This window comes from Acinetobacter sp. Li1LvA2 (assembly GCF_056156705.1).
In genome coordinates, this window is sequence record NZ_JBSICF010000001.1 from 634,387 (window position 1) to 692,057 (window position 57,671).

Annotated in this window: 56 protein-coding genes (1 of these 56 running past the window's edge); 32 read left to right on the forward strand and 24 right to left on the reverse strand. The window is 38.3% G+C overall.

The window, feature by feature from the left end:
* Positions 1-169 precede the first annotated feature (169 nt).
* The 3 genes from ACS604_RS02925 to ACS604_RS02935 all read left to right on the forward strand — a co-directional run bounded on the left by ACS604_RS02925 (position 170) and on the right by ACS604_RS02935 (position 2,372).
* On the forward strand, positions 170-742 hold the full coding sequence (locus tag ACS604_RS02925) for a TetR/AcrR family transcriptional regulator (protein ID WP_474769928.1): 573 nt from the start codon (positions 170-172) through the stop codon (positions 740-742).
* Between the two features lie 173 nt (positions 743-915).
* Positions 916-1,461 (forward strand): 1-acyl-sn-glycerol-3-phosphate acyltransferase, encoded by a 546-nt coding sequence (locus ACS604_RS02930; RefSeq protein ID WP_151767964.1) that lies wholly within the window; start codon positions 916-918, stop codon positions 1,459-1,461.
* Positions 1,462-1,622: 161 nt separating this feature from the next.
* Entirely contained in the window at positions 1,623-2,372 is a 750-nt protein-coding gene (locus ACS604_RS02935) for a YebC/PmpR family DNA-binding transcriptional regulator (protein WP_005304550.1), read from the forward strand.
* 44 nt (positions 2,373-2,416) lie between these two features.
* Here the strand turns inward: ACS604_RS02935 and ACS604_RS02940 are convergent, their stop codons facing one another.
* A complete protein-coding gene (locus ACS604_RS02940) occupies positions 2,417-2,887 on the reverse strand; it encodes an Lrp/AsnC family transcriptional regulator (RefSeq protein WP_004642558.1) in 471 nt (156 codons plus the stop codon).
* 344 nt (positions 2,888-3,231) lie between these two features.
* Here ACS604_RS02940 and ACS604_RS02945 point away from each other — a divergent pair, with 344 nt between their 5' ends.
* Complete coding sequence (locus ACS604_RS02945) at positions 3,232-4,545, forward strand: DcaP family trimeric outer membrane transporter (protein ID WP_474769930.1); 1,314 nt, start codon at positions 3,232-3,234, stop codon at positions 4,543-4,545.
* A 53-nt stretch (positions 4,546-4,598) separates the two neighbouring features.
* Here the strand turns inward: ACS604_RS02945 and ACS604_RS02950 are convergent, their stop codons facing one another.
* The 5 genes from ACS604_RS02950 to ACS604_RS02970 all read right to left on the reverse strand — a co-directional run bounded on the left by ACS604_RS02950 (position 4,599) and on the right by ACS604_RS02970 (position 9,166).
* Positions 4,599-5,342 carry an amino acid ABC transporter ATP-binding protein gene (locus tag ACS604_RS02950; protein ID WP_474769931.1) on the reverse strand — a complete coding sequence of 248 codons (744 nt, stop codon included), beginning with the start codon at positions 5,340-5,342 and terminating at the stop codon, positions 4,599-4,601.
* Positions 5,343-5,355: 13 nt separating this feature from the next.
* Positions 5,356-6,033: an amino acid ABC transporter permease gene (locus ACS604_RS02955; protein WP_004792846.1), complete on the reverse strand. Its 678-nt coding sequence runs from the start codon at positions 6,031-6,033 to the stop codon at positions 5,356-5,358.
* A 2-nt stretch (positions 6,034-6,035) separates the two neighbouring features.
* Positions 6,036-6,878 carry an amino acid ABC transporter permease gene (locus tag ACS604_RS02960; RefSeq protein WP_005304542.1) on the reverse strand — a complete coding sequence of 281 codons (843 nt, stop codon included), beginning with the start codon at positions 6,876-6,878 and terminating at the stop codon, positions 6,036-6,038.
* 92 nt (positions 6,879-6,970) lie between these two features.
* Positions 6,971-7,864 (reverse strand): amino acid ABC transporter substrate-binding protein, encoded by an 894-nt coding sequence (locus ACS604_RS02965; protein WP_474769933.1) that lies wholly within the window; start codon positions 7,862-7,864, stop codon positions 6,971-6,973.
* Between the two features lie 537 nt (positions 7,865-8,401).
* Positions 8,402-9,166 (reverse strand): glutathione S-transferase family protein, encoded by a 765-nt coding sequence (locus ACS604_RS02970; protein WP_151962652.1) that lies wholly within the window; start codon positions 9,164-9,166, stop codon positions 8,402-8,404.
* A gap of 345 nt (positions 9,167-9,511) precedes the next feature.
* On the opposite strand from ACS604_RS02970, the gene ACS604_RS02975 reads away from it, so the two are divergent.
* The 7 genes from ACS604_RS02975 (at position 9,512) to ychF (ending at position 17,147) form a co-directional block, all read left to right on the forward strand.
* Complete coding sequence (locus ACS604_RS02975) at positions 9,512-10,747, forward strand: SfnB family sulfur acquisition oxidoreductase (RefSeq protein WP_474769935.1); 1,236 nt, start codon at positions 9,512-9,514, stop codon at positions 10,745-10,747.
* A 12-nt stretch (positions 10,748-10,759) separates the two neighbouring features.
* Positions 10,760-11,983: an SfnB family sulfur acquisition oxidoreductase gene (locus ACS604_RS02980; RefSeq protein ID WP_474769936.1), complete on the forward strand. Its 1,224-nt coding sequence runs from the start codon at positions 10,760-10,762 to the stop codon at positions 11,981-11,983.
* Positions 11,983-13,395: an LLM class flavin-dependent oxidoreductase gene (locus ACS604_RS02985; RefSeq protein WP_474769938.1), complete on the forward strand. Its 1,413-nt coding sequence runs from the start codon at positions 11,983-11,985 to the stop codon at positions 13,393-13,395. Before ACS604_RS02980 ends, ACS604_RS02985 begins: the two co-directional genes overlap by 1 nt.
* A 14-nt stretch (positions 13,396-13,409) precedes the next feature.
* Positions 13,410-14,240: a MetQ/NlpA family ABC transporter substrate-binding protein gene (locus ACS604_RS02990; RefSeq protein WP_474769940.1), complete on the forward strand. Its 831-nt coding sequence runs from the start codon at positions 13,410-13,412 to the stop codon at positions 14,238-14,240.
* A 5-nt stretch (positions 14,241-14,245) separates the two neighbouring features.
* Complete coding sequence (locus ACS604_RS02995; RefSeq protein ID WP_474769941.1) at positions 14,246-15,322, forward strand: methionine ABC transporter ATP-binding protein; 1,077 nt, start codon at positions 14,246-14,248, stop codon at positions 15,320-15,322.
* Entirely contained in the window at positions 15,303-15,962 is a 660-nt protein-coding gene (locus ACS604_RS03000) for a methionine ABC transporter permease MetI (RefSeq protein WP_312822495.1), read from the forward strand. Before ACS604_RS02995 ends, ACS604_RS03000 begins: the two co-directional genes overlap by 20 nt.
* Positions 15,963-16,055: 93 nt before the next feature.
* Positions 16,056-17,147: a redox-regulated ATPase YchF gene (gene ychF / locus ACS604_RS03005; RefSeq protein WP_004642544.1), complete on the forward strand. Its 1,092-nt coding sequence runs from the start codon at positions 16,056-16,058 to the stop codon at positions 17,145-17,147.
* Positions 17,148-17,193: 46 nt separating this feature from the next.
* Here the strand turns inward: ychF and ACS604_RS03010 are convergent, their stop codons facing one another.
* Complete coding sequence (locus ACS604_RS03010; RefSeq protein ID WP_474769944.1) at positions 17,194-17,715, reverse strand: Mpo1 family 2-hydroxy fatty acid dioxygenase; 522 nt, start codon at positions 17,713-17,715, stop codon at positions 17,194-17,196.
* Positions 17,716-17,806: 91 nt separating this feature from the next.
* Here ACS604_RS03010 and ACS604_RS03015 point away from each other — a divergent pair, with 91 nt between their 5' ends.
* Entirely contained in the window at positions 17,807-18,514 is a 708-nt protein-coding gene (locus tag ACS604_RS03015; protein WP_474769945.1) for a Crp/Fnr family transcriptional regulator, read from the forward strand.
* Between the two features lie 171 nt (positions 18,515-18,685).
* Complete coding sequence (locus tag ACS604_RS03020; RefSeq protein ID WP_151962643.1) at positions 18,686-19,012, forward strand: hypothetical protein; 327 nt, start codon at positions 18,686-18,688, stop codon at positions 19,010-19,012.
* Positions 19,013-19,087: 75 nt separating this feature from the next.
* Here ACS604_RS03020 and ACS604_RS03025 read toward each other — a convergent pair whose 3' ends face one another.
* Positions 19,088-19,558: a hypothetical protein gene (locus ACS604_RS03025; RefSeq protein ID WP_174739220.1), complete on the reverse strand. Its 471-nt coding sequence runs from the start codon at positions 19,556-19,558 to the stop codon at positions 19,088-19,090.
* Between the two features lie 121 nt (positions 19,559-19,679).
* On the opposite strand from ACS604_RS03025, the gene ACS604_RS03030 reads away from it, so the two are divergent.
* The 6 genes from ACS604_RS03030 to dapC all read left to right on the forward strand — a co-directional run bounded on the left by ACS604_RS03030 (position 19,680) and on the right by dapC (position 26,467).
* Positions 19,680-20,402 (forward strand): AzlC family ABC transporter permease, encoded by a 723-nt coding sequence (locus ACS604_RS03030; protein WP_151963288.1) that lies wholly within the window; start codon positions 19,680-19,682, stop codon positions 20,400-20,402.
* A gap of 1 nt (position 20,403) precedes the next feature.
* A complete protein-coding gene (gene ygaH / locus ACS604_RS03035; protein WP_151962641.1) occupies positions 20,404-20,745 on the forward strand; it encodes an L-valine transporter subunit YgaH in 342 nt (113 codons plus the stop codon).
* Positions 20,746-20,871: 126 nt separating this feature from the next.
* Positions 20,872-21,261 carry a tautomerase family protein gene (locus ACS604_RS03040; RefSeq protein ID WP_004792877.1) on the forward strand — a complete coding sequence of 130 codons (390 nt, stop codon included), beginning with the start codon at positions 20,872-20,874 and terminating at the stop codon, positions 21,259-21,261.
* 102 nt (positions 21,262-21,363) lie between these two features.
* Positions 21,364-22,581: a formate-dependent phosphoribosylglycinamide formyltransferase gene (gene purT / locus ACS604_RS03045; RefSeq protein ID WP_174739222.1), complete on the forward strand. Its 1,218-nt coding sequence runs from the start codon at positions 21,364-21,366 to the stop codon at positions 22,579-22,581.
* Between the two features lie 27 nt (positions 22,582-22,608).
* The gene (gene glnD / locus ACS604_RS03050; protein ID WP_005304499.1) at positions 22,609-25,272 is read left to right on the forward strand and encodes a [protein-PII] uridylyltransferase; all 2,664 of its coding nucleotides are present in this window, start codon (positions 22,609-22,611) and stop codon (positions 25,270-25,272) included.
* A gap of 25 nt (positions 25,273-25,297) precedes the next feature.
* Positions 25,298-26,467: a succinyldiaminopimelate transaminase gene (gene dapC / locus ACS604_RS03055; RefSeq protein WP_192454501.1), complete on the forward strand. Its 1,170-nt coding sequence runs from the start codon at positions 25,298-25,300 to the stop codon at positions 26,465-26,467.
* A 58-nt stretch (positions 26,468-26,525) separates the two neighbouring features.
* On the opposite strand, the gene ACS604_RS03060 is transcribed toward dapC, so the two are convergent.
* The 4 genes from ACS604_RS03060 to msrB form a co-directional block, all read right to left on the reverse strand.
* On the reverse strand, positions 26,526-27,158 hold the full coding sequence (locus ACS604_RS03060; RefSeq protein WP_474769949.1) for a LysE family translocator: 633 nt from the start codon (positions 27,156-27,158) through the stop codon (positions 26,526-26,528).
* 64 nt (positions 27,159-27,222) lie between these two features.
* Positions 27,223-28,068, reverse strand: a complete 846-nt coding sequence (locus ACS604_RS03065) for an AraC family transcriptional regulator (RefSeq protein ID WP_474769952.1) — start codon at positions 28,066-28,068, stop codon at positions 27,223-27,225.
* Positions 28,068-28,553 (reverse strand): glutathione peroxidase, encoded by a 486-nt coding sequence (locus tag ACS604_RS03070; RefSeq protein WP_005304488.1) that lies wholly within the window; start codon positions 28,551-28,553, stop codon positions 28,068-28,070. Before ACS604_RS03070 ends, ACS604_RS03065 begins: the two co-directional genes overlap by 1 nt.
* Entirely contained in the window at positions 28,550-28,969 is a 420-nt protein-coding gene (msrB, locus tag ACS604_RS03075) for a peptide-methionine (R)-S-oxide reductase MsrB (RefSeq protein ID WP_004792889.1), read from the reverse strand. The genes ACS604_RS03070 and msrB overlap by 4 nt, the downstream gene beginning before the upstream one ends.
* A 238-nt stretch (positions 28,970-29,207) precedes the next feature.
* Here msrB and ACS604_RS03080 point away from each other — a divergent pair, with 238 nt between their 5' ends.
* The 8 genes from ACS604_RS03080 (at position 29,208) to ACS604_RS03115 (ending at position 42,771) form a co-directional block, all read left to right on the forward strand.
* Positions 29,208-30,638: a pyridoxal phosphate-dependent aminotransferase gene (locus ACS604_RS03080; RefSeq protein WP_474769955.1), complete on the forward strand. Its 1,431-nt coding sequence runs from the start codon at positions 29,208-29,210 to the stop codon at positions 30,636-30,638.
* Positions 30,639-31,113: 475 nt separating this feature from the next.
* A complete protein-coding gene (locus tag ACS604_RS03085) occupies positions 31,114-32,421 on the forward strand; it encodes a dicarboxylate/amino acid:cation symporter (RefSeq protein ID WP_174732717.1) in 1,308 nt (435 codons plus the stop codon).
* Between the two features lie 688 nt (positions 32,422-33,109).
* Entirely contained in the window at positions 33,110-34,177 is a 1,068-nt protein-coding gene (locus tag ACS604_RS03090) for a type II asparaginase (protein ID WP_151962634.1), read from the forward strand.
* 199 nt (positions 34,178-34,376) lie between these two features.
* Positions 34,377-37,940: a DNA polymerase III subunit alpha gene (dnaE, locus tag ACS604_RS03095; protein ID WP_151962633.1), complete on the forward strand. Its 3,564-nt coding sequence runs from the start codon at positions 34,377-34,379 to the stop codon at positions 37,938-37,940.
* Between the two features lie 14 nt (positions 37,941-37,954).
* Positions 37,955-38,794 (forward strand): RNA methyltransferase, encoded by an 840-nt coding sequence (locus ACS604_RS03100; RefSeq protein WP_238611129.1) that lies wholly within the window; start codon positions 37,955-37,957, stop codon positions 38,792-38,794.
* Positions 38,787-39,602, forward strand: coding sequence for a serine O-acetyltransferase (cysE, locus tag ACS604_RS03105; protein ID WP_151962632.1), 816 nt, complete (start codon positions 38,787-38,789; stop codon positions 39,600-39,602). The genes ACS604_RS03100 and cysE overlap by 8 nt, the downstream gene beginning before the upstream one ends.
* A gap of 105 nt (positions 39,603-39,707) precedes the next feature.
* Positions 39,708-40,649: an ABUW_2363 family tetratricopeptide repeat lipoprotein gene (locus tag ACS604_RS03110; RefSeq protein WP_174740672.1), complete on the forward strand. Its 942-nt coding sequence runs from the start codon at positions 39,708-39,710 to the stop codon at positions 40,647-40,649.
* 115 nt (positions 40,650-40,764) lie between these two features.
* The gene (locus ACS604_RS03115) at positions 40,765-42,771 is read left to right on the forward strand and encodes an esterase/lipase family protein (RefSeq protein ID WP_353155375.1); all 2,007 of its coding nucleotides are present in this window, start codon (positions 40,765-40,767) and stop codon (positions 42,769-42,771) included.
* Positions 42,772-42,825: 54 nt separating this feature from the next.
* On the opposite strand, the gene ahpF is transcribed toward ACS604_RS03115, so the two are convergent.
* From ahpF to ACS604_RS03130, 3 genes are all read right to left on the reverse strand, one after another.
* Positions 42,826-44,391, reverse strand: a complete 1,566-nt coding sequence (gene ahpF / locus ACS604_RS03120; protein ID WP_151962630.1) for an alkyl hydroperoxide reductase subunit F — start codon at positions 44,389-44,391, stop codon at positions 42,826-42,828.
* Between the two features lie 182 nt (positions 44,392-44,573).
* Positions 44,574-45,095, reverse strand: coding sequence for a chromate transporter (locus ACS604_RS03125; RefSeq protein ID WP_002114296.1), 522 nt, complete (start codon positions 45,093-45,095; stop codon positions 44,574-44,576).
* Positions 45,095-45,655, reverse strand: coding sequence for a chromate transporter (locus ACS604_RS03130; RefSeq protein WP_013198158.1), 561 nt, complete (start codon positions 45,653-45,655; stop codon positions 45,095-45,097). Before ACS604_RS03130 ends, ACS604_RS03125 begins: the two co-directional genes overlap by 1 nt.
* Before the next feature lie 101 nt (positions 45,656-45,756).
* On the opposite strand from ACS604_RS03130, the gene ACS604_RS03135 reads away from it, so the two are divergent.
* Complete coding sequence (locus tag ACS604_RS03135) at positions 45,757-46,659, forward strand: LysR family transcriptional regulator (protein ID WP_151962629.1); 903 nt, start codon at positions 45,757-45,759, stop codon at positions 46,657-46,659.
* Positions 46,660-46,717: 58 nt separating this feature from the next.
* Here the strand turns inward: ACS604_RS03135 and arsH are convergent, their stop codons facing one another.
* From arsH to ACS604_RS03155, 4 genes are read right to left on the reverse strand one after another with little or no spacing between them, the layout of a single operon-like run.
* On the reverse strand, positions 46,718-47,431 hold the full coding sequence (arsH, locus tag ACS604_RS03140) for an arsenical resistance protein ArsH (RefSeq protein WP_151962628.1): 714 nt from the start codon (positions 47,429-47,431) through the stop codon (positions 46,718-46,720).
* Complete coding sequence (gene arsB / locus ACS604_RS03145; RefSeq protein WP_174739886.1) at positions 47,418-48,464, reverse strand: ACR3 family arsenite efflux transporter; 1,047 nt, start codon at positions 48,462-48,464, stop codon at positions 47,418-47,420. Before arsB ends, arsH begins: the two co-directional genes overlap by 14 nt.
* 10 nt (positions 48,465-48,474) lie before the next feature.
* Positions 48,475-48,948 carry an arsenate reductase ArsC gene (locus ACS604_RS03150; RefSeq protein WP_474769958.1) on the reverse strand — a complete coding sequence of 158 codons (474 nt, stop codon included), beginning with the start codon at positions 48,946-48,948 and terminating at the stop codon, positions 48,475-48,477.
* A 5-nt stretch (positions 48,949-48,953) separates the two neighbouring features.
* A complete protein-coding gene (locus ACS604_RS03155) occupies positions 48,954-49,283 on the reverse strand; it encodes a metalloregulator ArsR/SmtB family transcription factor (RefSeq protein ID WP_174739896.1) in 330 nt (109 codons plus the stop codon).
* 83 nt (positions 49,284-49,366) lie between these two features.
* Here ACS604_RS03155 and arsC point away from each other — a divergent pair, with 83 nt between their 5' ends.
* Positions 49,367-49,795, forward strand: coding sequence for an arsenate reductase (glutaredoxin) (gene arsC / locus ACS604_RS03160; RefSeq protein ID WP_174739885.1), 429 nt, complete (start codon positions 49,367-49,369; stop codon positions 49,793-49,795).
* A 68-nt stretch (positions 49,796-49,863) separates the two neighbouring features.
* Here the strand turns inward: arsC and ACS604_RS03165 are convergent, their stop codons facing one another.
* From ACS604_RS03165 to ACS604_RS03175, 3 genes are all read right to left on the reverse strand, one after another.
* A complete protein-coding gene (locus tag ACS604_RS03165; RefSeq protein ID WP_016141301.1) occupies positions 49,864-50,025 on the reverse strand; it encodes a DUF1427 family protein in 162 nt (53 codons plus the stop codon).
* A gap of 55 nt (positions 50,026-50,080) precedes the next feature.
* Positions 50,081-51,955 (reverse strand): amidohydrolase, encoded by a 1,875-nt coding sequence (locus ACS604_RS03170; RefSeq protein ID WP_474769961.1) that lies wholly within the window; start codon positions 51,953-51,955, stop codon positions 50,081-50,083.
* A 109-nt stretch (positions 51,956-52,064) separates the two neighbouring features.
* A complete protein-coding gene (locus ACS604_RS03175; RefSeq protein WP_001043290.1) occupies positions 52,065-52,751 on the reverse strand; it encodes a hydrolase in 687 nt (228 codons plus the stop codon).
* A gap of 197 nt (positions 52,752-52,948) precedes the next feature.
* Here ACS604_RS03175 and ACS604_RS03180 point away from each other — a divergent pair, with 197 nt between their 5' ends.
* Positions 52,949-53,839 carry a LysR family transcriptional regulator gene (locus ACS604_RS03180; protein WP_440202112.1) on the forward strand — a complete coding sequence of 297 codons (891 nt, stop codon included), beginning with the start codon at positions 52,949-52,951 and terminating at the stop codon, positions 53,837-53,839.
* A gap of 39 nt (positions 53,840-53,878) precedes the next feature.
* Here ACS604_RS03180 and ACS604_RS03185 read toward each other — a convergent pair whose 3' ends face one another.
* Positions 53,879-54,619 carry a GntR family transcriptional regulator gene (locus ACS604_RS03185; RefSeq protein WP_174758969.1) on the reverse strand — a complete coding sequence of 247 codons (741 nt, stop codon included), beginning with the start codon at positions 54,617-54,619 and terminating at the stop codon, positions 53,879-53,881.
* A gap of 396 nt (positions 54,620-55,015) precedes the next feature.
* Here ACS604_RS03185 and ACS604_RS03190 point away from each other — a divergent pair, with 396 nt between their 5' ends.
* Positions 55,016-56,485, forward strand: coding sequence for an NCS1 family nucleobase:cation symporter-1 (locus ACS604_RS03190; RefSeq protein WP_474769968.1), 1,470 nt, complete (start codon positions 55,016-55,018; stop codon positions 56,483-56,485).
* Positions 56,482-57,216 carry an aspartate/glutamate racemase family protein gene (locus tag ACS604_RS03195; RefSeq protein WP_174758967.1) on the forward strand — a complete coding sequence of 245 codons (735 nt, stop codon included), beginning with the start codon at positions 56,482-56,484 and terminating at the stop codon, positions 57,214-57,216. The genes ACS604_RS03190 and ACS604_RS03195 overlap by 4 nt, the downstream gene beginning before the upstream one ends.
* Positions 57,217-57,283: 67 nt before the next feature.
* Here the strand turns inward: ACS604_RS03195 and tauD are convergent, their stop codons facing one another.
* Positions 57,284-57,671, reverse strand: the end of a protein-coding gene (gene tauD / locus ACS604_RS03200) for a taurine dioxygenase (protein ID WP_174758966.1). Its footprint extends 494 nt past the window's final position; 388 of the gene's 882 nt are visible here — the last part of the coding sequence; the start codon falls outside the window, past its right edge; the stop codon is at positions 57,284-57,286.

Here is a 57,671-nt window from a genome sequence, read left to right on the forward strand (position 1 = left end):
GAATTAAAATCGTACGAAATCAAATAGAAAATTAAAAAAAACTTATGTTAATGATAATCATTATCACAATATCAACTTGAATCCAATCCCTTTTTTTATTATGATCGTTGATATTAAAATTTTAATTTTTCGATTAAGTTATAATTAGTTCTAACTATATGGAATAGTAATGTCAAAAAAAGAAGATATTATAAATACTGCTTTAAATTTATTTAATCAGATTGGCTACAATGCAACTGGTGTTGACCGTATTATTGCTGAATCTAATGTTGCAAAGATGACCTTTTATAAATATTTTCCTTCAAAAGAAAATTTAATTATGGAGTGTTTGCAACATAGAAACTTAAATATTCAAAATTCAATTAATGAACAATTAAATTTACGTGAAGATGCTAACCCGCTTGAGAAAATTCATATTATTTTTAATTGGTATATTGAATGGATCAATAGCGAAACATTTAATGGATGCTTATTTAAAAAAGCATTTATTGAAGTATCTAAACAATATACTTCAATTCGTGAACCATTTTACGAGTATACAAAGTGGTTAACTCATTTACTACAAGACCAGCTCACTCAATTAGGTATAGAAAACCCAACTCCCCTTACTCATATCATTATTTCTATTATTGATGGGATGATTATTGATGGAACAACAGATAAAAAACTAATTAACGCTGAAAAAATTTGGCAGTATATTGAGTTTTTAATTAATGAAGAAATACCTCAACAGATTTCTTAATTTTAAAATTATCTAAGTTTATTATGTTTAAAGAAAAATAAAAAAGAACTTTTTAAATCTTCAAGCTTAGATAATGTTCATTTTTAATTGGCTACTTTAGCTTTCATAATTTTTCTAGGCTTTTTTACAAACTCATATTAGAATCCTGCAAATTTATCACCTTGCACTGATCTATGAAAAAATTTCTAGCTAACTCTATCTTTAAAGCTGCTGGTTGGACCTATAATGTAGATCCTAAAATTCTTGAAAAAAAACAAGTTATTATTGGATTTGAACATACCTCAAATCTAGATGCAGTGCTCTCTATTGCTCTCTTCCAAATTTTAGACATTAAGATTCATACTTTAATAAAGAAAGAACTTTTTAAGGGTCCTCTTAAACCATTTTTAGAAAAACTTGGTGGTATTCCCGTTGACCGCAAAGCGAGTAAAGATATTGTTTCTCAAATGGTTGAACAATTTCAAACTCATGAAACTTTTAACTTGGTGATTGCTCCTGAAGCTACTCGTGCGAAAGATGGCTCAGAACGCAAACCTATCCGTACAGGTTTTTGGCATATTGCGAAAGCCGCTAATGTTCCAATTGTACTCATGTATGCCAATGCTCGAAGCAAACAAGGCGGGATTCTAGGTAAAATTTACCCAACAGACTTACAAAAAGATTTGGAAACGATTAAAGAGCTATATGCGCAATTTGACATAGATGTCAAAATTAACTAGATCAAATTGGATTTGATTCGGCCTGATCTCACTCATTAGGCCTTAAGGTTATTATTCTTATTCAATTGGCTAACAAAACGCAGGGCAACAGTTTTCAACAAAACCAAGCCTATGCTAATATTCCAGCACTTTTGCATTTTCTTTTTTTGGAGTTCACGTCCATGGCGGGTCATTCTAAATGGGCCAATATTAAGCATCGTAAAGCGAAACAAGATGCAAGTCGCGGTAAAGTTTTTACTAAATATATTCGTGAAATTGTGACTGCTGCCAAACTTGGTGGTGGAGATGCTGCTAGTAACCCTCGTTTACGTGCAGTAGTTGAAAAAGCACTTTCAGTTAATATGACACGTGACACCATCAACCGTGCAATCCAACGTGGTGCCGGTGGTGAAGATAATGATGATTTAAAAGAAGTAACTTACGAAGGTTATGGTGTTGGCGGTGTTGCTGTTCTTGTTGAGACAATGACAGATAACTTAAACCGTACAGTACCAGATGTACGTCACTGTTTTAGTAAAACAAATGGTAACCTAGGAACTGCGGGTTCTGTTGCTTATCTATTTACTAAACGTGGTGAAATTACTTTTGAAGATGTTTCTTTAGAAGACAAAATCATGGAAATTGCTTTAGAAGCTGGCGCTGAAGATATTGAAGTTTCAGAAGATGAAATTTTAGTAATCACTTCACCAGAAACTTTTGGTGAAGTTCAAGATGCTCTAACTGCTGCTGGTTTAAAATCTGACAATGCAGAAGTTGTTATGAGTCCATCAACTAAAGCTGAAATTACTGATGTCGACCAAGCAAAACAAATTCTTAAAATGATTGATATGTTTGAAGATCTTGATGATGTACAAAACGTTTATACTAACGTTGAGTTCACAGATGAAGTTTTGGCTCAGCTTGATGCCTAAATCAAACATTTGAATTGAAAAAACGCACCATTTGGTGCGTTTTTTTATAGTTTATTGAGTAAGTTATAGCAGTTAAAAACATTATATTTTTTAATCACAAAGCTCGAATGCAGCGCAACAACATTATCAATTTTTCCAATACGTCTTAATAAAATTTCACTGTAGTCATCCATGTTGCGTGCTACAAGTTCTAAAATAAAATCGGCACTTTGCCCTGTCACAAGAAATGCATTGGTCACTTCTGGAATTGCTTCTATTTCAGAAAGAAACTTATCAAATGTTTCGGTGTCATGCTTACTCAGTGACACTTGCAATAAAATGTGTAGGGTAAATCCAAGTTTACTAAAATTAATTTCCCTTTTGAGCTGCCCCATAACGTTGGCTTCAATCAGATGCTTAATCCGGCGATGCACAGAACTGACTGACAGATTGATCCGTTCTGAAAGTTCATTCAAATTTAAGTCTTCATGAGACAAAATTTCTAGAATTTGTTTATCAAAACGATCTAACTCCATTGTTATCTCCAGCCAGAATTTTACAGTAAGGACAGTATACCCTATACAACTCCCCTGCATTTAAAATACAAAGGTTTAAAAATAGCTAAAACGTTTATTCCTTTTACATATTTTATTGAAGACGTGCATTTTAACCGTGCAAATAATGGAGTATATGGCGCATTTTAGAAAGTCAATTTCATGCTCTCATTTATTTTTTCAATATAAGATCTTACTCGCCCCATTATTTGAATATAAGCCAATGATAATTATAGAAATTTTACTATTTTTCTAAATTCTTAAAGTTGGCATTATTATTGTTATGTATTTGCAGGAAAATTTTTTATCCATGTCGGGGAGTTCCTGTGAATAAGATCAAAACACTCGTGCTAGCAATGAGTTCTTTAGGCGCAATTAGCGTGACGATGCCTGTGCATGCCGCTACAGATGCTGAAGTTAACGCCTTACGTGATGAAGTAAAGGAGTTAAAACAACTCGTCCAGAAACTATCTGATCAACAAAAGACAACTTTGTCGGTTAGTGCTCCAACAACAATTCCCGTAGCACCAGCTACTCCTACACCTCCTGTATCAAAACCAGGCTGGATGGCTATGACCGATGGGCAAACCCAAGTTAAGCTTTATGGTAGTGTCCGCGCAGATGCAACCTATGACTTTAAAGGTTCAAATGGTAGTATTTCAAATGGCGCTAACTATCCATTAAATAAAGATGATCCGAAACAAGACTCACTAAATGTATCTGCCGCAACTTCAAGAATTGGTCTAGACATTACTCGACCTACCCAATACGGAGATTTAACCGGTAAAATTGAAGCCGATTTCATGGGTGGAAATGGCGACAATGGCAATGGTACCTTCCGCGTTCGCCATGCCTATATGTCTTTAGGTAAATGGTTAGCTGGTCAAACCACCTCACCTTTTGTAAATACCGATACATCACCAGAAACAGTAGATTTTAATGGCGCTATTGGTACAGGTACTACACGTACAGTACAGGTTAGATACACTCAGCCAATTAATGCACAACAGAAAATATTAGTTGCCTTAGAAGGCGGTGATGTTGAAAAAGCTGGTAATGCTGCCGGTGGAAGCCGCTTTCCTGCTTTAACAGCACGATATGATTTCAAAACTAAAGATAACAAAGGCTTATTACAGTTACATGGTCTTGCCCATGAAAACCGTGTTGCTCCCAAAGATAGTGCTTCAGAAGAAAAATTCGGTTGGGGTGTAGGCGTTGGTGGTAAATATGATTTAACACCTCAAGATAGCGTGGTTGCTAACTACTATCATGTTAAAGGAGATGGCCGCTATTTACTTTATAGCAACTCAGCTTATGCCTATGACACAACAACTCAGGATATTAATCTAGGTGAATTTGATAGTGCTGTTATTGGCTATCAACGAAAATGGAGTCCTATCCTCCGCTCTACTTTTGCAATAGGTGGTATTCAATACAAAGATGATAGCATCTATGCAAATAGCAATTTGACCAGCACCAGCTATAACAAAGAAATTTATAATGCTTTGGTCAATTTAATCTGGAATCCGGTTAAAAATATTGATTTAGGTGCAGAATATACCTACGGCCAACGAGAAACTTTTGCAGGCGATAAAGGTGATTACTCTCGCGTCAATTTATTAGCAAAATATAGTTTCTAAAATTTGGATGTAAAAAAAAGAGCCTTTCAAAAGGCTCTTTTTTATTAATGGTATTAGTGCATGGCTTGAATTTTTTCTAAAAAGAGCTTCGCGCGCTCGTGGCGAGCATCTAAATTATCAAAGAATTCATGCGTTGGACAGTCTTCTAAAATCTTACCTTCATCCATAAAAATTAGACGGTTAGATACTCTTTTAGCAAAACCCATTTCATGTGTCACACACATCATGGTCATACCTTCATGTGCAAGTTGCACCATTACTTCAAGTACTTCACCTACCATTTCTGGGTCAAGTGCAGAAGTTGGTTCATCAAACAACATACAGATTGGGTCCATGGACAAGCCCCGAGCAATCGCTACACGTTGTTGCTGGCCCCCAGACAATTGACCTGGAAACTTATCTTTATGTGCAAGTAAACCTACACGCTCTAAATATTTCAAACCTTTTTCACTAGCATCGGCAACTGAACGCTTTAACACTTTAACTTGAGCAATGGTTAAATTTTCCAAAACAGTCATGTGTGGAAAAAGTTCAAAGTGTTGAAAGACCATTCCTACGCGTGAACGGAATTTAGCAAGATCCGTTTTTGGATCTTTCAGAGAAACTCCATCAACAATAATATCGCCTTGTTGAAATGGTTCTAACGCATTTACTGTTTTAATGAGTGTTGATTTTCCTGAACCAGAAGGTCCGCAAACAACAACGACATCACCTTTTTCAATACTCGTCGTGCAATCTGTTAAAACCTGAAAATCACCATACCATTTAGAGATATGTTGGATGTCTATCATTGGCATTTAAAATCTCCAATTAGCGAATGATGGCAATTTTTTGCTGTAAGCGTTTGACTAATTGTGACAGCACAAACGAACTACAGAAGTAAACTACAGCGACGATTAAATAGAATGTTGCTTTCGTTTCAGGACCATATGTATTGGCCAATGTATCTGCACGACCTAAAAAGTCTGGTGCACTAATCACATAAACTAATGAGATATCCTGAAATAAAATAATTGTTTGAGTTAACAATACTGGGAGCATGTTACGAAAGGCTTGAGGTAAAACTACATAGCGCATTGATTGACCATAGGTAAAACCTAGCGCATAGCCTGCATTGACCTGACCTCTTGAAATAGACTGAATTCCGGAACGTACAATTTCCGAGAAAAATGCAGCTTCAAAAATAGCAAAAGTCACAACACTTGAAAACAATGGTCCCCAATACGTATCAGATTGAAACTCAAATATTTTTGGCAACAAAAAGTAGAAAATAAAGATCACCTGAATCAGTGGAATACCCCGAAACAGATCGACATAAAATTTTGCGAAATTACTTGCGATGGCATTGCTTGATAAACGCATCATTGCCAATGGGGTTCCGATTAGGATACCGCCCATCATGGCCAATACAGTCACGGTCAGGGTAAAAATGAAACCTTCTTTGAGTGCCGCGATGACATCAGGGTTATGTAATAAAGAAAAATCCATAATTACTTCCCTCCTGAGCCTAAGCCAGGCACAGCCATTCGTTTCTCAATCCATGCCATGATAAATTTAATACTATAAGTAATAATTAAATAAACAGGCGTAGATAGAATAAGAATAATGATGTCCTGAGAAGTTTCTTCCCGCATGGTTTTTGTATAAGCGAAGAAGTTCAAAACACTCAAAGCATATAAAACAGCCGAGTTCTTGAAAACGTTCATTGCTTCAGAAGTAATCGTTGGCCACACTGTACGATATGCAACAGGTAAAATAACATAACGATAGCTTTGTGCAGTGGTAAAACCCATTGCAGAAGCTGCAAACTTTTGTCCACGAGAAACAGTATTAATACCAGCACGTATGTGTTCAGATACACGCGCAGCAGTGTAGAGACCTAATGCAAAAACACCAATAACCGCAGGTTGCTGATTTAAAATATTTTTCCACCATCCACCTGCAACAACGTCCCCACTACCTGCACTTAAGCTGTCCGGTAAGAATTCCGGAAAAACAAATGCCCAGAAGAATAGCTGTACAATAAGTGGAATATTACGGAAGATTTCAACGTAACAATTGCCAATAAATGCGAGAGGTTTGTTAGGTAATGTACGAATTACCCCTAGGAGAGAACCTAATAAAAATGCGATAAGAAAGGCTATAACAGCTGTCCAAACCATAGTAAAGACGCCTGAACCTAACATTTGTAACCATGTGGGCGCTTCAGCATGAGCATTGTAGCTTGTACTACCAATTGCTCTACAGACTGATTCTGCCCATGCGGCTTTATCGACACCATATTCATTAGACTCCGCACAGAATATAGTCCAGTTTAGCGAGCCGACTGACATGTTTGCCCCTTAAATGAATATCTTTAGGAAAATAGACCGCTTAAGCAAGTGAGTCTCACTTGCTTAAGTAAATTTAGGACAAAAAGATCTTGTTAGATCCCTGCATCTGTTGGGTGCGCTTTTAGTTTTTTATAAGATGAACTTTGTGGCATGTTCAAATTTGTATTTTTTGGTGGAATTGGCGATAAGAACCACTTTTTATATAAAGCGTCCATTTGACCAGTTTTCCATAAATTATTTACAGTACGATCTGCAATCGCTTTAAATTTTGGATCATCTTTAGCAAGCATAATACCGTAAGGTTCAGATGAAAGTACTGGTCCTACAATTGCAAATGCCTTAGGTGTAGAAGACTTGGCAACCAAACCAGCTAAAATATTATCATCCATTACAAATGCGGCAGCACGGCCAGATGCCATCATGGCAAAAGAGTCTGCATGATCTTTACCATAAATATTTTGGACATTAATTGACTGACCCTTTTCATTCATCTTGATGTATTTATCAGATGTTGTGCCTTGAGTTGTTACAACTGCCTTGCCATTTAAATCTGCCAAACTCTTAATGCCTGAGTTCGCTTTAACTGCCATACGTACTTCTGTCGCATAGTAGTTTGTTGAGAAGCCCACTTGTTCTTGGCGTTGCTTAGAGTTTGTGGTCGTACCACATTCCATATCAATATTACCTGCTAAAAGTTCAGGAATACGTGTCGATGAAGTTACTGCCTTGTATTCAACTTTTAGCCCAGGCATTTTCAATTCTTTTTTAATGTCATTTGCAAACTGGTTACAGATATCGACTGCATAACCTACTGGTTTACCTGCAACAACATATGAAATTGGGTCAGAAGATTCTCGGTGGCCAATAACGATTTTTCCGGTACTTTTAATTTTAGCTAATGTATCTGCTGCCTGAATTTGAGAAGTAGCGCCAACCGTACAAAGCATAAATGTTGAAACAATGAGAGAGGTTGCAGAACGTTTCATAAGAACTCCTTGATGATCATTCTCTCTATTTATCTATAGAATCATTCATATAGAGTAATAGAGTGATTTATTATTAAATTGCAATTATCGCGCCAACTTTTCCAAGTAGGACACATCCATTTGCTTCACTTATTTTATTCAGTCTGTTTTGCAGAGTTAATACCTTTAAAACTGCTAACATGTTTCTACTTTAATCTATGTTTTAATCTTCTGTCTATTATTAAGCTCATCTATTTACACTTTAATGTGGCAATTATTGATTACAATGTAAACATATGCACAATAAAGTGGCTTAACTTCAGCTAAAAACTGTTTTTAAAAAAATTGTATTTTGTGAAAAAACATAAAAATTAAAATTATTAAGTATTTAGACTAAAGTTGAATAATGAGCTAAATGAAGAAATTCCCACAGCAAAATAATATATATAAATGTTTTAATAAAAAGCATTTAGAAAATTGATAGTAATATTTAAGTTAATAACTGACCTTAGAAATATTACAAAAAAGCCCTGATAAAATCAGGGCTTTTTATAAAGTTTAAATTCCTCGCCAATCTACGCGTGCGTTTCTTTCGGTTTGATATATTCTTAAAACATATTGGCCTAGAGGTAAATCAAGCAAATATTTTTGATAATTGCTCCATTCCTCAGAAACCTCTTCTGCTTCTTCACGCTCCCATGGCGTGCCTTTCACCTCTAATAGTGGTGCAAGCATAGAACACACAGAAATATCAGCTAGACTTAAGCGATCACCCACCATATAACGTGCCTGATTTTCTATTAAGCAGTTATTGAGTTCATTTATGAGTTCATCCATACGCTCTTTGGACTGACCCACCAACTCCTCTTCAAGTTTATAGTTCTTCTTTACAAGGGTTTTGAGAAAAGGCTTCGATATTTTCTCAAACTGGCGTAAATAGCCTTGTTCACCCATCATAATTTCTAAAGCATGGTCTCCTTGCGCCAATGTATGAGCTAGAGCCCAACGGCGTACATGTATACCAAGCTCATCAGCTAAACTATCAATTTTCAGAGTTTGTTGTCTAAGTTGCTCATCACGACGCAAAAGCGCATGTTCTGGGTAGGTATCATCCAGATAAAGTGCAATCTTGGTTGATTCAGCAATCCATTGATGGTCATCTTTCAAAATTGGCAATAAATTTTGGCCTGTTTTGAGTTGCGCAAAAGCACGATGAAATCCTGGAATTAAGTTATGAGCCACATAATCAAGTTCTTTATGGTCTAACAACCAGCGAGCTTTCTCACAATAATGGGACAAAGGAAACTGATACAAAACCCGCATAAAATCTCCACGTTTATTTTTATTTGACTATTTGTACAAAAATGGTCGATGGTAAGTAGATACTTTAGAAGCTATTTTTATTTAAAACAATGGATATTGTGCTCATTTTTTGCTGACAGTTAGGTCTATATTTTTTATATCTTTTTTTACCGTACTTATAGCTCTTTTTCATATTAAAACTAATTTTATTATCAGCTTTACGCATAAAAACCATAATTTATTGATTTATAAATACTTTTAATATCTTTATTTTTCCATTAAAAATCAAAAAAAATGCTTTGCACTTTATTTCATAAGCTGAGCATAAGTCCTCGTTTAGTGGAAAAATATTTCTTTTGTAAGGTAATGACAGCAATACAAGGTGTCATTATGTCTAATTCTCTATCTAAAACGACGGTATACGTCCAAATCATTCAAAATGATCAACAAGCGATTAATGCTGCTTATCAAGTAGCTGATTTTGCTTTAGAGGGTCGTAATACACGTGATCAACAACGCTTATTACCGTATGAGCAAATTGAAAGCTTTAGCCAAAAAGGGTTAGGCGGAATTCGCATTGCAAAAAAATACGGCGGAGCTTTTGTTTCCAATAAAACACTAGCTCAAGTTTTCCGTATTTTAAGTAAAGGTGATGCGAACGTTGGTCAGATTCCACAAAATCAGATTAGCCTTTTAAACCTGATCGAAATTATGGGCACAGAACAACAAAAACAATTTATCTTTTCAGAAATATTAGCTGGTAAACGTCTTGCCAACGGTGGTCCCGAACGAAATACCCATGACTCAAAAACTTTAGAAACCACACTTACCATTGAAAATGGCAAATATATTTTAAACGGTGAAAAGTTTTATTCGACAGGTACAAGTTTTGCACATTGGCTCGCAATTAAAGCGGTTCATCCTGAAGGTCATGTAGTTTTAGTCATTGTGAATCGAGAGGCTCAAGGTATTGAAGTCATTAATGACTGGAATGGCTTTGGGCAACGTACTACAGCGAGTGGTACAGTTAAATTAAATAACGTTGAAGTTGATCCAGATCTCATTTTTGATGAACGCTTATTAACTAAAGCCCCTACTTATCGGGGTGCTTATTCTCAGTTATTACAAGTTGCAATTGATGTAGGGATTGCAGAAGCTGCTTTTGACGACACTTTATCGACTATTCATAAAGCACGTCCAATTATTGATGCGAACGTTGAAAAAGCCAGCTTTGAACATTACACCCTGCAAGAGGTGGGTAAGTTAAATATTTTGCTCGATGCTGCAATTTTATTGCTTGATGAAGCTGCTGAATATTTAGATGAACTTGACCAACTTCAAACTGTGACCGATGAGCAAGTTGCAAAAGCTTCAATTTTGGTCGCAGAAGCAAAAGTCTATGCCAATGACGCGGCTCTACAAATCTCTGAAAAATTGCTGGAACTAGGCGGTAGCCGTTCAAGTTTAAGCCAACATAATTTAGATCAACATTGGCGAAATGCCCGTGTACATACATTACATGACCCTGTTCGCTGGAAATTACATGCCATTGGCAATTATTACCTTAATGGTCATTTCCCTGCCCGCCATGCTTGGATTTAAGGAGAAATTATCATGACTTCATATCAATCGGTTCAAACGAAACAAACCTCGGCATCTGGCCAAGCACACATTATTCAAAATGATGCTGAAGCTTTAGAAGTTGCAAAACAGTTTGCTGAGCAATTTAAAAAAACCGCAGTTGAGCGAGACTCTAAACGAATTTTACCGTATACCGAAATCGATGCTTTAAGCCAATCAGGGCTTTGGGCAATTACAGTGCCAAAGCAATATGGCGGTGCCGAAGTTTCAAGTCATACTGTTGCTAAAGTGATTGCACTTTTAAGCGGTGCAGATGGTTCAATCGGACAAATTCCACAAAACCATTTTTACGCTTTAGAAGTATTGCGCAATACAGGCACAGAAGCTCAAAAACAACGTTTATATGGCGAAGTGTTAAATGGCACTCGCTTTGGTAATGCGCTTGCTGAGTTTAAAACCAAAACTTCAACTCATAAACAAACCAATATCCGTCCTCACGAAAATGGGTATTTGATTCAGGGTGAAAAGTTTTACTGCACAGGAAGTTTATTTGCTCACCGTATTCCAACCTTAGTTTTAGATGATGCAGGTCGAGAGTATCTGGCATTTGTAAAAAGTGGTTCACAAGGTCTAAAGCTTGTAGATGACTGGTCTGGCTTTGGACAGAAAACCACAGGCAGTGGCACAGTTAAATTTGATCAGGTTTTTGTAGATGCGGATGATGTTATTCCTTTTGATACTGCATTTTTACAACCAACCTTAGTGGGCCCTTTTGCCCAAATTATGCATGCATCAATTGAGGTAGGCATTGCACGTGGAGCCTTTGAAGAAAGCTTGCAAAGAGTGCATCAAGCCCGCCCATGGATTGACTCAAATGTAGAAACGGCCAACCAAGATCCTTTAACGATTTATGAATTAGGACGCATTGCCGTAGATGTACGAGCAAGTGAAGTGTTATTAAAGCAAGCTGCGCAATCAATTGATGTCGCAAAAATTGAAACCACGCCTGAAAGCATTGCAAAAGCTTCAATTGATGTGGCCAAAGTACGTGCTCATAGTAGCGATACAGCTCTCAAAGCATCGTCTAAGCTGATTGAACTTGCTGGAAGCCGTGGTAGTCAGTCACAAGATGGTCTAGACCGTTTCTGGCGCAATGCACGTGTGCATACGTTGCATGATGCTGCACGATGGAAATATTACTTTATTGGGAACTATGTGCTTAACGGTGTTCTACCACCTCGTCGGGGGACATTGTAATGGCTGATTTTAAAGCGAAAGAAATTTTACTAAATGCTTTTGATATGAACTGTGTTGGACATATCAATCATGGCTTATGGACACATCCACGTGATGAATCACACCGTTTTAATGAGTTGAGCTATTGGACAGAGCAAGCCAAAACCTTAGAAAGTGGTTTATTTGATGGTTTGTTTATTGCAGACATTACAGGTGTGTATGACGTCTATCAAAACGGTATAGATCTCACTTTAAAAGAGTCTATTCAACTTCCAAGCCATGACCCATCCACACTCATTTCAGCTATGGCGGCAGTCACTCAAAATTTAAGTTTTGGGGTCACTGTGAACTTAAGCTATGAGCATCCGTATCAATTTGCCCGCCGCTTTGCGAGTCTTGACCATTTAACTCAAGGTCGTATTGGCTGGAATATCGTGACAGGTTATCTAGATAGTGCAGAACGTCTAATTGGCCAAAAAGGTTTAAAAGACCACGATGCTCGCTATGAACAAGCCGAAGAGTTTTTAGAACTTTGCTACAAATATTGGGAAGGTTCTTGGGAAAACGACGCAGTTAAAAAAGATAAAGCACGGCGCGTTTTTACAGACCCATCCAAAGTACACACCATTCACCACCATGGAAAGTATTACCAGAGTGAAGGTGTGTTTCAGGTGTCTCCTTCTATGCAACGTACTCCCACTCTATTTCAAGCAGGCGCTTCACCCAAAGGTATGCAGTTTGCTACTCGTCATGCTGAATGTGTATTTATTGGCGGCGACAAACCCGAAAAAATTCGCGAACAGGTGAAAAAGATTCGTGCTCTTGCCGAACAGCAAGGCCGTTCAGCGGATGACATTAAAGTCTTTGTTGGCATAACCGTTGTTGTTGCCGAAACACATGATCTGGCTGTACAGAAACTTAATGAATATCGTCAGTATGCAAACCCTGAAGCTGGCTTAGCGCATTATGCGAGTTCAACTGGTATCGACTTAAGTAAATTTACCGACGATGAAGCGATTCCTTACCAGAAAAGTAACAGTATTGTTTCGATTACAGAAAAATTTAAAGAGCAACAAATCACAAAAAATGATTTAAAAGCTCAGCATGTTTTAGGTGGTCGTTATCCCCTCATCGTGGGTAGTGGCGAAGAAGTTGCTGAATACTTAATTCATCTTTTAGATGAGACAGATATTGATGGCTTTAATTTGACACGTACCGTTGCACCAGAGTCTCACCACGACTTTATTCGCTTGGTCATTCCTGAGCTACAACAACGTGGTCGCTATAAAACTGCATATAAAACGGGCTCTCTGCGGAACAAAATTTTTAATCGGGGTGACCAATTACCAGAACAACACCCTGTTCAAGCGTTCCGATGTAGTCACTATAACAACAGCAAAAAACTAACAACAATTGAAGAAATAACCGCTTAAATTTGGAGATAGACATGGCTCAAACAGCCTCTAAAAAATGGCTAGGTGTAGGCTTAGTCGTTGTAGTCCTTTTTGTTGCTTTATTCTTTTGGAATAAACACCGTCAAAGTGGCTCAAATGAACTTGTGATTGGCATTAGCCCACCATTTGCAAAAACCTTACAAGCTGCTGCCGATGAAGCAAAGCAACAAGGCTTAAATGTGAAACTGGTTGAGTTTTCTGATTGGAATACACCAAACATTACTTTAAATCATGGGGATATTGATGCGAACTTTTTCCAGCATCAGCCTTTCTTAGACAATGCGATTAAAGAAACTGGATTTAAATTAAAGGCATTTGCAGTAGGTGCAGCATCACATGTGGGCCTTTATTCAAAGAAATATAGAAGCCTTGATGAATTGCCACAAAACGCACGTGTAGTCATTCCAAATGATCCAGTCAATCAAGGTCGTGCCCTACTACTTTTACAGCAAGCTAAGTTAATTACGCTTAAAGATTCAAATAATCATTTATCTGCACTTAAAGATGTTGTTTCAAACCCTAAAAACTTGCAATTCATTGAGGTTGAAGGACCACAGACTGCCCGTGCAATTGATGATGTTGATTTGGCTTTTGGCTACCCACATTACTTGCGCTTAGCAAAAACAGCTGATCCTGATAGTGCACTTTTACTAGATGACAATACCAATAAACGTTACGCGATTTTGTTTGTGGTGCGTGACGACTATCAGGACAAGGGCGACAAATTAAAGAAATTTGTTGAGATCTATCAAAACTCGCCAAAAGTTAAAGCTGTGTTAGATGCTGAGATTGGGCCAAAACTTTGGTTCCCTGGCTGGAAATAAGGAGAATGACCATGGTGAGTTTTGGATCACAAGTTGATTTTTCTCTACCTCATATCAAAATTCGTGGTTTAAATAAGTTTTATCAATCGCAGGGTCAAAAGCTGCATGCTTTAAAAGAGATTAACCTTGATATTCCTCAAGGTAAGATTTTAGGCATTATTGGTAAAAGTGGTGCGGGAAAATCTTCCCTACTCCGCACTTTAAATGGTTTAGAACAAGTGAATACAGGCAGTATTCATATTCATCAACAAAACATTGCTGAATTGAGTCATGCCGAGCTTATTCAAACTCGCCAACGCATTGGAATGATTTTTCAACATTTCAATTTAATGTCTGCAAAAACGGTCTGGGAAAATGTGGCATTACCCTTAAAAGTTTCCAATTACAACAAAGCAGATATCGATGAGCGTGTAAATGAAGTTCTAGCACTAGTAGGCCTTGCAGATAAGTCTGGTCATTATCCATCACAACTTTCGGGCGGACAAAAGCAACGTGTCGGTATTGCACGTGCACTTGTTCACCACCCAGAAATTTTACTGTGTGATGAAGCAACCTCAGCACTCGACCCTGAAAGTACCGCCACTATTTTGGCTTTACTTAAAAAGATTAATCAAGAACTTGGTCTAACGATTGTACTCATCACTCACGAAATGCAGGTCATTCGAGAAATTTGTGATCAAGTCGTGGTGATTGACCAAGGTGAAATTGTCGAGGCTGGACAAGTTTGGTCCGTATTTTCACGACCAGAGCAACAAATTACTCAAGAATTATTGAACCTTGAGCAGATCACTCTGCCTTTTAAAATCACTCCACTCCCCGATGAAGATTCGACTCATATTATTGTAAAACTGAAATATGAAGCTGAAGCACATCAGGTTCCAGATATTCAAGAACTACTTGCTAGATTTAAAGCACCCGTCAATTTATATCAAAGTCAGGTCGATACCATTCAAGGGCACATTATTGGCTCACTCTTAGTCGGCATTCCTAACGTAGAAATTGATCTTTCATCTATACGACAAGACGCATCAACTGCAATTGCACAATTTGAGGTACTTGGCTATGCACGACCAGCTCATTGATTTATTAATTACTGGAACTGTAGATACCTTACTCATGGTAGGTGCATCTGCGTTTATTGCTTTTTTAATTGGCTTACCGATTGCTGTTGTTTTAGTCAGCACTTCTGAGCACGGCATTCATCCATCACAAAAAATTAATCAGGCTTTGGGTTGGGTCATTAATATTACTCGTTCTGTGCCCTTTCTTATTTTAATGGTTGCACTTATTCCGCTTACTCGCTGGATTGTAGGTACAAGTTATGGCGTTTGGGCAGCCGTTGTTCCATTGACGATTGCTGCTATTCCCTTCTTTGCACGTATTGCAGAAGTCAGCTTACGTGAAGTCGATCAAGGCTTAATTGAAGCTGCACAAGCCATGGGTTGTAACCGTAAACAAATTATTTGGCATGTGCTTTTACCAGAGGCTTTATCAGGTATTGTTGCAGGCTTTACTGTGACTACTGTGACTATGATTAACTCCTCTGCGATTGCTGGTGCTATTGGTGCAGGTGGTCTAGGAGACATTGCTTATCGTTATGGCTATCAACGTTTTGATATGCAAATTATGTTGGCTGTCATTTTTGTGCTCATTGTTTTAGTCATGTTAGTACAAGCGACTGGTGATGCATTAGCCCAGCAACTTGATAAACGTAAAGTTTAAACGCAATACAACCCTGCTCTAGCCATGACTTTGTCATGGCTTTCATGTAAAATCAGCGACAATTTTTAATTTACACATTTGTGAGTGGTTTTCATGGGTTTTAATTGCGGTATTGTTGGTCTGCCAAACGTAGGGAAATCTACCCTTTTCAATGCATTAACGAAAGCAGCGATTGCAGCGGAAAACTTCCCTTTCTGTACCATTGAACCAAACACAGGTATTGTTCCTGTACCAGATCCACGTTTAGACAAACTTGCTGCGATTGTTAAACCACAGCGTATTTTGCCAACTACAATGGAATTTGTGGACATTGCAGGTCTTGTTGCTGGTGCATCAAAAGGTGAAGGCTTAGGTAACCAATTTCTTGCCAACATCCGTGAAACTGATGCGATTGCTCATGTTGTACGTTGTTTCGAAGACGAAAACGTAATTCACGTAAATGGTAAAATTGATCCATTAGACGACATCGCAACTATTAATACTGAACTTGCGCTTGCCGATCTTGAAACTGTTGCTAAAGCAATTTTACGCTTAACTAAAGTTGCTAAAGGCGGTGACAAAGAAGCTGTAGCAACTAAAGCAGTTTTAGAAAAAATCCAACCGTTACTTGACGAAGGTAAACCAGCTCGTGCGGCTGATTTGTCTGATGACGAACGTAAATTAGTTCGCGGTTTTGGTTTAATGACTTTAAAACCAACTATGTATATTGCAAATGTTGCAGAAGACGGTTTTGAAAATAATCCACATTTAGATGCAGTAAAAAAACTTGCTGCGGAAGAAAACGCAATTGTTGTTCCACTTTGCAACCAAATCGAAGCTGAAATTTCATTATTAGAAGATGAAGATCGTGCTGAGTTTTTAGAAGCAATGGGCATGGAAGAACCAGGCTTAAACGTGGTTATTCGTGCAGGTTATGCACTCTTAGGTTTACAGACTTATTTCACTGCTGGTGTACAAGAAGTACGTGCATGGACTGTAAAAGTTGGTGCAACTGCTCCTCAAGCTGCTGGTGTGATTCACACTGACTTCGAAAAAGGCTTTATCCGTGCTGAAGTTGTTGCATATGATGACTTCGTACAATACAACGGTGAAAACGGCGCTAAAGAAGCTGGAAAATGGCGTTTAGAAGGTAAGACTTACGTTGTTCAAGATGGCGATGTAATGCACTTCCGTTTTAACGTTTAAGTTAAAGCTTAAGAAAAAGCCCCAACATATTGGGGCTTTTTTATATTTAATGGTTTAAATCCATCATCTCTCGTTTACTACGCGCTTCTTGTAAAATACGCGTATGCAAAGGCTTTCTAAAACCCAGCATAAATATAAATTCTGCCAATACAAATAATGGTCCTATCGCAAGTCCTATCACATCATCCACAAAAGCTGGTTTTTTCTTTTCAAAATAATGTCCCACAAACTGAAAGACCCAACCCACCACAAAGAAACCAATACTTGCCGCTAACCATTCTCCAAAAGATAACTGTGCAATTTGATTCGCTAGTGGATACACAGCGACTAAAAGAATGAGCATGAGTAAACTAAATACTTTATCTAAAATAAAATAATAAATCGTACTAGCTGCAATCAACAGCATGGCTAAAGTCAGTTTAAAACTACCAATATCAACCCCTGCTCTGGCTGTTAAACATAAAATTGAAAACACGATGAGCGGAATACCAATAAAATGCGTCAAAATATTTTTATGATTTAAGTGGTAAGCCGCATATTTGCTAAGTTGTTGCTCCAGATTCGACATGAGTTGTTCCCTATTCATCTATCTATAGTCATACTGTACAAATAAGGAAAACTTAAAGTTGTCAGCTATTTGACAAAGTAATGATTTTTTCATGGATGGGCTGATATTGGATCTTATTTATATTAATCGACTAAGAGAAAATACATGGTTTAGTTTGCTTCCAGAAGCATTCCAAAACTTTATTCTAGAGCATGGTAAGCAAAAAACCTTCGAAAAAAACAATTATGTGTTCCGCGCCCAAGATGTGTTTGATGGTATTTATACTGTGCTTGAAGGCTCAATTAGCTTAGGTTATGTCGACGTAAATGGTAATGAAGCACTTTCTGCTATTGCTGAGCCAATTATGTGGTTTGGTGAAATATCGCTGATTGATCATGAACCACGTTCGCACGATGCGATTGCTTTGAAAAAAAGTACCGTTCTGCATATTCCTGCAAAACCATTAAATGAATTACTCAAAGACAATCCATATTACTGGTATTACTTTGCTCGTTTAACTAGCCAAAAACTCAGGTACGTTTTCTTAGAACAGATTGCTATCCAAACACGCAGTATTTCTCAAAGGCTTGCTCAACGTCTTCTATTCATTTTAGAAGGATATGGGAATCATATTCTTATTCAAGATCATCACATCCATATTTCTCAAGAACAATTGGCAAATATGCTGACCACATCTAGACAGACGATCAACCATGAGTTGAGCCTGCTCGAAAAACAGAAAATCATTAAAATTGCTTTTAGAAAAATTGAGATTCTAGATATTGAGAAATTAAAAGTAGTTGCTCAAGCCCATTCCTAATCTTTGCACAACCAGCTATATGACAAAAACTTAAAACCAAATTAAAAAAATAGATAACGCTGCAAAACAACACATTGTTCAAACTCTATTTCACAAAATAAATGTTTTAAAGCAGATATTTTCATTTTACACTCAAGCTGAGCAATAATACTCAACAAGGCGCTGATTAACATGAAAAAATTATCAACAATTCTTACAGCTGGCGTATTGGCTATGTTAAGTGTTTCGGCATTTGCATGTCCAAAAGGAACTCAATTACAAGGTGGTACAGGGCCAAATCATAAGGGCGGAAAATGTGTTGCTGCACACGGCAAAGCAACTGCTAAAAAAGAAGCAGTAAAAGCAAAACAAGATGTTAAAAAAGATATGACTGAACAAAAGCATGAAGCAATGATGAAATCTATGCATGCTCAACATGAATCACAGCAAATGACTCATCAAATGAAACAAGATGCAGTGAAAACAGCAAACACAGCTAAAGCTGCGGCGAAGCCGTAATTAATATTCACTCATTATCGTTTTAAAAGCAAAAAAGCGAGATTGATCCTCTCGCTTTTTTATATTTATAATTTTTTATTTTGGGGATGTGTTTCCAAGATTTGGCGTATCGATCGCATCCTTACATTGGGCTTTATCTCGCTCATAATCTGCTTGTTTCTTAGCAACTGAATCATTATTTTCAAGCGTTTCGCGTGCCCACACATCTAGACTCGTTAAAGCTTTACGACAAAGTGCATATTTCCCTTCTGTCACGGAATCAGTCATTTTCACATTAATACGCCAGTCTGTACTCAATTGACGTAAAGGTTTGCGAACTTTGTCATCGATTTGACTCAGCTGTTTTTCATAAACCAAATGCTCAACAGTATTAATCAATGTCCATGCTTTTTGAGCATAAACAGTTGCGTCATTGGTCAGTTTAGGCGCTGGCTTAATTTCTACTTTTTTTTCTGCCTCATGATTACCATTGTCACAGCCCTGCAATGTAAAAATACCTGCACTCAACATGGCGATATAAACTAAACGAATCTTTGCGTTGAACATAGCAAACTGCCGATTAAACATTTCGGCACTATGCTATTAAATTCGGCTACAATACTCAATCTTTCAAGTATTTTTATCATTTGGTTTATTGCCAAGGTGTATTGTGTCCGAACAACAATTGATGCCTGCCCAAACGGCAACTTTTTGGCAAGGCGCCAAAGATAGTCAAGCTATCGTATTTACCTATTTACCTGTTTCTTTTGCCTTTGGCGTTTCTGCATCTCAGTTTGGTTTTACACCATGGGAAGCTTTTTTCCTATCTTGTTCAATGTATGCTGGAGCTAGCCAGTTCTTGGTTGTCGCGCTTTTGGCTAGCGGTTCATCTATTTGGTTAACTGCATTAACAGTCATTGCACTTGATATTCGCCATGTCCTTTATGGACCAGCTTTATATAACCTGATTCCAAATAAATTAAATCTTAAAAAAACGGCGGTATGGGCTTGGGGCTTAACCGATGAAGTTTTTGCAAGTGGAATGATTCAACTTTCACAACGCAGACAACAATGGTCTGAGTCTTGGATGCTAGGCTTAAGCCTATTTAGTTGGATGGCTTGGGCAACTGGCTCATTGCTAGGCGGATTATTTGCAGATCAAGTCACTCATCTTCCAAAGTTTTTACAAGCAGCCTTAGACTTCTTACTACCGGCTTTATTTTTAAGTTTTTTATTAGCAGCATTTGAGCGAAAGCATAGCCTTGTAGTTGCTGTATCTTTAGTTGTTTCAGCGTTGTCCTGCTATTGGATTAACCTATCTGCGGCTATTTTTATTGGTATTCTTTCAGGTATTTTAGCTGGCTTGTTTAAACATTATGTGCTGAAACAACAAGAAGAGGTCGAAGTTTAAAATGAATCTAGAGATTATTCTGGTTGGCATCATTGTTGGTATTGCCAATTTCGCCTCACGTTTTGGACCATTCTTTGTTATACAGAAGCTACAAGGTACACAGCAAAGACGCGGTTCAATCTGGCTAAAAATTGCTTTGGGAAGCATTGGTATCTCTGCAATTAGCGCTATGCTTGTGGTTGCAACTCTTCCACCACTCCTTGAAACCCCAGATAAAAGCTTAGCGATGCTGATCGGTTTTTTGGTTTTAGCAGGTCTTTATTTTAAATTTAAGAAAATTGTTCCGGCAACGTTAACTGCCGCAATTGTTTATGGCCTGATCTATACATATTTACCTTTATAAATAGATAAACTGATCTTCCTTATATAAAATAAAACCTAGCCAGAAGCCTTTAAGATTGAAACTTCTGGCGTAAAAATCTAATTTTTCAATTGTTTAAAAAGGTAACCTTACTTAATAGAGATAATAATGTCACAAGTTAAAATTTACGCAAATGAACAAACGATTATGCAGTATCGAGAATTACTTTCGCATGCAATCCATCAAGCGCTGATTGAAGAATTGAAATATCCTATCGAGAAAAGATTTCAACGTTTTATCAGTCTTAAGCCTGGAAATTTTATCTATCCTTCTGACCGCAGCCAACACTACGTTATTATCGAACTCTCAATGTTTGCAGGACGTAGCGCAGCCACGAAGAAACAACTCATTCAAACTTTATTTCGGAATATTCAAGAACAATGCAAAATAGCTCCGCAAGATATTGAAATTACGATTTTTGAAACCCCTAAAGAAAATTGGGGTATTCGCGGCAAAAATGCAGATGAGTTACTTTTAAACTATCAAGTTAATATCTAAAAAATGACATCTTAATTGTCCGACAAAATTAATTTTTTTATGTGTGATAAAGCTTAACTCCCTCATAAGTTCTGCTATGCTTAAAAAAATAATTTTGTCAGGATGATTCGCATGAGCGTGACACTCGGTACCCCACTTCAATCTTCTGCATTTAAAGTTTTATTGTTAGGTTCAGGAGAGCTTGGCAAAGAAGTTGTAATTTCTTTACAACGTCTTGGTGTAGAAGTACATGCAGCCGACCGTTATGATCATGCACCAGCCATGCAAGTTGCACATTTTTCTTATGTGTTAAATATGGCTAATCCAACTGAGTTAAAACAACTCATCGAGAAAATTAAACCGAATTTAATTGTTCCAGAAATTGAAGCCATCGCTACAGAAGTTTTGCTTGAAATTGAAGCGAGCCAAACTGCCACGATTATTCCTTCTGCTAAAGCTGTAAACCTGACCATGAACCGTGAAGGCATTCGTCGTCTTGCAGCTGAAGAACTTGGTTTACCTACTTCTGCTTACCGCTTTGCTGACTCACTAGAAAGCTTCCGTGCTGCTTGTGACGATATTGGTTATCCAAACTTTGTAAAACCAGTCATGTCATCTTCAGGTAAAGGTCAGTCTCGTGTAAAAAGTTTCGATGAAGTCGATGCTGCTTGGGAATATGCGATGCAAGGTGGTCGTGTTAACCAAGGTACGGTCATCATTGAATCTCAAATTGATTTTGATTTTGAAATTACATTACTTACCGTTCGTGCTAAAAATCCTGAAACTGGCGAAATTGAAACTCACTACTGTGACCCAATTGGTCACCGCCAAGATGCCGGTGATTATGTAGAAAGCTGGCAGCCTCAACCAATGACTGCGGCTGCACTTGAAGAAGCAAAACGTATTGCAAATAAAGTGACAACAGCACTGGGTGGTTGTGGTATTTTTGGTGTAGAGCTATTTATTAAAGGCGACAAGGTCTGGTTTAGTGAAGTTTCACCTCGTCCACATGATACTGGCCTAGTGACTTTAGCATCACAATTTCAAAGCGAATTTGAACTGCACGCTCGTGCAATTTTAGGATTGCCAGTAAATACAGCTCGTCATAGTGTTGCTGCTAGTGCAGTTATTTATGCTGGTGTAGATGCCAACAATTTAAGCTACAGCGGCTTAAATATGGCATTAGCCAACCCACATACCGACTTACGCTTGTTTGGTAAACCAGAAGGTTTCAAACGACGTCGTATGGGTGTAGCAACTGCTCGTGCAGAAAATACTGATCTTGCTCGTACTTTAGCGAAAGAAACCGCTGATCAAGTAAGCGTAAAAACCAACTCTTAATATTTACTTTTTGGTAGACCCATTTTCATGATCAATACATCGCCATTGCTGAACTACGTTACAAGCCATCATGATATTAAAGCCATTAATCAATGGCGAACGGATGTAGAAAAGCAATTGCAGGATTCATATGAAAATGGGCAATCTATCCGGGAAGTCATTAAAGCGCGCTCAGACCTCGTTGACGAAGCACTGATCTTTTTATGGAAACATGCCGAACTTGATCAGACAGGGCTAGGTCTTTTTGCTGTAGGTGGTTATGGGCGCCGTGAAATGTTGCCCTATTCTGACGTTGATATCATGATTTTATCGGAACATGAAATTAACGAAGAAAATGAAAAACGCATTTCTACATTCATTTCCTCTTTATGGGATGTTGGCAATTTCAAACCCGGCATTAGTGTTCGTACTATTCAAAGCTGTGTTGAACAAGCTGCTACCGATTTAACTGTTGCAACTACACTTATTGAAGCTCGTTTAATTACCGGTAATAGTCAACTTGCAAAATGGCCACGTCGTATTGTTTCACAAACGTGGACAGACAAAACATTTTTTGATGCAAAAATGGCTGAACAAGCTAAGCGTTACCACCAACACAACAACACTGAAAGCAATTTAGAACCCGACATTAAAAATGCACCTGGCGGTATTCGTGATATTAACCAGATTGGCTGGATTGCTAAGCGTCATTTCCGCGTAAACCGTATTTATGACTTAGTTCATTTAGGTTTTATTTCAGAATTTGAATTAAATGTTTTAGAAGAAGCTGAAAGTTTTCTTTGGGAAATTCGTCACCATTTACATCGCTTAGCGAAGCGTGATGAAAACCGCCTTCTGTTCGATCATCAAAGAGAAATTGCGGCTCAATTTGGTTACGCTCGCCAAGAAGGTCAGCCTGTAAACTACGGTGTCGAGCAGTTCATGAAACGCTACTACCGTACTGCCCAACAGGTTTCAACACTCAATGAAATGTTATTGGCCTATTTTAGCGAATCAGTTATTACTCCGCGTTTACCAAATTACGAACGTAAAATTGAAGTCGTTAATGACCACTTTAAGATTGTCGACAATAAACTTGCCGTACAGCACCACAAAATCTTCGCAGAACATCCAAGTGCTATTTTAGAACTATTCTATATTTTGGCTAATCGACCAGATATTGAAGGTATTCGCGCTCGTACTTTACGCTTACTTATTCTTGCTGCAAAACGTATTAACCAAAATTTTCGAGATAATCCTGAGCATCAAGCCCTATTTATGTCGATTATTCGCTCGCCCTATCGTCTATACGATACTTTGGTAGCGATGAAACGATATGGTGTTTTAGGAAACTATATTCCAGCCTTTGGTCAGATTATGGGCCTTATGCAATATGACCTATTCCATATCTATACAGTCGATGCTCACACATTATTATTACTGCGCAATTTAAACCGTTTTAAAGAACCAGAATTTGCTAAAGAGTTCCCTGTTGTAAGTTCTGTTTTCCAGCGTCTTGCACGTCAAGATATTGTGTTTATTGCTGCATTATTTCATGACATTGCTAAAGGCCGCGGTGGAGACCATAGTGAACTTGGTGCAGAAGATGCGATCGAGTTTGGACGTGCACACGGCTTTACAGAGCGTGAATGTAAATTAATTGCATGGCTCATTCACAACCATTTGCTCATGTCGCTAACTGCTCAGAAAAAGGATATTTCCGATCCGGATGTTGTTAAAGATTTTGCCGAAAAACTTGGCGATATGGAGCATCTTGATTATCTATATACTTTAACAGTGGCAGATATTAATGCGACGAATCCAAAACTGTGGAACACATGGCGTGCTTCGCTTATGCGTCAACTTTATACACATGCCCGTGACGTCATTCGTACAGGTTTAAGCCGTCCTGTTGACTATCAAATGCTAATTGAAGACACCAAATTTGCAGCAAGTGAATTACTGGTGAATAATTTCTCATTGGCAGACGTTGAAAAAGTATGGCAAGAACTGGGCGATGAATACTTCATTAAAGAATCGGCAGATGAAATTGCGTGGCACACTCAAGCAATTTTGAAACACGGCGATAATCCAGAGCCATTAGTACTATTACGTGCTCACCGTAAAGCTGCCCAAGATGCCGTGCAGATCTTTATATACACGCGTGATCAACCCAACCTTTTTGCAACGACTGTGGCAGTTTTGGACCGCATGAACTTAGACGTTCAAGATGCAAAAATTATCACAGCAAGTACCGCATTTAGCTTAGACACCTATGTTGTTCTCGATCGCTTTGGTACATTACTAACCGATCCTGAACGCGAAGAAACTGTTAAAACTGCATTGGTGAAGGCGCTTAGTCAGCCAGACCAATATCCGGGACTTATGCAACGCCGTATTCCACGTCAGCTACGTCACTTCGATATTGAAAATACAGTTGACGTAACATTGAATGAAGCGTTACAGCAAAACATGGTTGAAATTTCAACACTCGATCACCCCGGCTTACTTGCACGTGTAGGTGGCTTATTTATGATGCAAGGTTTAGACATCCATTCAGCTAGAATTGCAACTTTAGGTGAACGTGCAGAAGATATTTTCTTTGTCACGAAAAAAGATGGAAAACCGTTAAATAACGAAGAGGTTAAACTCTTCTCGGAAAAGCTTAAAGCTGCATTAGATGAAGCATCTAATCAAATTTGTCAGCACTGAAACTCAACTACTTGGTAACTGTTTAATGAACTCTAGCTTGTCGTTATTGCACCCATATCCATTTGAAAAGTTAAACCAGCTTTTTAAGGATACTACTCCTGCTAACCTTCCCTTGATCCCTCTATCAATTGGTGAACCAAAGCACCCAGCACCAGAGTTTGTTAAACAGGCAATTATTGACAACTTCAATCATCTATCAACTTATCCAAATAGCAAAGGCTTACCTGAGCTTCGCCAAAGTATTGCAGACTGGCTCACTAAGCGCTTTAAACTTAATAGCATTAGTGCTGAAAACCACATTTTGCCAGTATCTGGTACGCGTGAAGGGATTTTCTCATTTGTTCAGGCGCTCATTAACCGTGAAGATGCTCCGTATGTGGTAATGCCGAATCCGTTTTATCAAATTTACGAAGGCGCAGCTCTACTTGCGGGCGCAAAACCTTATTTCATCAATTGCACCGAAGAAAATGGTTACTTAGGTGATTTTGATGCTGTACCCGCAGAAGTATGGGAAAAAACTGCCCTTCTTTTTGTATGTACGCCGGGCAACCCAACTGGCACTGTGCTTTCTAAAGAACAATTCAAAAAGCTAATCGCGTTATCTGATCAATATAATTTTGTTATTGCTTCTGACGAATGTTATTCAGAACTTTGGTTCGAGCAAGCACCTACTGGTTTATTAGAAGTATGTGCAGAACTTGGTCGTGATGACTATAAAAACTGTATCGTATTTCATTCACTTTCTAAACGCTCAAACTTACCGGGTTTACGCTCGGGTTTTGTAGCGGGTGATGCAGAATTATTAAAACCATATTTGCAATACCGTACCTATCATGGTGCAGCAATGCCTGTTCAACATCAGCTTGCATCAATTGCGGCATGGAATGATGAAAACCATGTTGAAGAAAACCGTAAGCAATATCGTGCAAAGTTTGATTTATTTCAAAACGAACTAGGTCACTTATTACCTCTGCAAAAGCCAGATGCAGGTTTCTATTATTGGTTAAAAGTCGATAACGATGAAACTTTTGCCAAGATGTTAATGGAAAAAGCCCATATTAAAGTTTTACCGGGTCGTTATTTATCTCGTGACACAGATCAAGGTAACCCTGGGGAAAATCATGTACGCATGGCTTTAGTCGCCGATTTAGCACAATGCGAAGAAGTGGTTAAGCGTTTGAAAGCAATTCTTTAAGCATAGATAAGTTGTATAGCCTTCACGATTATTTAGCATGAAGGCTATACAACCGACATTAACTATAAGCAATGAGTAAGATTGCAAAACATATAAAAGCCAGACTAGAACAATAATATAAGCCTATCGCTGAACGTTTAATCTGTTCTAGAACTCGATTTTGAAGCAATAGCCGAACCAACAGTAAGTTCCAACCAAGTACGACTCCAGTCATCCACGTACTCATCAGAAATTTTTGAACTAAACTAAATTGATGCTGAATAAGCAGCATTAAGCTACTATAAAACATAATATTTTTTGGATTAAGAAGACTAGATTGTATTCCCAACATTAAGCTCTTAACTTTATCCTGATGCTGATACTCTTGATCAATCAAATCATTTTTTTCAGTAGCAAAAGTTAAGGTGCCAGCCCGAGCAGCCTTAAAACAAAGATAACTCAAATAAACCAAATACCCTGCCCCAAGCCACTTAAGTACTAAAAGAATAGTCGTACTCAAATTTCCAAGTAACATAAATCCAAACATACATGCCATTAAAATCAAGGCATTGCCAAACGTAATTCCTGCAATGACACCATATGTATAGCGCGAACCCTTTTGCAAAAGACTGGTGAGAATAAGAAAAAAATCAGGTCCAGGAGATAGCAGCGCTAAAAAGTGAGTAAAGGCGATAACTAAAAAAACTTCCATAACGATTTCATCTTTAAAACTGTATGGAATAGCTTAAAAATAGAGAAAAATAATTTATTGTAAATTATTGCGCAGCTGCGAGTTGGAACTGACGAGGAGTGATTCCAGTATGCGCTTTGAAGGCTTTATGAAAATGGCTCTGATCACTAAAGCCCAAATTTACTGCCAACTCCACAAGCGAAATCCCTTGTTTCAATTGAGCTCTGGCTTGATTAATCTTTAAATTAATTTGAAATGCATGGGGTGTTAAGCCAACATTGGCTTTAAATAGACGAATAATTGCATATCGACTAAGACCCACCTGCAGTGCAAGCTCTTCTAGAGAAATAAATCGTTCGGATGATTTAATAATATGAATTAAGTCCAAGAAGTCCTCATACAAATATTGAGTTTTCTGTATTTCTTCTAATATAAAATGAGGTAGTAACAACTGAGTAAGGCAATAGATAAGCGACTGTTCTTTTTCAAGAATCAATTTTTCAGAATCAAATAAAGTTTCATTCATACCAGAAAAAGCCTGATATAAAGACTCATCTTTAATAATGAGAGGTCTATGCTGAGGTAAATTTAAATCAAAGCCCTCTTTTTGAAATTCAGCGTACCATTGATTAAGCCAAGATATATCCAGATGCAACATCTGGTAACTCCAAACCTGATCAGGTAATGGATTACAAGAATGTTCTATATGAGCAGGTACAATGACTAAGGTACCAGTAGAAATCTTTTGTGCTGTACCAAATGAACTTTGAAAAACGCTATTCCCTTCATCTATAGCTCCAATAGAAAATGTTGGATGACTATGAGACTTATAACATGTTCGACTAAAACAAGATCTTCTGGCTTCAACATAAGGCATTCGCCCATCTTGCCAAAACTCAAAAGCTTGAGGAATAGCGTTCATCGAATTCATTAACTTGCTAATGCTTTTTCAATATCAGCTTCTAATGCTTCTGGTTTAGTCGTAGGCGCATAGCGATTAAGCACTGCACCATCTTTCCCTACCAAGAATTTAGTAAAGTTCCATTTAATCGTGCTGCTTCCTAAAATGCCTTTAGCTTCACGTGTCAAATATCTAAAAATCACGTGAGCTTCAGGGCCTTTTACATCTACTTTCGCAAACATCGGGAATTTCACCCCATAGTTGCGCTGGCAGAACGTACCGATTTCTTTATTGCTACCCGGATCTTGCCCACCAAACTGGTTGCAGGGAAACCCTAAAACTTCCAAGCCTTGATCTTTATATTTCTCATAAAGCTTTTCAAGGCCAGCAAATTGTGGTGTAAAACCACATTTACTTGCAGTATTTACAATTAGTAAAACTTTACCTTTGTAATCAGCTAATTGCTTAACTTCACCCTCTAACAGTTCAGCTTCAAACTGATAAATATTACTCATGGATAGGTTTCCTCATCATTTTTTTCTTGTGATTTAAGTTGTAATGATGCCGAGTTTACACAATAGCGCAAACCAGTCGGCTGTGGTCCATCTTCAAAAACATGCCCTAAATGGGCTTCGCAATCATGACAAACAATTTCTGTTCTGACCATACCATGCGATAAATCGTCATGTTCTTCAATTGCAGTTGGCTCAATCGGTTTAAAGAAGCTAGGCCAACCACAACCACTGTCATATTTAGTATCTGATGAGAACAATTCTGCACCGCAGCAACGGCAGACATAGGTGCCATGTTGCTTAGTATTCCAGTATTGCCCCGTAAATGCAGGTTCAGTGCCCTTTTGTCGTGTGATCCGATACTCTTCTGGTGATAACTCTCTTTGCCATTCCCGGTCTGTTTTATTGACTTTTCCCATGACATGCACCTTTATTCTGAAGTAAACATTTCTGATGATTGAGTTTTATATTTACGCCATTCCTCGCAAAAACACTAGTCTCTGAACGTAAAATTTGTTGGAATTTAATCACCTAAGCAATGGAAAGCAAAAGGTAAGCAAAATTCAAAATTAAAAGTAAGCAAATTTATATTTTATTTTCTTCCAAGGAAGCAAAGATGGTGCTATTCTTGTTCGGCACGGTTGTATAGGACAAAACATGTCTCAGAAAAAAAGTGTGCTTTTCCAGCAACTATTACCAGTTATCAAACAGTATCAGCAATCGGGCTTTACCCATGAAAAAATTGTTGAATTACTAAAAGATCAACACGATCTGAATTTGGTAACAGTTAAAACATTTAAAAGTTATTTATACCGATATGCAAAAGTGAATCCAGCTATGTCTAAAAATACTGCTATCCTCCAATCCATGCCAACTTCTCGAGAAATAAAGAAATCATCGAAGCTTGAGCATGTTTGTTATGACATTCGCGGACCAGTATTACGAGCCGCCAATGAAATGGAAGAGCAAGGACATAAAATCATCAAGCTCAATATCGGCAACCCTGCTCCGTTTGGTTTTGAAGCTCCACAAGAAATTATTAATGACGTTGCTTTAAACCTACCAAATGCGATTGGTTATGTTGACTCAAAAGGTATCTTTCCAGCACGTAAAGCTATCTGCCAGTATTATCAACAAAAAGGCATCCTAAATATGCACGTGAATGACGTGTATATTGGTAATGGTGTGTCTGAACTTATTGTAATGGCGATGCAAGGCTTGCTTGATGATGGCGACGAAATGTTGATTCCAATGCCGGATTATCCGCTTTGGACAGCAGCTGTTAATCTTTCAGGTGGTACAGCAATTCACTATAAATGTGATGAAGAAAATAGCTGGTATCCAGATATTGCTGACATTGAAAGCAAGATTACATCGAATACTCGCGGTATTGTCATCATTAACCCGAACAACCCTACTGGTTCAGTCTATCCACGCCATATTCTTGAACAGATTGTAGTGCTGGCAAAAAAATATGATCTAATTTTATTTGCTGATGAAATTTACGACAAAATTATTTATGACGGCATTGAACATGTTTCAGTAGCCTCATTAGCTGGCGACCAGCTTTGCGTATCTTTTAATGGTTTATCAAAAGCTTATCGTATTGCAGGTTTCCGTTCAGGCTGGATGGCAATTACCGGAGATAAAAGCCGCGCTGCTGACTATATCGAAGGTTTAGATATGTTGGCGTCAATGCGCCTATGTGCAAACGTTCAAGCTCAATATGCGATTCAAACTGCTTTAGGCGGTTATCAATCAATTAATGACCTGATTCGTCCAGGTGGTCGTTTGTACGAACAGCGTAATATTGCTTGGGAAATGCTAAATGAAATTCCTGGCGTAAGCTGTGTAAAACCAGAGGGAGCAATGTACTGCTTCCCTCGCCTCGATCAAAACATCTATCCAATTGAAGATGATGAAAAATTAATGCTTGATTTGTTACGTGCAGAGAAAGTGTTACTGGTACAAGGTACGGGCTTTAATTGGCCAACTCCAGATCATTTCCGTGTGGTTTTCTTACCGGCCGAAAATGAATTACGAGAGGCAATCACTCGTTTAGGTCGTTTCTTAGCCAATCGTCGTTAAAAAAATGCATATCAAAAAAGGCATCTTAAATTGGATGCCTTTTTTGATAATTTTATTTAACTAATTTAAAAAAAGAATAATTACAAACACTTCCACGCTTTCATTTCCCCCAAAATAAAACATTGAATTTAAATAACTTTTATTAAAATTTAATTTATTTAATCTTTAAATTCTGTTTAACAATTTATTTCTATATTTTTTACCATACGTTTAAATTTGTGCGTAATTTCACATTTCGCCCAATCTTCATTATGCAAAAAATGCATGGATCAATATTTTTTTGCATTTCACACTGCTTCAAAATCGAGCAACAATCCCCCTCCATAACAACATCACCATATTCGATTCGGTTAAAACAGATACAGGTATCTAGGAAGATAAAATCGGTAGAACGACCGGACTGAACTAACAAGGAAAGCTTTCAATCATTCAAATCCCATCAAAGAATGATTGAATCAAATGGATAGAGGTTCATATGAAGCAAAAGAAATTGCTCAAGTATATTGTTATTGCTATTTTACTTGGCGTACTGACAGGTTGGATTTGTCACCACTTCTTCAATGAGGGCGAACAACTCAAACAGATCGCTTCTTATTTCAGCATCGGCACAGACATCTTTTTACGCCTCATCAAAATGATTATTGCTCCATTGGTATTTGCCACAATTGTTTCAGGCATTGTATCAATGGGGAAATCTACATCAATTGGTAGTATCACACTCAAGTCAATGACTTGGTTCATTACTGCTTCGTTTGTATCGCTTGCTATCGGAATGGGTTTAGCAAACTTTTTCCAACCTGGTGCAGCTCTAGATTTAGCACTACCAACAGCTCAACAACTTAGTGGCGCTTCTCTCCCAGCGACCACTGGCTTTACGCTGCAATCATTCTTAAGTCATGTGTTTCCACGCAGTATTGCAGAAGCAATGGCAAATAACGATATTTTACAAGTACTTGTTTTCTCAATTTTCTTTGGTTCGGCACTCGCTTTTGTAAATCAAGGCAACGAGAAAGGGTCTGTTATTGTTCGTTTGACTGAAGAACTTAGCAAGATCATGTTCCGTATTACTGATTACGTCATGATGTTTGCACCTTTTGCAGTATTTGCTGCAATCGCTTCAGCAATTACAGTACAAGGTTTAGGCTTGATTGTTGACTACGGCATTTTAATCGCTGAGTTCTATTTCGGTCTTCTGCTACTTTGGATCATTTTGTTCTCTGTTGGTGCAATCGTACTTAAAAAAGATATTTTCCGCTTAGGTAAACTCATTCGTGAACCTGTAACTCTTGCTTTTGCTACAGCTTCAAGTGAATCGGCCTACCCTAAAGTAATGGATGCACTCAATAAATTTGGTGTACCTAAAAAGGTGACTAGCTTTGTATTACCATTGGGTTATTCATTTAACCTAGATGGTTCAATGATGTACACCACGTTTGCGGTACTCTTTATTGCTCAAGCTTACAACATCGATCTTAGCTTCACTCAACAAATCTTAATTCTGCTAACTCTAATGGTAACAAGTAAAGGTATTGCAGGTGTATCACGAGCTTCAATTGTAGTTATTTCAGCAACACTCACCATGTTCCATTTACCTGAAGCTGGTATTCTTTTATTGCTTGGTATCGATCAGTTCCTTGACATGGGTCGTACTGCCACAAACGTAGTAGGCAACAGTATTGCTACCGCTGTTGTTGCTAAGCTTGAAGGCGAAAAAGTAGCAGATACTGAAGAGCTACCAGAGCCTGTATTAATTAAATCAACTCAAGAACAAACAACCGCTTAAGTTTCTCTTTTCTCCCACTCTCCCAACTTAAGAGCAATTTTATATGACCTTATAAAATTGCTCTTCTTTTTATTCTAAAATTAAACAATAAAAATTTATGTGTATTTCTATATTAAATAATGAACTAAATAATGTATTTTCACTCCTATTAAATTTTCTTAAAATAAACCTTAAAAAGAGAATAAAAACCACCCAAACAGAATCTATATTCTTAGAAATAAACATCAATTGATTAATTTTTAATTCATTTCATTACTAATTAATTATATTAAACTATTGAAATTATTATTTAGTTTAACTATCAAAAAATCCATATAATTTTATTAATAAATAATATTATATATAATCAATAACATATAAATACCAAATGGTAAATAAAAACTATATCAAACCCATTATTTTTAAATTTTATAATAGTGATAAAATTATTTACCTCCTTTATATTAAAAACAAAAAAAATTAAGATAAATTAGAAAAACTTAATAGATTTTTTATTTTATTCATGATATTTATTAACGCTAAATAAAGGCAATGACTAAGCAATTGTTGATGAAACAAAATGCTATTCAGGGATGCTTCTTATTCAAACAAGTTACGAATATGTTTTACATGGTATGTGTTTTGCTTAGGAAAAGCTGACATATTCGACAAACTTTTTTACTTTCGTCACTTCATAAGGATATTTTCGATGTTGACTAAAACTGTTAAATCTTTAGGTTTAGCGATGGGCTTATTGGCCTGCTCTCTCCCACTTTACGCAAAAAATAATGTAGTTGTTGTAGCCACTGGCGGTACTATCGCGGGTGCTGGCGCAAGCTCAGCAAACAGTGCAACCTATACTGCTGCAAAAGTTCCAGTTGATGCCTTAATTAATGCTGTTCCACAAATCAAAGATTTGGCGAATGTCACCGGTATTCAAGCATTACAAATCGCTTCTGAGAGTATTACTGATAAGGAATTATTGGAAATTGCTCGTCAAGTAAATGAACTGGTAAAAAAACCATCTGTTAATGGTGTCGTGATTACTCACGGTACAGATACTTTAGAAGAAACAGCGTTTTTCTTAAATCTAGTTGTTCACACTGATAAACCTATTGTACTTGTTGGTTCAATGCGTCCTTCAACTGCTCTTTCAGCAGACGGACCACTTAACCTTTATAGCGCAGTTGCTTTAGCTGCTTCTGATGATGCAAAAAATAAAGGCGTTATGGTTCTTATGAACGACTCTATTTTTGCAGCGCGTGATGTCACTAAAGGCATTAACATTCATACAAATGCTTTTGTTAGCCAATGGGGCGCTTTAGGTACGTTAGTTGAAGGCAAGCCATACTGGTTCAGACAATCTGTAAAACGTTTTACAAATGCTTCAGAATTTAATATTGAAAATATTAAAGGCGATGCACTTCCAACTGTACAGATCGTTTATGGTTCAGACTCTATGCTTCCAGATGCATATGAAGCGTATGCAAAAGCAGGCGCTAAAGCGATTATTAATGCAGGTACTGGTAACGGTTCTGTACCAAAATATATCGTACCAACTTTACAAAATCTTCACGACAAGAACGGTATTCAAATTATCCGCTCATCACGTGTTCCACAAGGTTTTGTATTACGTGATGCAGAACAACCTGACTCTAAATATGGTTGGATAGCAGCACATGACTTAAACCCTCAAAAAGCGCGTATTCTTGCTGCATTAGCTCTTACTAAGACTAATGACGTTAAAGAAATTCAACGTATGTTCTGGCAGTACTAAGTTTTTCAACCAGCTCAAACCTTGGTGTTTGAGCTGGTCATATTTTATAAAAATAATGTCTTTTATATTAAAACTGTACAATAGATGTTCAACTCATTCTTCTTAAATAATAAAATCCTTAACAGTTTGCCAAAATATTAACCATTTCCTTTTAACTTTGCGTGTTAAACTATGCTTCGGTCGCATTAAGGATTGGTTTATGCAGTTTGTTCATCTAGGTATTTATACAGAATTTTCGATTACAGAGTCGATAGTTCGCATACCTGACTTGGTCAATGCTGCGGTTAAAGACCAAATGCCTGCGTTGGCATTAACTGACCTCTCTAATCTCCATGCGGCAGTAAAGTTTTATAATTCTTGTTTAAAAAAAGGCATTAAGCCTCTTTTAGGTAGCACAATTCGCCTTGATGATGCTCAACACCGTGCAACCTTACTTGCAATGAGTGATGTCGGGTGGAAAAGTCTAACCGAAATTGTTTCACGCGGTTTTATTGAAGGACAACAGCTCAGTATTCCATGTGTACAAAAAGAATGGATACTTGAACAGCATCAAGATATTATCGTTTTACTTGGTCAGCATAGTGATGTTGGTCAGATGCTTTGCTCATCTAACCCGCAAAAAGCAGCTCCTCTTTTAGAAGCATGGCTCGAAAAATTTGGTAATCGTGTTTATCTTGCTTTAACACGTACCGACCGTCCCGGTGAAGAAGACTTTATTCAAGAAGCAACTAAGCTTGCTGCACAATATAATATTGGTGTAGTTGCACATAATGATGTGCACTTTGTAGAAAAAGAAGATTTCGAAGCACACGAAGCACGTGTTTGTATCGCTGATGGTTATGTACTAGCAGATAATCGCCGTCCACGCATATATAGTCCTGAGCAGCACTTTAAAACCTCAGATGAAATGATCGAATTGTTTTCCGATATTCCTAGTGCTATCGAGAACACCTATCATATTGCTAAACGTTGCAACGTTAAACTGCAACTCGGTACTTACTTTTTACCTGACTATCCAATTCCAGATGGTTTTACCATCGACACTTATTTTGAACATTTATCTAAAGTGGGCTTGGAAGAACGCTTAAATTATCTTTACCCTGTTGAAAAACGTGGCGAAGACTGGCCAGAGATTCGTAAGCCTTACGATGAACGAATTGATTATGAAGTTGGTATTATCCTGAAAATGGGTTTCCCTGGATACTTCCTCATCGTCATGGACTTCATTCGATGGGCAAAAAGTAATGGTGTTCCTGTCGGGCCAGGTCGTGGTTCAGGTGCAGGTTCATTAGTCGCCTATAGCTTAGAAATTACTGACCTTGATCCTCTTCGTTACGATCTGCTCTTCGAACGTTTCTTGAACCCAGAACGTGTATCGATGCCTGACTTTGACGTCGATTTCTGTATTGCCGGACGTGACCGCGTTATTGATTATGTATCACGTACTTATGGTCGCGAAGCCGTTTCACAAATTGCAACTTTCGGAACCATGGCAGCAAAAGGTGCAATCCGTGACGTTGCACGTGTATTGGGTAAATCTTACGGTTTAGCTGACCGTATTTCAAAAATGGTGCCTACCAAACCACTCGGTGTGGACTTAGCCACCGCCATTGATATGGAACCTCAGCTTAAAGATATTGTGACCAATCCATCTAACCCAGATAACGACGATGCAAGCGAAATCTGGGAAATGGCATTAAAGTTAGAAGGTATAACCCGAAATACTGGTAAACATGCCGGAGGTGTAGTTATTGCACCAGGTAAAATTACCGATTTCTCGGCTGTACTTTGTGATGCAGATGGAACAAACCGTGTTGCTCAATATGATAAAGACGATGTAGAAGCAGCGGGTCTGGTCAAGTTCGACTTCTTGGGTTTACGTAACTTAACCGTTATTGAAGACGCGATTCAAAATATTAATAAAAACCGCGACAGTAATGATCAACTCAATATCTTGCATGTTCCTCTAGACGACGCTAAAGCCTATTCTGTCTTTGCCGATGCAAATACGACAGCGGTATTCCAGTTTGAATCCGTCGGTATGAAACGGATGCTTAAAGAAGCACGTCCAAGCAAATTTGAAGAAATTATTGCGTTCGTATCCTTGTATCGTCCGGGTCCAATGGATCTGATTCCTGACTTTATTCACCGTATGCATGGTGGAGATTTTGAATATCTCCATCCTCTTTTAGAAGGTGTATTAGAACCAACTTACGGGATTATGGTTTATCAGGAACAGGTGATGCAGACTGCACAGATCTGTGCAGGTTATACGTTAGGTGGCGCAGACTTATTACGCCGTGCAATGGGTAAAAAGAAACCCGAGGAAATGGTCAAACAGCGCCAAATCTTCTTAGAAGGTGCTGCTGAAAAAGGGATTGACGAAAGTACAGCAAACCATATCTTTGACTATATGGAAAAATTTGCAGGCTATGGTTTCAACAAATCTCATGCGGCTGCTTATGCCCTAGTTGCCTACCATACTGCATGGTTAAAAGCTCACTATCCTGCTGAGTTTATGGCAGCGGTAATGACATCGGAAATGCAAAACACGGACAGTGTTGTATTTTTGATTGATGACTGTCGAAACAATAATCTCGAAGTCTTACCACCATCAGTCAACATGTCGACTTATCACTTCCATGCAAGTAACGATAAAACGATTGTTTACGGTTTAGGTGCAATTAAAGGCGTCGGCGAACAAGCAATGCAGTCAGTTATTGACTCTCGTCGACAATTTGGTCCTTATACAGATCTATTCGATTTTTGCCATCGTATTGATTTGAAGAAAATTAATAAGCGTACTCTTGAAGCTTTAATTCGCGCGGGTGCACTCGATTGCTTAGGAATTGAACGTGCAAGTTTAATGGCACAATTGCCTGAAGCTGTGCAAGCTGCTGAACAAGCTCGTAGTAACCGTGAAAGCGGAATTATGGATTTATTTGGTGAGGTTGAAGAAGTTCAACGCAAGCCAGCTAAACCAGTAAAACCATGGAGTGACGAAGTTCGTCTCAAAGGCGAAAAAGATACGCTTGGTTTATATTTAACGGGTCATCCAATTGATGTTTACCGACAAGAACTCAAAGCTTTTATTCCTGTAAAACTAAACGAAATTACTGCGACGCGTCGTGGTGTTACAACGGTTTATGCAGGTTTGGTCATTGATGTCGCAAACTTCCCGAACCGTGTGGTTATTGTACTTGATGATGGTACGGCACGTATTGAAGTCAGCTGTAACCATGAACGTTTCCAACGTTTTAAAGATATTGTGCAAGTTGAACGTGTTGTAGTTTTCGAAGGCGAAATCTATGAGCGAGAAGGCTTTGATCGTCCAATGGGACGTTTAACCAAGGCTTTCACATTAAATGAAATAAGACAAAAACGTGCTAACAGTATTCAAATCAAATTAACAGAAGAGTTCATGCAGCCAACATTGGCAAAAGATCTGCAAAACATGATCTTGCCATTTTGCAATGTAGATATGCATCAACATATCACTCTACAATTACAGATTGATCAACCCTATGCTCAAGCCGAACTTCAGCTTGGTCCGCAATGGAAAGTCGCTCCTCTAGATGAATTACTTGCTAAACTCAGAGATTATTTTGGTAAAGATAATATTTATATTGAATATCAAGTAAAGTCGAAAGCAGCTAAAGCAGCAGACCCTGTTCGTCCACATGCTGTTGCCCCTCCTCCTGCGGGTATGTCTATGGATGATGCATTGGATTTATACCAAAGCGAAGTTTCTCAATATTCGTAATTTCTGGAAATCTTATGAGTTCGTTTGACCACACCACAGTGTCAAAACAATTAGCACAAGTGCGTATTGTCATGGTAAATACGACTTTACCTGCCAATATTGGTAGTGCTTTACGTGCCATGAAAACAATGGGACTAATTAAATTAGTTCTCGTAGCACCAAAAACATATCCTCATCCAGATATACAGGCACTTGCCGCTGGTGCCCAAGATTTATTTGAACATCTTGAGATTGTAGATACCTTAGAAGATGCGATTAAAGATTGTCATTTAGTATTTGGAACAAGTGCTCGTAGTCGCACCATTCCTTGGCCTTTACTTGATGTGAGACCTGCAGCTAAAGAAGCTATTAAGGCAACATCTCAAGGACAACAAATTGCTATTGTTTTTGGCCGTGAAGACCGTGGCTTAACAAACGAAGAATTAGCACTGGCAAATTATCATTTAACCATTCCTGTTAATCCGGACTATGGCGTATTAAATGTTGCGCAAGCAATTCAGGTTGTATGTTATGAGCTTCGCATGTCTGCTCTTGAGCAAGAGCAAGTCGAGCAGAATGTAGATGAAATGCCATTAGTTCAAGGCCAAAGCATGCAATGGGATGAACCTTTGGTGACTCAGCAACAAATGGAAGAGTTTTATCCTCATCTAGAAAAAATGCTGACTGAAATCGAATTTTTAGATCCAGAAAATCCACGTTTATTACCTTTACGCTTGCGTCGTTTATTTGGTCGTATACAATTAGATCGTATGGAATATCATTTACTTCGCGGTATTTTTAGTCGCGTACAAGCTTTAACAAGTGGTAAATGGAAAAAAGCATTATCTGACAAGGAGGATCAACCCAATGCTTAAGCAGCTTAAAGAAGATATAAAAGCTGTATTTGCGCGAGATCCTGCTGCCCGCAATACACTCGAAGTTCTTACCACCTACCCTGGCATTCATGCAATTATGATGCATCGTGTCGCGCATGAATTATGGCAAAAAGATTGTAAAGGTGCAGCTCGCCTACTTTCTTCATTTAGCCGTTTTGCAACTGGAATTGAAATTCATCCTGGCGCTAAAATCGGTAAGCGTTTTTTTATTGATCATGGCATGGGTGTTGTGATTGGTGAAACTGCTGAAATTGGTGATGATGTTACGCTTTATCATGGTGTTACCTTAGGTGGTACCACTTGGAAAACTGGTAAACGCCATCCAACTTTAGAAGATGGTGTTGTTGTGGGTGCCGGTGCGAAAATTTTGGGTCCATTTACTGTAGGTAAAGGTGCCAAAGTCGGTTCGAATGCTGTAGTGACCAAAGCTGTTCCTGCTGGAGTAACTGCTGTAGGAAACCCTGCTCGCTATATCTATAAAGATGCCGACAAAACTAAAGATAAAGATGAAGAACGTCGCCGCGATTATGCACAAAGTATTGGTTTTGCCCCATATGCGACAACTGCTGATCAGTCGGATCCTATTTTAGAAGGTATGCGCGTTTTACTTGATCGTATTCAGCACAATGAAACGCGTATGAATAATTTATGTCAGCGTTTATCAGAGCTAGATCCTAGCTTCAAAAAGGAAAGTCAAGATGAACAACCTTTTAGTGATGAAGAGCTAAAAATTCTTGAAGAAGTGCGTCGTGAATGTGGGGCACAAAACAAGATATCAAAAACGTAATATTCTTGATTCATAATGTAACACGCTTACTCTTGCATGTCGGTTTAGCTTTTTCTAGACTTGTCACTACCAAATCTGACTTTACTAAAATGAACGGAAGATCCTATGAATTTTAAGCCTTTGGCATATATCATCCTTGCGACTTCAAGTTTAACAGCTTGTACAATGGCACCTGTAAAACAACAAAAAATTGAGCCTTTTGTTTTCAAGGAACCAGAGCTTACTCCTCCTTTTTATGCGTTAAATCCTTTTAACTATGATCAACCGCCAGCATTTGAAGTTGCCTTAAAAGACGCTGCTGCACAGCCAGTAACCAAAATGGTTGTTAATCGTCAAGATGACCCAACTAAACAGCTTACTCTCGACGTCAATAAATTGATTGTTCCAACTGTAAATAATTCACAGCGTTCAATGAAATATGCTGTTTTAGCTGGTGAAAATGAAATTGATGTTACAAGTATTGACGACTTTTTACAGTTAGTAGAAGGCAAAGCTCGTCACTACCCACCTCGCTTTACTGATCGCCAAGAACGTAAAGGTTTCGAAAGTAAACTTAAAGAAGTAACACAACAACTTGATACACTTGCTGCAAACCCAAATGCATCATTTGATATTTTGCTTCGTGCTTTCAAAGCAAGTGTTCTTGCGCGTAATCTTGATTTAGGTACCGTTCATACCACTAGATCTTTAGAATATGCTCAAAGACTTTTAAAAATTAGCCCAGATGATGCAGAAACGAACTTCTGGTTTGGTTTCGGTTTATCTGAAGGTGGTGGTCAACGTGAAGCCATTCCTTACTTAGACAAAGCAATTAAAGGTAATGTTCAAGAAGCATATCTAGCTGCTGCAAATAACTATATTGCAATGGAGCAAAAGAAAAACGCGATTCAAACGCTCAAAAATTATAAAGTAAAATATCCAGATGAAGCTGAAATTGCTGATCGTTTAATTCAAGAAATTGAAAAACAAGGTCGTTGGAATGTATGGCAAGTATTGACTAACCCTGCTATGTCTCCTGCTACCTCTACTGCAACATCTAAAAAATAAGCTTAGTGCTTCAAAAAGGGCTGTTTTGACAGCCCTTTTTTGTATTTGATCATTTGAAAATTACTTTAAAATTTGTATGATCTACCTACCATTGAGCCACTATATTTTGACCCTAATGTTTTCAATAAAAAGAAACAAAACACTGTTGACGGTCATGCTACTCGGTTCAATTCTGAGTGGATGTCAGGTCGTAAATGTTAAACAGCAAGCTTTAAATGTAACCATTGCAAATGAACGTAATAGTATTCTTACGCAAGATAAACTCAGCGAAGCAAGCCTGAATGTTTTATCTATGTCTGGTCAGGAAGCTAAAGTTTGTACAGACACCCCTGAAACCTGTGTAAATCAACTCAAAAACCTTCCTCAAATTTTAGATGAACAATTTTTATCTGCTGCAAGCGAGATGTACCTCGCAAAAGCAATGGCCTTATCAGATACCTCTGACTGCAAAGTAAGTAGATTTACCAAACATAAATCTGAAGAAGAACAAAAGAGTATCCAGAATAGTTATGATAACTGCTTAGACCAGCAATTGAATTTATTAGATAAAAGTATTCGTTATAGCTACGCTTATCTTTTTGCAACGAAACGCTTACCTGCCGACCGTATTTTTGATAATAGACAAGTTCAAATTCGCGACTTCTATAATCAAGCAATTGCCAAAATGGTCAGTGTTTATGATTTAAGGCACCCCAAGAAAAATGTGGTTGAACCACAAATTCACATTGGTAAAAGTGTTTACACAATTGACTTTGAGTTTCATAGACAGTTAACAGGTCAAAAATTAGAAAAATTAATTTCAAGTTATAACTTAAATTTTTCAGGATTAAGAACCATTAACCGCCGCGATGGTTTTGGCTCTGAATTTGTAGCGGTTTTTCCTAGTTCAGGAAAAGAAGATATTAATGAATATATTCTAGACCCGCTTAAATACAATTATAAAAATGGTGTTAATCCCAATATTCATCATGCACGTTATTTAGCTGCAACTATTGTCGCTGAACCAAAACATGCGACCACTGTTGAAGAAATTATTAATAATCCTGAATTCATAATTCGAGTTTATGACCCATATCGGACAGATAATATCAAGGTAGCTGGTAAACAATATCCTCTGGCTGCTAACTTTTCAGCGCCTTATGGACTATGGCTGGCCGAAAATAACTTAGGTGTGGCAGCTTATTTAAGCCTGATTGACCGCGATCAGCACTTAACTATGCCGCACCTCTACATGCTTGAACCGTATAATCCAAATAAGAAAATTATTGTGTTAGTCCATGGTTTGGCAAGTAGCCCTGAAGCTTGGATTGCACTCACCAATGATGTTATGGGTGACACGGTTTTACGAGACAATTACCAAGTTTGGCAAGTCTTCTATTCAACCAATATGCCAATTTTGGAAAGCCGTTTCCAAACTTATGCCCTTCTTAAACAAGCTTTTGGTTCTTTGAACCCAAATGACCCTGCTGCACATAATGCTGTTCTTGTGGGCCATAGTATGGGAGGTATTATTAGTCGGTTACTGGTTAGTGATGGTGATATTACTAAGCCTGCTTTAGATTTGATGACGATTCGTCAGCAAAACCGTTTCAAGAAACATCCAATGGTTACTGAGCGATTGCAAATGCATTCAATCAATAATTTTGATCGTGCAATTTTCTTAGCTTCTCCTCATCGAGGTACAGATTATGCCGATCGTTGGTTTACGTTAGCTGCACGTAAAATTATTCGTTTACCGGGTGCATTTTTGTCGGCTGTAGCAACGTCTCTCACCACTGAAAATTTAGATGTTAAAGATTTCTTGGGTAATATTGATAATGGTTTGATTCAAAATGGTCCAAGTGACTTAAGTCATCAGTCTAAATTTATGGAACTTACAGAAAATATTAACCCGCACCAGGGGTTAGTCTTCCACTCTATTATGGGGAATATCACCAAGAGCGATGATCCAAATGTGATTACTGATGGTATTGTTCCTTATAAAAGTGCTCATTTAGAAGGTGCCAAGTCTGAGAAAGTTCTTCCGGGTGGTCATTCAATCCAGCTCACTCCACAAGCGGTACTAGAATTGCGTCGTATTTTACGAGAGCATTTAGTCGAACACGGTTTATATAAACCATAAAAATAAAAAAGAGCCAAAGGTTATCCTTTGGCTCTTTTGTTTTGAAATTAAATTTTATTGCCCAGAGCGGATGATGTAATCAAACGCAGAGAGTGATGCTTTAGCACCTTCACCTGTCGCAATAATGATTTGCTTGTAAGGTACAGTCGTACAGTCACCTGCAGCAAATACACCTTTGACATTGGTTTCGTTGCGATCATTCACAATGATCTCACCACGGTTAGTTAACTCAACTTCACTGTCTTTTAAGAAGTCAGTATTTGGTAATAAACCAATCTGTACAAATATCCCTGCAAGTTCAACTATATGCTCTTCATCAGTCGCACGGTCTTTATATTTAAGACCAGTCACTTGTGAGCCATCACCCAACACTTCTGTGCTTAAGGCATTCATAATCACAGTTGTGTTTGGCAAGCTATGCAGTTTGTTTTGCAAAACTTGGTCAGCACGTAGTTTTGTATCGAACTCAACCAGAGTCACATGTTCAACAATACCTGCAAGGTCAATCGCAGCTTCAACACCTGAGTTACCCCCACCAATCACTGCAACACGTTTGCCTTTGAATAATGGACCATCACAGTGTGGGCAGTACGCAACACCACGGGTACGGTATTCTTGCTCACCCGGTACATTCATTTCTCTCCAACGTGCACCTGTTGAAAGGATCACAGTTTTCGATTCAAGTTTGGCACCGTTTTCAAGTTCAACTTCAACCAGACCGTTTTCAGTTTGGTTGGCACCTGTGATTTTGCTCACACGTTGCAGGTTCATGATGTCGACATCATATTCACGAACATGCGCTTCCATCTCGGCAGCAAACTTAGGACCTTGAGTCTTTTGCACAGAGGTGAAGTTTTCAATATCCATGGTATCCATGACCTGACCACCGAAGCGTTCAGCTACGATACCCGTGTTAATGCCCTTACGTGCAGCATAGATTGCTGCTGTTGCACCCGCAGGTCCACCACCAATCACCAATACATCAAAAGCATCTTTGGCATTGAGTGCTGCTGCATCTTTCTCGGCAGAGTTAGTGTCGAGTTTTGCCACAATCTCTTCAAGCGTCATACGACCTTGACCAATGTGTTCATTGTCTTGGAACACCATCGGTACAGCCATGATTTTGCGTTGTTCAACTTCGTCTTGGAAGAATGAACCATCAATCATGGTTGCTGTTGTGTTCGGGTTGTAAATCGCGATCAGGTTAAGTGCCTGTACCACATCCGGACAGTTATGACAGCTTAATGATACAAACACATCAAAGTTGGCTTTGAGGTTTAAACCTTTAATCTGGTTAAGCACTTCATTTGACACTTTAGGTGCATAACCAGACACCTGTAACAGCGCCAAGATCAAAGATGTAAACTCATGGCCCATTGGTAAGCCAGCAAAGAACACACGAGGCTGTTCACCTGTTTTAGCCACACCAAAGCTTGGGCGACGTGTATTGTTGCCATCAAAACGGGCAGTCACTTTGTCAGAAAGCTCAGCGATTTCTATTACAAGTTCTTTAATTTGAGCTGCTTTATCTGATTGATCTAAAGCAGCCACTAATTCGATTGGACTTTCTAAACGTTCTAAATAAGCTTTTAATTGAGTTTTAATGTTTTGATCTAACATCTGTTTTTTACTCCAATGCATCCAAATTCTTTCAATAGATGCATAGTACGTTAAAACATAAAATAGGTAAAACAGTATGTTTTTATATATTCAATCGATTTTTTAGATTTTATTATTATTCACTTCAAATCAAAAAAAGCCAACCTGAACTCATCCCAGCGCAGGTCAGCAAACTGGTTAAACTAGAGTAAGACCACACCAAATACAGCCCCAGCAATCAGGACATGCAAGGGATGCACTTTTTTAATTAAAGATAATAAAGTTGCAATGACTACCATAATAATAAGTAAAGTATTTATTGCCGCTGCCTCAGAAATAATCCACGCACTGGCAAGCACTGTTCCCACAGTGACAGGTTGTAAAGCAAGCTGTAAAACACGGCGCCATTTCTTATCTTTAAATTTTGACCAACCTCTCATTACAAACACAGTAATAATCGATGAAGGTAAAAATTTAGCAGTAGACGTTACTAGTAGACCTGACAATCCCGCTACATGCCACCCTACCAACGGTACAATCATCATGTTTGGACCAGGAGCTGCTTGAGCCATGGCAAATAATGCACTAAATTCTTGTGCTGTCATCCAATGGTGAATATCAACTACTTGGCGTTGCATCTCAGGCAAAATTGTATTGCCGCCACCAAATGCAATAAGAGACAATTGGGTAAAAATGATGGCTAAAGTAAGTAGAACTGCTCCCATTACACACGTCTCCAAATAATAGTTGAATAAAGTGCCAACAAAATCAGCATAGTCAAAAGCAAGGAAATTTTTAGAAAAGCAATGCTAACAATTGCTGCCACAACAACACACATTGCTATTGGGTTACGTAATAATGGTTTCAACATTTTCAAACCAGTTGCAACCAGAAGCCCAGCTGCTGCTGCTCCCAGCCCTTCAAAAAGATGCTTAACCATAAGGTTGTCTTGGAACTGCTCATAGACATAATGTAAAAGTACAACAATTATCGTAGGCGCAAGGATCAACCCAATCAGTGAACTCACCGCGCCACGGACACCGCGAAACTCCATGCCAATCGCAACAGATAAATTAATGATATTGCCGCCCGGTAAAAATTGACACAGACCCAGTAACTCAGTGAATTTTTCAGGACTTAGCCACTGTCGTTGCTCTACAACGACTTTACGAGCCAAAGGTAATACACCACCAAATCCGATTAAACCTAATGTTAAAAAACCTAAAAACAGTTCTGTGCAAGTCGGTACGGTCTCCTTCTGCACAGCAATCTCAACATGGTTCATTTTCGTTACTTTTCACTTTATCTGACCAAGATAGAATGCTACTTTTATGATATATCTACAAATGCTTTTATTTTCATTAACCATACCCTAAAGGTATTCCTATGCTAGATTTATATAAGCTTCATGCCTTTGTGGTGGTGGTAGAAGAAAGAAATATCACGCATGCCGCAAACCGATTATTTATTCAACAGCCGCCTTTAACGCGTTTACTCAAAAAACTTGAAGAAGAACTCGGCACACAGTTAATTATTCGCCAGCCTCGTGGCATTGAACCGACTGAAGCGGGCTTAGCCTTATTTAAAGAAGCACAACTTTTATTAGAACATGCCAAACATATTCCAAAATTAGTCCAAGATGTTAGCCAAGGTAAAACTGGACAACTCAATATTGGTTTTACGAGTTCCGCAGGTTTGCATCCGCTTATTTCATTAGTATTGCGGTCATATCGAGAAATATATCCAAAGGTACTAACCAAACTTGAAGAAGCAGGCAGCCAAAAACAATTAGATCGATTAATCTCAGAGAAACTTGATATCGCTTTTTTAAGAGCACCCATCAGCCGTGATATTGGGCTAAAGCATCTTCATATATTAGATGAGCCAATGGTAGTGGCATTGCCTATGGGTCATCCACTTACACAAAAAGAAAAAATTAGCTCAAATGACTTATCAGATGAGAATTTTGTTTTATACCGCCGCTCTTCTGGACAAGGTTTATATGACAATATTTTATATAGTTGCTATCAGGCAGGTTTTAGTCCACGCATTATTCAGGAAGCACCACGTCCTACCGCAACATTAAATTTAGTTGCTGCTGGAATTGGTATAACGATTGTACCAGCCTCAATGCATAACTTTTGGGAACATGAAATTGTATATCGCGAGTTTGATGACTCTATAAAAATGAATGCTCCTATTTACTTGATTATAAGAGAAAATGAGAATTCAGCCAAAGTTTCAAACTTCATTGAACTATTACAAAAACTATTACCGACAATTGCTTAGTCTAAAAAATACTCAATAAAAAGTGCTCTAACTAGAGCACTTTTTGGGATAAAACTTTTTATTTTTGATTGACTCGTTTTGATAGCTCTTCTGCCGATTCTTTCCGCTCCGAATAGCGATCGCTCAGGTACTGTTTTTGCCCACGTGTTAATAAAGTGAACTTATAGAGTTCTTCCATTACATCAACAATTCGGTCCAAGTAAGAGGATGGTTTCATACTGCCATCTTCTTCGAACTCTAAAAAAGCTTTAGCAACAGAAGACTGATTTGGGATGGTAATCATGCGCATCCAACGTCCTAAAATACGCATTTGATTCACGGCATTAAAAGACTGTGAACCACCGCTAACTTGCATAACGGCTAAGGTTTTACCTTGTGTTGCACGTATTGCTCCGCCAGCTAAAGGAATCCAATCAATTTGAGCTTTTAAAATTGAACTCATTGCCCCGTGACGCTCAGGCGAACACCACACCATACCTTCTGACCAAGCCAAAAGTTCCTGTAACTCTTGTACTTTTGGATGATCAGTTGCTGTATCTTCGGGTAAAGGCAAACCTTTAGGATGAAAAATTTTGACTTCGGCACCTAGGTATTCAAGGATACGCCCAGCAGTTAGCACAGCAAAACGGCTATAAGAGCGTTCACGATTCGAACCATATAACAATAAAATACGGGGTGGATGTTCAAGCTGCTGTGCTTGTATTTGTTCGAATGTAGGCTTATCCAAAAGGTTAAGCTCTACATTTGCTAAATCATTATTAGAACTGTTCATGTGAGAAATACTTTTTCTTTAACCAAAGCGAAACTGAAACGAGTGAAATTAAAACCGGAACTTCAACCAATGGTCCAATTACTGTAGTAAAAGCAACCGGAGAAGCTAAGCCAAATGTTGCAATTGCAACTGCTAAAGCGAGCTCAAAATTGTTACCCGCTGCGGTAAATGAAATGGCAGTCGTACGTGGGTAGTTATTCCCCATTCGTTTACTCATAAAGAAGCTGATAAAGAACATCACCACAAAGTAAATTGTTAGTGGGACAGCAATCAGTAATACATCTAGAGGTAAACTCACCACATCGCCACCTTTTAAACTAAACATGGCAACAATAGTAAAGAGTAAGGCGATTAGACTTAACGGGCTAATTTTTGGTAAAAACTTGGTTTGATACCAACTCAAACCTTTTGCCTTAACTAAAACTAGACGAGTCAAGAAACCCATTAAAAATGGAATACCCAAATACACCAATACAGCATGGGTAATGGTCCAAAAATCGACATTAATGACTTGTCCTGCCACACCAAAGTACGGAGGCAAAAAGGTTAAGAATAACCATGCATAAGTGCTAAAGAATAAAATCTGGAAAATACTGTTAAATGCAACCAAAGCTGCAACATATTGGTTATCCCCACATGCCAAGCCATTCCACACTAAAACCATTGCAATACAACGTGCTAACCCAATCAGAATCAGACCCGTCATATATTCCGGATAGCTATGTAAAAAAATAACCGCAAGAATAAACATTAAGACTGGAGCAATAATCCAGTTTTGTATTAAAGACAAAGCGAGTGTTTTCTTATCTTTAAACACTTCTGGCAAAGTTGCATAGTCTACTTTTGCCAAAGGCGGATACATCATTAAAATTAAACCAATCGCAATTGGAATATTAACGTTATCTACACTGAGCTGATTTAAAGACACTGATGCTTGAGGAAAGAAAACACCAATGGCTACACCTAAAGCCATAGCAATAAAAATCCATAGCGTTAGGTTTCTATCTAAAAATGATAGCTTAGATTTGGCCATGTTATTCTCTTTAATCAATATGCGAGATTTGGTTAATTTCATTAATAAGTTGCGAACGGCTCAAATGTGCAACATCTAATGCAAATAAAGCATCTAAACGGCGGTTAATATGATTTACAGTATTTTGGAACGCTTTGAGTTTTTCTTCTTTTGGTAAGTCGAGATGTGACGGGTCACTTAAGCCCCAATGAGCCTTAATTGCGCCACCTAAATACAATGGGCATGCTTCTTGCGCTGCTGAGTCACAAACAGTGATTACTACATCTGGTTGATATTGCTCGCAATCATCAATCGTTTTACTCCATAAGCCATCTGTAGATAAACCTAATTTTTTAAGGGTTTCAATCGTTAACGGATGTACCTGACCAGAAGGTTTGCTGCCCGCACTATAAGCTTTCCACCCTTCTGGTGCGCGGCTATTAAATAAAACTTCTGACAAAATACTACGGCAACTATTACCCGTACATAGGAATAGAAATTTCATGATCTTTACTCACAAAAGGTAGAAATAGACCCTAGCTGACAAGACAATGGTTTCATTGCATCGTCATCTTGCTGCGCCAAAATATTCAAAATGTTGTTTGCCCAGATCGGCAGTTCAGGATTAACGCTGTAATACACCCATTGCCCCTGTCTTGAATCAAGAAGGATGCCATGGGTTCGTAATAGGGCTAAATGTCGGGAAATTTTTGGTTGGCTCAACTCAAGCTGTTCAGTTAGCTCGCAGACACAGATATTTTGTTTGCTCAGAACTAACTTAAGAATGTTTAACCGAGTTTGATCAGAAAGACATTTAAAGAAATCGACTTGAGTGATCATATTTGCAGCCACTTATATTCGTTATTGCAAATATACGGATATCCATATATAAATGCAATATCTTAATTCAATGAATAATTATCATGGCGGAACTAGTGAAGATTTACCATAACCCAGCATGTGGCACATCACGCAATACATTGGCGCTTATTCGTCATGCGGGGTTTGAGCCTATCGTTATTGAATATTTGCAAACACCACCCAGTAAAGATGAACTGATTCAACTTATTAGGGATTCAAACTTAACTGTACGTGAAGCAATCCGAAAAAATGTTGATCCCTATAAAGATTTAGAACTGGAACAAGAGCATTGGACCGATGAACAGTTAATTGATTTTATGGTTCAGTACCCAATTTTAATTAATCGTCCATTTGTGGTTACACCCAAAGGCACACGCCTTTGCCGCCCTTCTGAGGTGGTATTGGACATTTTAGATTCACAAAACTTAGGCTATTTTGCAAAAGAAGATGGTGAAGTCATTATTGATGAGCAAGGCCGTCGTATAAAATAATTGAAGACACACATCAATATAAAAAGCTAAATGGCACAACACCATTTAGCTTTTTTGAGTGAAACGGGTTAAAAATAAGACTTAATAAAAGGAAGAAGTTGCTCTCCGACTACCATGCCCAATAACCCTACTAATGCAACAAGAGGCGGAGCCGGTGACTTAACATTTAAAACATAATATAAGACACCAACGAGCAGCCCTACAGCCAAAGATAACAAGTACATTTTCATCGTACATACCTTAGGGAAGCAAGCCATTTAATGGCAGGTTCCCATACTGTTTTATTTAAAATGCAAAACAAGAACACCCGAGTGCACCCCAGAAAGATTTTTTATCTTTATCATTTACAGGAACATCAAGCATCCATGAGTGGCTATGTCCATGCATGCCACAACTGCTAGCACATTCACACAATGCACTTTGTGACTGTAATGATTGATTCGAAGGTGCATTACGATTTTCGGATAAACGCCACTGACCACCAAAGCGTTTTACTGGCGACCATGTTGGAGATGCTGGTGGTAATGGCGGATCATCTTGCTTAAACTCTGCACCTGCATAGACCACTTTTCCGCCTAAAACAGTGAGTACAGACTCAATCCACTGGATATCTTCTGCTTCAACCTTAAAGTAGTCATCGGACAGCACAACTAAGTCGGCAAGCTCCCCTGCGATGAGTGAACCTTTGATATCTTTTTCACCTGAGAACCAAGCCGAACCTTTAGTCCAGAGTTTGAGTGCCGTTTGTCGATCTAATAGATTTTTTTCATCATATAAAGGTAAACCACCAACTGTTTTACCAGTACTTAGCCAATACAAACAAACCCAAGGGTTATAGGATGCAACACGGGTCGCATCTGTGCCCGCACCCACAGGAACACCGAGTTCTAGCATTTTCTTGACGGGTGGCGTTGCTTGAGCAGCTTCGGCTCCATAGCGTTTTACGAAAATCTCACCTTGATATGCCATACGGTGTTGAATGGCGATACCACCACCCAACGCACCTATACGTTCGATATTACGCTCAGATACAGTTTCGGCATGGTCAATAATAAATCGGGTCGCAAATGGCTGTTTGGCATTTACTCGCTCGAATACGTTGAGTAAGCGATTAATACTTTCATCATAGGTTGCATGAATACGGAATGGCCATTTCTTGTCAGCTAAATGTTCAACAATGGCTTCGAGTTCACCTTCCATTTTTTCTGGCAAATCAGGTCGTGGCTCATAGAAATCTTCGAAGTCACCCGCCGACCAAGTCAGGTTCTCACCTGCGCCATTCATTCTAAATAATGCATCACCATCGCCTGGAAATGTCATTTCTGTCCAACGGCGATAATCATCAAGCTCTTGGCCTGCTTTTTGAGCAAATAGGTTATAAGCAATTCGAACCGTCATTTGATTTTGGTCATGTAATTGCTTAATCACATCATAATCTTCAGGGTAATTTTGACCGCCGCCACCTGCATCAATTGCAGAAGTAATACCTAATCGGTTCAACTCACGCATGAAATGACGAGTTGAATTAACTTGATCTTCAACTGGCAATTTCGGCGCTTTACCTAGGGTCGAATATAAAATCATAGCGGATGGCGTTGCGAGCAACAGACCTGTTGGCTCACCTTTTTCATCACGTACAATTTTGCCACCTGGCGGGTCTGGCGTGTCTTTGTTAAAGCCTAATACATCAAGCGCAGCTCGGTTCAACAAGGCACTGGCATATAAATGTAAAACAAAGACAGGAGTATCTGGCGCAGCTTTATTAATTTCTTCTAAAGTCGGTAAACGTTTTTCGGCAAACTGGAATTCAGTCCAACCACCTACTACACGCACCCATTGTGGAGCTGGCGTATTATCTGCTTGCTCTTTGAGTAAACGTAGTGCATCTGCAACGGAAGGTACACCTTCCCAGCGCAGCTCCATATTGTAATTTAGGCCACCACGAATAATATGTAGATGACTGTCATTTAGACCCGGTATAACGCGACGGCCATTTAAGTCTACAACTTTGCTGGTTGGTGTTGCGAGCTTCATAACCTCATCATTTGTACCCGTGCGTACCACTTTACCGTCTGCAATCGCAATTGCTTGTACTTCGGGATTCTGAGGATCTAGTGTTGTGATTTTACCGTTTTTGAGTATGAGGTTTATTTCGGTCATTCTGAACTCCATTCTTGTGAATTATCGTTCTAAAAAATAAAGGCATATCTGTATTAATATCACTTAAATATTGAATACTAGACATGCCTTTACCTAAATCAGTACTGTTTTATTTTGCAGGAACTGGTGCAAGTACTTCGTGTTTTGAAGTTGTACGTTCAGGCGCCTTATGTACCATCGTATAGGCATAGTCCACACCCATACCATAAGCACCAGAATGTTCGCGTACAATTGCCATAACTGCATCATACGTATCACGGTGTGCCCAATCACGTTGCCATTCGAGTAAGACTTGTTGCCAAGTTACCGGAACAACACCTGCTTGAATCATACGTTGCATGGCATAGTCATGTGCTTCTTTCGATGTACCACCTGACGCATCTGCCACCATATAAATTTCATAATCGCCTTCAAGCATGGCACCAAAAGCAAAAGTGTTATTGCACACTTCAGTCCACAAACCTGAAACAATCACTTTTTTACGATTATTTTTTGCAAGCGAATCACGTACTTTTTGGTCATCCCATGAATTCATTGAAGTACGTTCGAGTAATGGAGCATCTGGAAATACATCTAAAAGTTCTGGATAGGTATGGCCAGAGAAGCTTTCAGTTTCAACCGTAGTAATGGTGACAGGAATATTGAATGTTTTAGCTGCTTTTGCCAATCCTACCGTATTATTTTTTAATACTTGGCGGTCTATTGACTGTACCCCAAAAGCCATTTGTGGCTGATGATCAATAAAAATAACCTGACAATTTGTTGGTGAAAGTTGTTCTAAAAGTGACTTATTCATGGGTAAACTCCATTATTCCTTATGAGTAATGCATTAAAATTGCTTACTGGTCATTATCAAAACAGATAAAAATGTAAAAGCATAGACAGCAAATCAGCACGAATCTGTATGCTGTATGGATACAATAAAAACAATGATTGCTTTTTAATTTTTATAGTTTAATCATTGATATATATTTTTTTAACTTTTGCTTATCCATGGATCGATTAGACTGTATTTCCACTTTTGTAAGTGTCGTAGAACATGGGAATTTTAGTAGCGCAGCCAGAGCACTCGACATCTCTCGTGACTTAGTGGCCAAACGTGTTTGCTACCTCGAAAATGACCTGAAAACTACACTGTTAACCCGAACCACAAGACAGATGAACCTCACCTCTTGTGGAGAAAAGTTTTATCAGCATAGCAAAGTCATTTTAAGTGAGTTTGAATGGGCTGCCTACGAAATTAGCTATAATCAACAGTACCCAGAAGGCGAACTCAAGCTCAATACACCAATGTCTTTTAGTAATATTTTTCTTCAAAATATCATTTCAGATTTTATTGAGAAATATCCCAGCATCAAAATTGATTTATTCATGACTGATCAGCTATTAGACATGAATAATAATAAATTTGATTTAACCATTCGCGTAGATGGCTCTCCTCCAAACTTAGCAAATAGTAAAATATTAAATACCTATCAGCGCTATCTATATGCAACACCTGAGTATTTTAATCAACATGGACTACCAAACTCATTAGAAGAACTTAAAGAACATAAGTTTCTGATTTACTATCAAGATAGCCGACATAAAAAATTGATTTTTCAAAAAGATCAGAAAGAAGTGTCGTTCAATTGCTTCCCAGTGATGACCTGTAATAATGGTGAATTATTATTAGATATGTGCCTAAAAGACCACGGCATTGTTTTTCTTCCAGAGTTTATTGCTGAACCTTACTACAAAGAAGGCAAATTACAGAAGTGTTTGGAGGACTACACCAGTCACCCCCTTCACTTATATGTGACATGGCCAAACCGTAAAATTCTATCGAAGAAAGTAAAACTATTTATTGATTTTCTGACGCAACAAATCATTCCTATAAAATAACCAATCTGGGCCTTTTCCATAGGAAATGGCCCATTATTTTCAGTTAGTTTCAATTTTCTTATTTTTAAATAAATTTAATAAATTTTGCTCTGCTGTTACTGTGCTGTCTTCTTCAACAAATGTCGTCGCGTAGTGTTCTAAATGCTCTTCCATCAATTGAGTTGCTCGCTTTTCATCGCCTTGCTCAATGGCATCTAAAATTGCACGATGTTCATCTGCCGAACAATTAGTATGTTTGGGAATTTCATATAACCCAATTAATAACGAAGTTCTGGCAATAAGCGTCTGCAAATAACTGGTCATAATCGTATTTTGATTTGCTTCAATCAGCTTTAAATGAAATTGCCCAGATAGCTTAATCCACTCGGCCCAATTGCCAGCTAAACGCTCATGAGACTCTTGATCGACTAAGCCTCTAAGCTCACTAAAATCTAGGCGATGTGACTTTTGAGCTAGCTTTTTTACAGTAGCGATTTCAAGCATGCTACGTGCTTCAAAGACCTCTTTTGTTTCATGAGCACTATGTTTTGCGATGAGTGCTCCACGATTGGGCTGAATTTCGATGACCTTATCATGTGCAAGTTTCACGAAAACACGTCTTAACACTCCTCGTGTTACACCGAATGCTTCACACAAAGGTGCTTCAACTAAACGTGCGCCAGGTGCGAGTTGTCGATTTAAAATAGCATCTACAATAGCGTTATATATATGGTCATCAATTTCATCATTGCTCATTTCTACGGCTTTTTTTGGTGCATTCGATGGCATTGATTTCTCCATTTTTATTAACGCCCCCTCTTTTTAAAACTTTATCTAATGACAGTAGTGTAAGTTTAACTTAAGCATTTGGAAATATTTCTCTCACTTTCACAACATCTATGCTGAGCTAATCAATTCAATATTTGATCTCTAAATAACTACTTATACACCTAAATTTACTTAGTTTTTATAAAAAATTAAGCACTCCTCATTTTATAAATTTGTCTCTTCACATCCAAAATTCATACCAGATTAAATAACTCATGAGCGCTATTTCCTAAATTTGGCATAACTTTTGCTCAATTAAAATTGTGCACAATTTAAATATCACATTGTACACAATTTTAATTTCATTCTTTTAGACAGAAAAACAATGCTGCTGAAAGTGTCTCCATCTTAAGGAAGTGAGTGTTCAAGATGAATAATACCGAAGCAATAATTAAACCTTCTTATGATGCAAAACTGACAAATCAAGACTTGGCTCCTTTAAAAAAGCAAACATGGGGCGCTTATAATATTTTTGCTTTCTGGATGTCTGATGTTCATAGTGTCGGCGGGTATGTCATGGCTGGGAGCCTTTTTGCACTTGGGCTCAATAGCTGGCAGGTACTTCTATCTTTACTCATCGGTATTGCCATAGTTCAGTTTTTTACAAACCTGATTGCCAAGTCTAGCCAACAAACTGGTACGCCCTATCCTGTTATTTGCCGCGCAACCTTCGGTGTGCTTGGTGCAAATATTCCTGCCGTTATTCGTGGTCTTATTGCTGTCGCGTGGTATGGCATTCAAACCTATTTGGCCTCAAGTGCTTTCTTATTGGTCATTTTAAAGTTCTTTCCAGAATGGTCGGTCTATGCCGATGTTTCAACTTATAGCTTTCTTGGACTTTCCTATTTAGGATGGGTTGGATTCATGCTGCTTTGGCTACTGCAAGCGATTGTTTTTTGGTCTGGCATGGACAGTATTCGTAAATTCATTGACTGGGCAGGTCCAGCTGTTTACATCGTAATGTTTGCGATGGCAGTATGGCTCATCTGGAAAGCTGGATGGCAGAATATTGATTTAAACTTGAGCGGTGTTCAATACGACGGTTTTGCGGTTGTACCAGTCATGATTGGTGCTATTGCGCTTGTTGTCTCATATTTTTCAGGGCCTATGCTGAATTTTGGTGATTTCTCTCGTTATGGCAAAAGCTTTAACGCGATTAAAATGGGTAACTTTCTTGGGCTACCGATTAATTTCTTAGGCTTTTCTTTACTTACTGTGGTGTGTATTGCGGCAACGCTTCCAGTCTACGGCAAGCTCATTACAGACCCTGTCGAGATGGTTGGAAAACTGGATAACACCTTTGTGGTGATTTTAGGCAGTTTAACCTTAATGATTGCCACCATCGGGATTAATATTGTCGCTAACTTTGTTTCTCCAGCGTTTGATTTTTCTAATGTCTCACCGAGTAAAATTAGCTGGCGCATGGGTGGAATGATTGCAGCCGTGGGTTCAATTTTTATTACGCCATGGAATTTATTTAATAACCCTCAAGTGATCCATTACACCATTGATATTTTAGGTGCATTTATTGGTCCACTTTTTGGTGTATTGCTCGCCGATTTTTATCTCATTAAAAAACAAAAAATCGTGGTAGATGATTTATATACCTTAGATACCAAAGGTTCATATTGGTACAAAAATGGTTATAACCACTCTGCCTTTTATGCCTTAATTCCAGCTTCATTAATTCCTATTCTCTGCGTACTTTTACCACAACTCTCTGGGCTGGCTAATTTCACATGGTTTATTGGGATGGGATTCGGTTTTGTCATTTACCGGTTTCTTAACCAACCGCTTGCCCATGCTAAATCGGCAATGACTAAGGCAAAAGTACAATGAAAATTAAAATTATTAATCCTAATACCACGCAAAGCATGACTAACAAAATTGCTACATCAGCAAAGATAGTTGCAGGTTCTGATACTCAAATTATTGCAGTGAGTCCTCAAATGGGCCCTGCAACGATTGAAAGTTATTATGATGAAGCCCTAAGTGCAGTAGGTGTGCTGGAGGAAATTCGCCAAGGTGAACATCTAAGTGTAGATGCTTATGTTATTGCCTGTTTTGGTGACCCTGCACTTTATGCTGCCCGTGAAATGACTTCAGCACCTGTTATTGGGATTGCAGAAGCAGCTATGAGAACTGCGAGTTATGTTAGTACTGGTTTTAGTGTGGTCACAACCTTACAACGCACTGTGAATATGAGCTGGTATCTAGCTCATCGCTATGGGGCTACACCATTTTGCAAAAATGTTCGGGCTTGTGACATTGCAGTTGAAGAATTGGAGCTTTCTGACTCAGATGCTTATCGAACCATACGAGATGAATGCAAAAAAGCACTAGCGGAAGATAAAAGCGATGCGATTGTTTTGGGCTGTGCAGGCATGAGTGATTTATGTCTAAAACTACAAAATGAATTGGGAGTGATTGTTATTGACGGCGTTGCAGCAGCAGTTAAACAAGCTGAAATGTTAGTCCAGTTAAATTTAAAAACTAGCAAAGTTGGTGATTGGGCCTCACCTCCTGTAAAGAACTACACAGGCATATTATCAGGATTTGGAATGCGCTAAAGAGTTATTGTTTCAATTCCAGCTCAAAATTCAGAGTTGGAATTGAAACAAAGAATAATCAAAAGAATTAAGTCTCTGCTAACTCTGGCTTTTGTTCATTTTTATAAAATGGCACATCACCGTTAATAGTTGCACGGTGCATGATGCGATGGGCATCGCCATAATCAAATAATGCTTTATGTTGCGTACAACGGTTATCCCAAATCGCGACATCACCATCTTGCCATTTCCAGCGTAAATGAAACTTCTCTTGAGTTGCATGTTCAAACAAGAAATTAAGTAACTGTTCGCTTTCTTGTTCAGCTAACTCATTAATTTGAGTGGTAAAGCCTTCACTTATAAACAACAAAGGCTCACCTGTAACCGGATGGGTACGCACCACGGGGTGAACCACTGGCGGATTACGCTTAAATGTTTGCAAAAGCTTTTCTCGCTCTTCTTCGTTATGAGCAAAA

What these genes read in the sequence shown, in the direction of transcription:
- ACS604_RS02970 (WP_151962652.1), bottom strand. Translation starts at nt 9,166, where the DNA reads ATGCGGGTTTTGTATCAGTTTCCTTTGTCCCATTATTGTGAGAAAGCT.
- ACS604_RS03155 (WP_174739896.1), bottom strand. Translation starts at nt 49,283, where the DNA reads ATGATCACTCAAGTCGATTTCTTTAAATGTCTTTCTGATCAAACTCGG.
- ACS604_RS03135 (WP_151962629.1), top strand. Translation starts at nt 45,757, where the DNA reads ATGCTAGATTTATATAAGCTTCATGCCTTTGTGGTGGTGGTAGAAGAA.
- cysE (WP_151962632.1), top strand. Translation starts at nt 38,787, where the DNA reads ATGCTTAAGCAGCTTAAAGAAGATATAAAAGCTGTATTTGCGCGAGAT.
- ACS604_RS03065 (WP_474769952.1), bottom strand. Translation starts at nt 28,068, where the DNA reads ATGAATTCGATGAACGCTATTCCTCAAGCTTTTGAGTTTTGGCAAGAT.
- ACS604_RS03015 (WP_474769945.1), top strand. Translation starts at nt 17,807, where the DNA reads ATGGATGGGCTGATATTGGATCTTATTTATATTAATCGACTAAGAGAA.
- ACS604_RS03060 (WP_474769949.1), bottom strand. Translation starts at nt 27,158, where the DNA reads ATGGAAGTTTTTTTAGTTATCGCCTTTACTCACTTTTTAGCGCTGCTA.
- ACS604_RS03125 (WP_002114296.1), bottom strand. Translation starts at nt 45,095, where the DNA reads ATGGGAGCAGTTCTACTTACTTTAGCCATCATTTTTACCCAATTGTCT.
- ACS604_RS02950 (WP_474769931.1), bottom strand. Translation starts at nt 5,342, where the DNA reads ATGCCAATGATAGACATCCAACATATCTCTAAATGGTATGGTGATTTT.
- ACS604_RS02925 (WP_474769928.1), top strand. Translation starts at nt 170, where the DNA reads ATGTCAAAAAAAGAAGATATTATAAATACTGCTTTAAATTTATTTAAT.
- ACS604_RS02975 (WP_474769935.1), top strand. Translation starts at nt 9,512, where the DNA reads ATGACAGCAATACAAGGTGTCATTATGTCTAATTCTCTATCTAAAACG.
- ACS604_RS02930 (WP_151767964.1), top strand. Translation starts at nt 916, where the DNA reads ATGAAAAAATTTCTAGCTAACTCTATCTTTAAAGCTGCTGGTTGGACC.
- dnaE (WP_151962633.1), top strand. Translation starts at nt 34,377, where the DNA reads ATGCAGTTTGTTCATCTAGGTATTTATACAGAATTTTCGATTACAGAG.
- ACS604_RS03115 (WP_353155375.1), top strand. Translation starts at nt 40,765, where the DNA reads ATGTTTTCAATAAAAAGAAACAAAACACTGTTGACGGTCATGCTACTC.
- ahpF (WP_151962630.1), bottom strand. Translation starts at nt 44,391, where the DNA reads ATGTTAGATCAAAACATTAAAACTCAATTAAAAGCTTATTTAGAACGT.
- ACS604_RS03000 (WP_312822495.1), top strand. Translation starts at nt 15,303, where the DNA reads ATGCACGACCAGCTCATTGATTTATTAATTACTGGAACTGTAGATACC.
- ACS604_RS03090 (WP_151962634.1), top strand. Translation starts at nt 33,110, where the DNA reads ATGTTGACTAAAACTGTTAAATCTTTAGGTTTAGCGATGGGCTTATTG.
- ACS604_RS03165 (WP_016141301.1), bottom strand. Translation starts at nt 50,025, where the DNA reads ATGAAAATGTACTTGTTATCTTTGGCTGTAGGGCTGCTCGTTGGTGTC.
- arsB (WP_174739886.1), bottom strand. Translation starts at nt 48,464, where the DNA reads ATGGCCAAATCTAAGCTATCATTTTTAGATAGAAACCTAACGCTATGG.
- ACS604_RS03010 (WP_474769944.1), bottom strand. Translation starts at nt 17,715, where the DNA reads ATGTCGAATCTGGAGCAACAACTTAGCAAATATGCGGCTTACCACTTA.
- ACS604_RS02980 (WP_474769936.1), top strand. Translation starts at nt 10,760, where the DNA reads ATGACTTCATATCAATCGGTTCAAACGAAACAAACCTCGGCATCTGGC.
- dapC (WP_192454501.1), top strand. Translation starts at nt 25,298, where the DNA reads ATGAACTCTAGCTTGTCGTTATTGCACCCATATCCATTTGAAAAGTTA.
- ACS604_RS02935 (WP_005304550.1), top strand. Translation starts at nt 1,623, where the DNA reads ATGGCGGGTCATTCTAAATGGGCCAATATTAAGCATCGTAAAGCGAAA.
- ACS604_RS03070 (WP_005304488.1), bottom strand. Translation starts at nt 28,553, where the DNA reads ATGAGTAATATTTATCAGTTTGAAGCTGAACTGTTAGAGGGTGAAGTT.
- ACS604_RS02995 (WP_474769941.1), top strand. Translation starts at nt 14,246, where the DNA reads ATGACCATGGTGAGTTTTGGATCACAAGTTGATTTTTCTCTACCTCAT.
- ACS604_RS03190 (WP_474769968.1), top strand. Translation starts at nt 55,016, where the DNA reads ATGAATAATACCGAAGCAATAATTAAACCTTCTTATGATGCAAAACTG.
- ACS604_RS03080 (WP_474769955.1), top strand. Translation starts at nt 29,208, where the DNA reads ATGTCTCAGAAAAAAAGTGTGCTTTTCCAGCAACTATTACCAGTTATC.
- ygaH (WP_151962641.1), top strand. Translation starts at nt 20,404, where the DNA reads ATGAATCTAGAGATTATTCTGGTTGGCATCATTGTTGGTATTGCCAAT.
- ACS604_RS02985 (WP_474769938.1), top strand. Translation starts at nt 11,983, where the DNA reads ATGGCTGATTTTAAAGCGAAAGAAATTTTACTAAATGCTTTTGATATG.
- ACS604_RS02940 (WP_004642558.1), bottom strand. Translation starts at nt 2,887, where the DNA reads ATGGAGTTAGATCGTTTTGATAAACAAATTCTAGAAATTTTGTCTCAT.
- purT (WP_174739222.1), top strand. Translation starts at nt 21,364, where the DNA reads ATGATTCGCATGAGCGTGACACTCGGTACCCCACTTCAATCTTCTGCA.
- ACS604_RS03185 (WP_174758969.1), bottom strand. Translation starts at nt 54,619, where the DNA reads ATGGAGAAATCAATGCCATCGAATGCACCAAAAAAAGCCGTAGAAATG.
- ACS604_RS03150 (WP_474769958.1), bottom strand. Translation starts at nt 48,948, where the DNA reads ATGAAATTTCTATTCCTATGTACGGGTAATAGTTGCCGTAGTATTTTG.
- arsH (WP_151962628.1), bottom strand. Translation starts at nt 47,431, where the DNA reads ATGAACAGTTCTAATAATGATTTAGCAAATGTAGAGCTTAACCTTTTG.
- ACS604_RS03175 (WP_001043290.1), bottom strand. Translation starts at nt 52,751, where the DNA reads ATGAATAAGTCACTTTTAGAACAACTTTCACCAACAAATTGTCAGGTT.
- ACS604_RS02965 (WP_474769933.1), bottom strand. Translation starts at nt 7,864, where the DNA reads ATGAAACGTTCTGCAACCTCTCTCATTGTTTCAACATTTATGCTTTGT.
- ACS604_RS03025 (WP_174739220.1), bottom strand. Translation starts at nt 19,558, where the DNA reads ATGTTCAACGCAAAGATTCGTTTAGTTTATATCGCCATGTTGAGTGCA.
- msrB (WP_004792889.1), bottom strand. Translation starts at nt 28,969, where the DNA reads ATGGGAAAAGTCAATAAAACAGACCGGGAATGGCAAAGAGAGTTATCA.
- ACS604_RS03100 (WP_238611129.1), top strand. Translation starts at nt 37,955, where the DNA reads ATGAGTTCGTTTGACCACACCACAGTGTCAAAACAATTAGCACAAGTG.
- arsC (WP_174739885.1), top strand. Translation starts at nt 49,367, where the DNA reads ATGGCGGAACTAGTGAAGATTTACCATAACCCAGCATGTGGCACATCA.
- ACS604_RS03085 (WP_174732717.1), top strand. Translation starts at nt 31,114, where the DNA reads ATGAAGCAAAAGAAATTGCTCAAGTATATTGTTATTGCTATTTTACTT.
- ACS604_RS03180 (WP_440202112.1), top strand. Translation starts at nt 52,949, where the DNA reads ATGGATCGATTAGACTGTATTTCCACTTTTGTAAGTGTCGTAGAACAT.
- ACS604_RS03110 (WP_174740672.1), top strand. Translation starts at nt 39,708, where the DNA reads ATGAATTTTAAGCCTTTGGCATATATCATCCTTGCGACTTCAAGTTTA.
- ACS604_RS03020 (WP_151962643.1), top strand. Translation starts at nt 18,686, where the DNA reads ATGAAAAAATTATCAACAATTCTTACAGCTGGCGTATTGGCTATGTTA.
- ACS604_RS02955 (WP_004792846.1), bottom strand. Translation starts at nt 6,033, where the DNA reads ATGGATTTTTCTTTATTACATAACCCTGATGTCATCGCGGCACTCAAA.
- ACS604_RS03130 (WP_013198158.1), bottom strand. Translation starts at nt 45,655, where the DNA reads ATGAACCATGTTGAGATTGCTGTGCAGAAGGAGACCGTACCGACTTGC.
- ACS604_RS03030 (WP_151963288.1), top strand. Translation starts at nt 19,680, where the DNA reads ATGCCTGCCCAAACGGCAACTTTTTGGCAAGGCGCCAAAGATAGTCAA.
- ACS604_RS03170 (WP_474769961.1), bottom strand. Translation starts at nt 51,955, where the DNA reads ATGACCGAAATAAACCTCATACTCAAAAACGGTAAAATCACAACACTA.
- ychF (WP_004642544.1), top strand. Translation starts at nt 16,056, where the DNA reads ATGGGTTTTAATTGCGGTATTGTTGGTCTGCCAAACGTAGGGAAATCT.
- glnD (WP_005304499.1), top strand. Translation starts at nt 22,609, where the DNA reads ATGATCAATACATCGCCATTGCTGAACTACGTTACAAGCCATCATGAT.
- ACS604_RS02960 (WP_005304542.1), bottom strand. Translation starts at nt 6,878, where the DNA reads ATGTCAGTCGGCTCGCTAAACTGGACTATATTCTGTGCGGAGTCTAAT.
- ACS604_RS02990 (WP_474769940.1), top strand. Translation starts at nt 13,410, where the DNA reads ATGGCTCAAACAGCCTCTAAAAAATGGCTAGGTGTAGGCTTAGTCGTT.
- ACS604_RS03195 (WP_174758967.1), top strand. Translation starts at nt 56,482, where the DNA reads ATGAAAATTAAAATTATTAATCCTAATACCACGCAAAGCATGACTAAC.
- ACS604_RS03040 (WP_004792877.1), top strand. Translation starts at nt 20,872, where the DNA reads ATGTCACAAGTTAAAATTTACGCAAATGAACAAACGATTATGCAGTAT.